Genomic DNA, 40,468 nt, shown 5'->3' on the forward strand with positions numbered 1-40,468 from the left:
CCCAAAGAAGTGTGTTTGGAAACAAGTCATTTGGTACCAGTAAATAAGTCATTTAGGACCAGTAAACAAGTCATTTAAGACCTGCAAACAAGTCATTTAGGACCAGTAAACAAGTCATTTGGCACCAGTAAACAAGTCATTTAGGACTCGTAAACAAGTCATTTCGCTCCTGCAAATAGGTTATTTCTGGAAAGCATAAAGTTTTACAAGATTTTCAAAAGGTGACGGTGACACCTATTTTTCATCTTTTTTTTTATGCATTGGAGACACTACCCTCCAATTTGGATGTCTCCCTCTGATTATCAATCTTTTATCTATTTTCGCGCGGTAAGTCATAAAAAAAAGAGTATATAAAAGTGTCACCTGTCACCGTTTTCTGCCGAGCCTTTTATTGGAGCCAGTTTGTTGGGTGACACCTGTGACACGAGTTTTTTGTTTTTTTGTGGAGGGGTCTGTCACCCCTGTCACCCATCGGTATTGCGAAAAAAATGGATATTTGTTTCTCCTTCCATCAACAATTTGCTTATTTTAGATAAAAAATCCAATCCGTTCCTCCCTGCTTTTCATTTTCTTTTTGTAATTTTGCACCCCGAAAAAATAAGATTGATTTGATATAAAAGGATAATACACAGAGAATAATGAAAAAAGGATTGTTTGCACTCGCCTTGGGTACTTTCACCCTCGGAATGGCGGAATTTATTATCGAGGGAATTCTCACAGATGTGGCACACAACATGAATGTGAGCATCCCGCAAGTGGGTCATCTCATCTCCATTTATGCCCTGGGCGTTTGTGCCGGAGCCTTCTCCCTGATACTGATGCACAAGTATCGCCCTAAGAATATCCTGCTTTTTCTTACGTCGTTGGTGGTGATAGGAGCCATTATTGCCACTGTTGCCCCTAACTACTGGCTGTTGCTCTGCGCCCGCTTTATCCAGGGTTTGCCACATGGTGCTTACTTCGGAACGGCAACGATCGTGGCTGTGAAAATGGCCAAGGAAGGCAAGGAAACCAAGGCGGTGGCAATGATGTGCGCCGGAATGCCTTTCGCCAACCTGATGGGTGTTCCGCTCGGTACATTTCTCAGTCATACGATGTCCTGGCGAGTTCCTTTCCTGATGTCTGTGATATTGGGACTGATCACTCTGTATATGATCTATCGCTGGGTACCTAATGTAGAGGCATTGCCCAATAAGGGAATGAAAGCACAGTTCAAGTTCATGCGCCATCTGGCTCCCTGGCTCATCATCGCAGCCACTTTCTTAGGCAATGGCGGCATACTCTGCTGGTTCAGTTACATCTCGCCTTTATTGCAGTGGAACGGCGGGTTCAGTGCTGCCAGCATTTCTGCACTGATGATTCTTGCAGGATTGGGTATGGTGGTAGGCAATCAGGTGAGTGCCTTGCTTGCCGATAGGTTTAAGCCAGGACGTTTTACCTGTTATCTCCAGTTCTTGGCAGCTGCAGCCCTGCTTGCCACTTTCTTCCTTTCCCACATAGGATGGGTTTCGGCTGCCATGATGTTCATCTGCTGTGCCTGTCTTTTCGGAATCGGTTCGCCAGAACAGTTCCTGATAGTCAAGCATAGCGAGGGTGGCGAGATGCTCGGAGGCTGCTGCATTCAGGCGGCATTCAATTTGGGAAATGCGCTTGGTGCTTTCTTCGGAGGAATACCTGTGGCAATGGGATTGGGTTATCATTTCCCTGCTCTTATCGGTGTACCTATGGCTTTGATGGGAGCCGTCTGCCTGCTGGTCTTCCACAAAAAGTATGAATAAACATAAAAAGAGGGTGTGTCATGGATTTGCGACACACCCTCTTTTTATGTTTGCTCTTGTGTAAAATTATTCCTTGTTTTTTGATTTCTTCTTCTTTCTTCGATGTAAAATAATATATCCGGATATTAGCACTAAGGAAATCAGCAGTCCGGAGATAAAGACGAAGAGGTCGGAAAGCGGACCTAAGAGGGGAGAATAGCATCTGCCCACATGCAGTTCGAGGGCTACATTCCAGAGAGAAAGGGGAGTGCGGGATAGTAATTCAGGCGTGGAAACAGGAATGTCTGCGCCCTTGCTGTAATCGAAAACTACCGCTCTGCCACCGAAGAAATCCTTGGAGAAACCGCTGGTCAGTGTACTGGAAATCGGAATCATCGAATTGTCATGATGAGGCTTTCCAGTGGAGTAGTCCAGGATAAGTTCCTGCTCCGGATACCAGCGGAACAAACCGCTGAATGATCCTATCAGCCAACCACCCTTGCCGTCGCTTTCAAATACGTTTACTCCCATCGGACTCACCTTTGGAGTCTGGTTTTTGTCGAGCAGTCGTGGCTTCTGACTGAAGGATTTATCTACATAGAGAAAACCCTCAGAGGTAGATACAAGCCAGTTGTTCTCAGCCGCATTCCATCGGATGGCACGGAGCTTGTCGTGCCATACATTGCCGTCTTTTATCTTCTGCTCAGTCTTGTTGAGAGCCAGTGGAATCATCAATGGTGGGCGCAGGCACATACCGGTAATCGCCAGCCAAAGGGTGAGGATGATGGTGGTATAACCTATCTTGTTGTGCCATTTCGCATTCCACACCATCCGCTTGCCGAGAACCTTCATCCTTTCCTTGATTTTTGTAGGATTCAGTTCGCTTTCCTTCAGTTTCTTATCCTGCAGTCCGTTTGTCAGCAAACGTTTTTGTCTGCGGATGCGATAGGGTAAAATAAAGAGGATGATACCCGTTAGCGATAGGATGATGAGTACGATGGCGATGGCATCTACCACCAGTCTGCCCGTAAGTCCGAAGAAGGCTCCGCTATGCAAAGCCCAGACAGTCTTGAATAATGATTCCGTTGGAATAAAACCATCTGGTTGGGCAATAATACTTCTTTTTGTGTAAAAACTATTTTCAGAATGTGCGGATTGTATTTTTGTGAAACTGTCCGATTTTTTATGGGTCGTAATTTCGTAAATGGCAGAACGGCTCAGGGCTATAACATTCATGCTATCTGGAGTAAGTGTGATGTCTGCCATCCTTTCATGATGATTAGGGAGAGGGAACTTGATCCATCTTCCTCCAAGGGCATTCTTTCCTTTCTCATTCTTCCCATGAACATCATTCCTCTTCGCCTTGTCAGCTTCGAAATAATAAACGTCCCGAAGGGCAGCGCACCAGATTCTTCCATCTTTGGTACAGACCAGATGGCGGATGTTTCGCTCATCTATCTGTTTTGGAAGTCCTCTGTTGAAATCCTCCCAGTTTTGCATTTTGCTGTCTGTAAGCCATACGCCTGCATAACCATACGCCAGGATGCCCAGAGGCGATGGGGTAGAGCCTTTGATGATACCATTGTTGAAGTTGCGGATATGATAGGCAGGAGGCAGTAAACTTCTGCTCACGGCACAGTCTGCAAATAGTTGGCGGTGGTTCAGGATAATGCCTGAAACGCAGAATACCAGCATGAATACGGACAGTACGAGTCCAAACCAGCGGTGGTATTTCTTCCATGTAAAGTGCTTGTTCATTCTATTGTTCATTATCTTTTGTATTTCGGGGTGCAAAGGTACTGATAACCCCCGATTCGTGCAATACCTAAAAATAATGATTTCAAGCCCTGCGCCGTATATTTATTCTGTGAGATGGATGGAAATCTTTTTCTGCCGTCATCGTAAGAAGCCAAAGATAACTTGGATGAATCCACCAATAAAGCAGATGTGGTTCCTCACTCGCCATTTCTATGATATGTCTAATATGATGTCAAGAAATGAAGGTGTATGATTGTCAAATGGTTGGGTAAAGTTGTAACTTTGGATATTTTGACCGTGTTTTCAGTATATGGTTATTTTTATTGTCTATTTTGTAGCATCATACATAGACAAATGAAAAGAGATAGCCACCAAGGCGTGGGCGTAAGGTAGAGTTTATGTTGAACCGTAAAGTACTTGCTCCATAATTTGTTGGTTATACTACAAAATTATGGGGCAAGTATGTGAGACGAGAAGACGCTTATTCTACTAATGTTTTTCTAATCATTCCGTTGGAAAATACAATAATATTGAAACCTTGTTGAAACTGTTCAATTTTTCGACCATTAATATCATAGATAGAGATTACTTTTACAGTATCATCAGTTTCTATGTCTGTTACACTAGTGACATTAGTTGGCGTGAACTCTATCCAGTCTCCATAAGACATTGATCCATTTACGTTTTTAAAGTATGCTCTAACTTTATAATGCGTATAATTATTAACATCAGAGGTTTCTGCATGGAATTTGTAGCCATCTTTTATAGCAATTAAAAATTTAGAAGGGATTATATTTGGGGATAGAACTTCTCTGTATTCAAAACCAACTTCTCCTAACTGAATTTTGCCATTAGATTCACCATTAAAAACAATCTTATCAGACAATAAAGGAGTTAAAGTGAAAATACCAACTTTGTCTAATTTTACAGTTAAAATTGATGAATACACGTATGAATTATTATATATTATATAGGCTCTAATCTCATATTCGGCATTGCTATCTAAGTCATTGAGTGTGATAGAGAAATCTCCATTCGTAAGTGATGTAGTATGTCTATTTATATATTGAGAAGTGCCTTTTTTACGGTATTCTATTTTTACATCAGCACTTATTGGGATATTAATATGCCCATCCAATTTTAAACTGTTAACCTTTGAATCGAAATTATCTAAAGAGATGATTAATGGTGGAGTTGTAAAACTCTGCTCTGGACCGTATATATTTTTACCAGATTTTGTTACGACAAATGCTTGATAAAAATATATTGTTGAAGGATTCAACCCCTCTAATTTAATTGAAAAATCAGAACCTTCAGTATAAATCACATTATAATTTTGGTCTTGACTTTCTTTCCATAAGAAACCTTGAGACAAAATGGGCGTGGATCCGATACTGATTTTCCCGTTAAGTTTTGCCGATAGAGGAGTAATGTCAGAGGGAAGAAGAGTTTCCACTGATAATGAGCTTGTCTGAATCAACTCATATTTTGAATATATTGTAGAATAACTTGTTTTTATATAGGCTCGTATTTTATATTCTGTTGACGAACTTAAACCTGTTATTTCAGAGGAGAATTCATTTGGAACTGTAATTCTATGTACTGTGGATTCGTTCGACATACTATACTCAAACCCCTTCTCTATGATTGCGCCAGATGTTAACCCATTAGGTGTTGCTTCAACAAATATAGAATTTTGAGATAATGGTTGTCCTACAATTCCTATATTAATGTTATTGAGCAAAAATGATTCATTATTCCTAAACCCTGCCGTATTGCCCCAACAAGAAACATATGGAGACTTAATATTGGAAGTGTTTGAATTTAATAGTCCAGTAAAATCAAATGTTTTATTAGATAACTGATCAGGCGAAAGTATCAATCCATTCTTTGAAATTGATGGTGCTGTAATGCTACTTGCAGAAGAATAATACGAGTTTATACATGCACCTTTGGGACATATACCATCGGCATGTGCATTAGAACCTGGCGTTGCTCCAAGTTTGTAGGAAGTTGAGGTGATATTGGCAAAATTAACGACGTTTTGTATTTCATTGGTATTAGAGCCACAAATACCTCCAGCCCAAGCAGATGGAAAACTTCCTCCACTATTCCAATGAGAAGAATCGTATGCAACTCGTGCATAAACAGAACCATAATTTATACAGTTTGCAACAACCCCCTCATTTGAACCAACTATACCTCCAGCATATGCTTTAGGGTATCTGCTATAATGAGAAGGTAAACTTTCCACAGCACCATTATGTAAACAATTTATGATTGTTCCATAGTTGCATGCAGCGATTCCTCCCGCAAAGTAATCATCAAAAGTCGCAGAAGTAGAACCGTTATAATTGGCTACAATGTTTCCTATAACCTCGCAATCATGAATAATTCCATAATTAAAGCAAGAGATTCCTCCTGCATAACCTTGTCCGTATTCATTAGTTACAGTTAATGAAATGTTATCAAACTTAACATTGTGAATAATGCCTGTTTCTCCAATAGTTCGAATAACAGCGGCATAGAATGTGCCAACATTAGTAGACGAATTTTTACAATGTATATTAGAGATACAATAACCATTCCCATTTAACTCACCTGCAAAATTATTACAATATACCCAATCATACTTACCCATATCTATATCTGATGTAAGATTGATTGTTTTCCCTTGAAATGATGTGTTATTATTGGATAGGTAAATGAATCCAGCAAACTGTTCTGGAGTATGTAGATTAAATGTAGTAGATAAATCATTATACCAAGAGGTATCAAATTTACCAGGGTCTGTCCAAGAATTTGCAAATAATAATTTGGCAAATAATGTGAAAATCAATAAAGCTAAAAACCTCATAATCATAAATTAAATAGTGAATCCCTCGTATGTTGCGGGGTGGAAAATCTTAGTCATATTTTTTGTATGCTCCTTTTTGTTAGAGATTGAAGCAATCTGTACTACTATAGCAATCATTAGAATAGCCTTTGAAATATACTGTTCCACAACCAGAACAACGTAAGTTATAGCTTGAGCTACATCCTATTTCTACTGCATTGTTTGCAGCATTAGCTAAACTATGGGCACAGGTAAACACTACAGCTTCTAAAATTGGTAAATCTCCCTTAGACACCTTCTTGAAAAGTTCTCTTTTAGACTGGAGTTCTTCATTCTTTCCATTCTTTTTCATAATAAATTAAATTAAATTAAACAATATGCCTTTCGGCGTTATTTGACAATCTCAATAAATTCTGTAGGTACATAAGCCGTTGCCACCAAACATAGACCTGATATTTCCACAACGACACGTTGTTGACCTGCAATGCGCGCAACTTTTCCTGTAACACCTTCAAATTCTCCGTCTATCACCTTAACAATATCACCACTTTTGTAATGACATTGCTCTGATGACACTATTCGTACATGTTCATTACTGGTACTTGTTGCTTTTATAAAGTTTGTCATTGCAGTAAATGGAATAGTTAGAGGAGGATGTTTACCATTTTCCTCCAATGGTTTTGTCTTATCAAGATAAAATTTTAATATAGATGTTTCATCTCCCTTTTTCTTGATAATGGAGTTTACTGCTTCCCTTGTAGTATATACAAAAATAAGATTGGGAAGAAGAGGCTGTAAAATTCGCTTCTTCTTCCCAATCTCTTTCTTTATAACATAATGCATAGGCATATATGACTGAACGTCAGAGGTTGATATGATGCCATATGCTTTCTGTGTTCTGTTGTATGTAACTCGCAACACGAACCATTCGTGATTTTCCTTTTGTGCATAGCCCGAGGACACCCCTGTATGTGAGCGTTGTGCTTCGGGGAGGACATTGGAGGTAAGTCCAACGTAAGGAGATCTGCTTCGACCTCGATGGGTATGCGCATTAATCAATGCGTTCATATCGTTTCTATGTCTTGCATTAAATTAGCAACTATTTGACACAAAAAAAGCGTGGAATCGTCCTGTTGTCTATTCCACGAGTCGAGGCTCTTGCATTGCCTATTGTTGTCGAACAGACAACGTTAGAGCCCACGCCGATATGAAAACCAGTACCGTTAAAGACCTTTATAACCATTTGATAGCATCCAAAAGGATACAATCTGTGCTTACAAGGTTTCCACGGGATGGATATAATCACACCCGGGACATCTACCGTTGACCATATTCGAGACAACAATTATGAATTTGCAAGATTCGACTCGTCTCAAACACAGCGTCAGATAAACGCCTTTTATATGTCTTGACTCTCTTCCCACCCATTGCCCGCTTATTACCGAGAAAGTTGTTTGGACTTCTCAGCTTTCAGCTCGGCGTTGGCTGTCTGCTTATCGACATTGAGTAAACTCAAATTGATGTACAGATTCGAGAATCACTGCAAAAATAACAAAATTTCTTCAAACGAGCAAGATTTACTTGTTTTTTCTATCAATACTGTTCGTTTTTAACATTTGAATGACAATTATAGCTATATATAAAAGTTGCAGTATTGTAAATAGAGATAGCTTTGAAACAATAGTTGCTATAGAAATGACAATAGGAGCAAGAACGTTTGTTGTCTTGCTCCTATAACTTTCTATCTAAAGATTTATTAATGTGTTCTATGTTATATCAATTAGTTCGCCAAGGCGAACCTATTTTAAACTACATATATAATAAGGTGCATTTACCCTCTATCGATTCGTTCCACTAATTCATCTGGTGTAAGTATCTCCATCTTAGAGAAACCAAACCACTTTTTACCCAAGTCTTTGATGGATGCTCCAATATGATATACATCATCGTCTATACAAAGGAAGCGGTCATGCGATAATCGGAATGTTTCAACATCAATCGGTGCATATTGAGCATTATGACGGTCTATGTCGAGTTGGAGCTGACGGCTTATCTGTTGTGTATAGATGACTGCAGACACTCCATTTTCTCTTTTGTCAAGTAATGTCAATACTGTATCATCCACATAGTTGTCGATAAGGATAATACGTTTCTTCGCACTTTTAATCAAGTCGGACACAAAAGTATAAGCATCATAAATTTGGCCATTGTAGAACACTCCCTGCTTCGGCTTGGCATTGCCCTCATCCAATCTGCGAAATACCTCGTCAATGCGTTTCTCGGATTCTTCTAAGTGTTTGTCTGTATCTTGTTGGTGCTGTAAAATTTCCAACTGGTGATATTCTATTGTTTCTAAGCGGCTGAACACAGAAGCATTATTCACCATAAAGTGGCGCATGGAAACAAAGGCTCGCATGATTTGTATGTTGACCTCAATGGCTGTTTTTGAACGGAGAACACTACTAAGCATAGCCACGCCTTGTTCTGTAAAAGCATAAGTTGAATAGCGGTTGCCGCCTCTGCCATTTGAGGTCACAAATTGTGACCTCAAACATTCTTCCCTACTCAATTCAAAACGAAAATCGTCGGGAAATCGCTCTATGTTACGCTTAACGGTTTGATTAAGGACTTTTGTCTCTATACCATATAAGGTGGCTAAATCTTTATCAAGCATAACTTGTTGTCCTCTAATTACTTTTATTAGAGGTTCGATATTACCTGCAAGTTCATGGTTATCGCATTTTGTGACATCCATTTTAGACTGGTCGCAAATTGCGACTGGTTTATTGTTATTTATGTTGTTCGCCATATTTCTATTTTTTTAAAGGTCACAAATTGTGACCTTAAATGTATTGTTTATTGTTGCATGCAAAGGTAGTGCCTTTAGCCTTTAAGCCACTATTGTACAAATCCTTTCTTTGAAAAGAACGTAAAATCGATAATTTTATTGCGGTGATTGTACTATTAGTAATCGCCTCACTCGTTGTACCGTACTCACACCATTACCACTCAGCTTCGCCACATCTCGAACGGAATACCCATTGTGGAGCAGACTTATTACTTCCCTGTATTCGGTTTTCATCTGTCCTGCCGTTTTTACAGAGCCTACCTTGCGTCCGAGTTTTTCTCCAGAATCTTATTTAGCAGGAAGGTGGCATTCTGGTTTCTTGCCACGCCTCGCTGTATTTTATAAGTATAGGTGACATCCGTGCCTAAGTCTATCTCAAAACAGAAGTTGTGGAACTTGCCCGACGGGTCATTCTCCATCTTGGATAATTCCAGGTCGTGGGTGGCGATGATGCCGCTAACAGGCAACTTGGAGATGGCTTCGAGGAATTTTCTGGAACCGTTCAACTTGTCCAGCGAATTGGTGCCCTTCAGGATTTCATCGAGAATAATGAGGGTTTTCAGTCTCTCGTTTCTCTCACCGCTTGCACTTCCCTTGCAGAATTTCAACAGTTCTTCCAGTCGGATCAGTTCAGCATTGAAGTAAGAGATGCCATGCGTCAGGTCGTCTGTGGTTCTCATGCTGGAGAACATTCTGAAGCGGGAAATCTTCAGATGGTCGGCAAAGACAGGCATTCCTGCCATCGCTAAGATATAATTCACACCCAATGAACGGAGGAAGGTACTCTTGCCCGCCATGTTGGCTCCCGTGATGATATAGTAGTTGCCGTCCTTGACCGTGAAATCGTTCTTCACCGCCTTGGCACCGAGGAAAGGATGATAAAGGTTCTTTCCCTCGAAGATGATTTCTGGCAATTCTTGCAGTTCCGGTTCGTTGGCTTCGGGATGATTGTATCGGAAGTCGGCCATTGAAACCATTGCATCCATCTCGCTGATCACGTTCATCCATTCCTCCATCTTCACCATATAGGTATTCTTCCATTTCAGAAAACTGCGCACCAGGAAGAAGTCGCTGAGCATGAAGGCATCGGTGAAGAACAGACCGAGGAAATTGCCCCGTCGGTCGTAACCCTTCAGTATCTTTTCCAGTTGGGCGAATGATGGCAATGCATCTGCGAGCGATTCCTGCATCTCCCTGCCCAACTGGCTCTGGAAATCGCGCTGGGCGATGAGACGGAGAATCTGTGAGTAGGCGATGAGCTGATGACGGAGCTTACCACCATTACTGTCTATCTTGTCGAGAGTCTGCTTGCAGATGAAGAATACCACCATGTACTGCAGCATGACCCACCACAGGGGGATGTTGATGGAGATGACGGAGCAGATAGAAAGGACGACAGAGCCGATGATGCCGATGATTGCCAGCCAACCGAGGACGAGTGAAATCGGAGAACCAAACCATCCCGGTACTTCCATCTGGGAAACTTTCTGCATCGCCTCAGCCACGGCTGCAGAATCTATCTTTTTGCAGTTTCTTTCGCCAAGTGCTAAAAAGTTGATGCGCCAGTCGGGGGCTGCGATTTCCTTCTGCAGTTCCGCTCTTTTACGAATTTCCTCTAGAGAGAGAGGGGTTTCACGGGTGAGGTTGGCAGCTAATCTGTCAGAACCGCCCGAAGTGATGGTACGGCAGATGCGGTTGAAGAGGGAATCCTTGCCGAAGACATCGAGGTCGAAGGCATAGGAATGCTGCGGGTTCAGATACTGTCCGCCTGTTTCAAAAGGAGAGAAGTCACCCTCCCAGGCCTTGATTTCATTCTGATAGACCTTGAGCAGGGCAGCCAGTTGTTCTATCTTCTCCTTGTGGCGGTCGTCGATGCGGCGGATGATGAAATAGACAGCCAGGCACAGAACGGCTCCCACCAGAAAATGACGGGTGTCGCCATCGCATGCAAAATAGCAGATCAGGAAACTTAGGATGCCTCCGAAAGCCAACAGCTCGCCTGTGATAAATCCCGTGTTCTTGCGCTTCAGGGCAGTCAACTCCGAAGCATATTGGTTTGCGTATTTCTGATAATTCTCTTTGATATTCATGATTGTCTGCTTGTTTTATTTGCCATGTATCAGCGATAGATGATGGCAAGATGATAAACTGTTTATGGGGTGCAAAAATAGGGATAAAAACAAAGCTGACCAAATAAAGTTACCCATTTTTAAGTCTTTTATGCGAATATTTGTGGAATTTTTCTTTGTGTTTCCATTTATTCCCCGTACCTTTGCACCCCAGAATTATAATCAGTCAATAAGAACGATAGAAAAAATATAAGTTTAGAAGATTATGGAATATATGTCTCAAGAAGGCTATGACGAACTCGTAGCCGAGCTTCAGCACATGGTGAACGTGGAGTTGCCAGCCGTGCGTGATGCTATCGCTGAGGCTCGTGACAAGGGTGACCTCAGTGAAAACTTTGAATATCATGCTGCCAAGCGTGAACAGGGTAAACTGTTGAGCCGGATCAGTTTCAAGCAGAAGGTCTTGGAGAATGCCCGTGTCATCGACAAGTCCCGTCTTAAGAGTGATACTGTAGGACTGTTGAGCAAGGTAAGGATTACCAATCTTTCCACCAATTGCAGTATGACCTATAGCATTGTCAATCCTCATGAGGCGGATCTTCATAATGGCAAAATCTCCATCAAGTCTCCTATCGGCAAGGCTCTCTTAGGTAAGAAGGCTGGCGAAGAAGTCGTAGTGAAGGTACCTGCAGGCTTGCTCAAATTCCGCGTAGAGAGCGTGGAATTATAATGTCTCAGATAGCGTGGCACTGTAATGAGGATTATTGAGGAATAATCAGAAAATATTGTGGAATTTTTGAATATCGGGAATGGCTGAATTTCGGTCATTCCCTTTTTTGTAAGTTTTTAATCTTGTGGATTTTCACTTGCGAAACTTTAGTTATTAATGGTAAGAAATATATTAAGTAAGAACGATTATAATCATGAATAAAAAAGTATATTTACAGCCACAGATAAAATGTGCCCCGTTACTGATGGAAAGTTTGTTGGCAAGTTTATCGGGTACTGAAGGTGGAAACAATCTTGGAGACTCGAAAACTGATATTCCAGAAATGGGAACTCCAGGAACAGATACTGCCAAGGAGCACTGGGGGAGTATTGACTCCTGGGACTCCTGGGACTCCCCCCTAATCCCTCTATAAATAATTAATCGCCCTGAAAAGGCTGAGCATTCATCGCTATTTAGAAATGAAATGCTTGAGCCTTTTCAGGGCGATTTCTTTTATTCTCCTTTGATTTCCCAATCCTCAATATTACCCTTCGAAGAATCTAAGTTGATACCTACTTTCACAATCGGCTTGTCACAAGGTTTTCTCATGATATATATGCAGATAAACACTTGATTTTGGAAAAAAATACTGTAATTTCAACTTTTTTATCAAACAAGCATTTTATTCAAAAAAAAATATGTAAGTTTGCACTTAGAAATAATGATGAGTAATTATGGTAGAGACAAACGATAGAAAATTGCCTGTAGGCATCCAGTCTTTTGAAGAAATTAGAAAAGGCGAATACCTTTATGTTGATAAGACTGATATCATCTGGCAACTTGCCAATAGAGGGAAAAAGTATAATTACCTGAGTCGCCCGCGCCGCTTTGGTAAGTCTGTGCTTGTCGATACACTTGAAGCCTATTTCATGGGAAAGAAGGAACTCTTTGGGGGCTTGAAAATCATGGAGTTGGAGACAGAATGGGTGAAGCGACCTGTTATCAGACTCGACATGAGTCAGGCTGGTGCAGAGCCAAAAAGTGTAAGAAGCTATTTGGATGATGCTTTCCATACTTTTGAAACGGAGTATGGAATAGTTGTACGTCCAGATAGTTCACTTGCTGTAAGATTTAAGAACATCATAGAAACTGCTTGTAATAAAACAGGCCAGCAAGTAGCAATTCTTATCGATGAATACGATTCTCCATTGCAGCATTCTTGGAAGACTCCAGAGCACGAGGCGTGCACAAGTGTCTATAGAGAAGTGTTTGCCGTCTTGAAAGCACAGGACAAATACGAGAAGTTTGTCTTCATTACGGGTGTCACTAAGTTTACACAGATTTCCCTTTTCTCTGTACTCAACAACTTGAGTAACATCAGCTTTAATCCTGAATATGCAGCTCTCTGCGGTATTACCAAAGAAGAAGCTCTCCGTGATTTTAAGCCTGAAATTAGTAAATTGGCAGCTAAAAAAGAATGGACTTTTGAAGAAACCGTAACACAGTTGACAACTTACTATGACGGTTATCATTTCAGTCATGAAAACATGGTAGATGTATTCAATCCATTCAGTCTCATTAATGCCCTCTCTGATTCTGATTTAAAGAACTATTGGGCTTCTTCCGGGGCGACCTCGCTGCTACCTAAGTTTGTGGACAATATAGAAATTAGAATGAAAGATTTTGAGAATTGTCCTATAGACAATGATACATTAGAGACTTCTGATGTGACAGGTGGTGGAGCAGAACTGTTCCTCTATCAGTCTGGTTATCTCACAATAAAAGGATATATGGAAGGGATTTATTTGTTAGGCATCCCAAACAATGAAGTTCGCAAGGCTCTCTTAATGCTATCGGATGCAGGGTGGAAGTAGAAAAAATGATTGCTACAGGCAGAATTGATATGGTGGTAGAAACTACTGGTTTTGTGTATGTTCTGGAACTGAAATTAAGCAATAATGGCGGTGTAGATGCTGCAACAGAACAGATAAAAGCCAAGCTATATACAGAACCTTTCAAGGCAGACAAGCGCAAAGTGATTGCACTTGCCATAGAACTGGATGATTTGGGAAAAGGATTGATTGATTGGAGAAGGGTGGCTGAGTGAAAATGTTTTCTGCTGAAAAATAAAAATAGATATTAAATAGACAGGCCAATGGGAACTTTCCGATCTATAGATGAACTGATCAGAACGCTTGAGCGAGAAAAGATCTTGCTGAAGGAAATGTTTGCGAAGCGACATTCCCTTCAGTTTCGCTATGACTATGCTCTGGAAATGACAGAATACAAGGAGGAACGAATCCGATTCCTGATAGAGAATGGGGTGATTCGTGATACGGGCGACTGTCTGGAGATGGAGGACGTGTATCAGAAATTCTTTGAGGATGTACTGGAAGTGAATGAGGAAATCAATGTTTCTTCGGTACGTGATTATATCTCTGTCTTGAAGGAGAATATCGACTATTATCTCAAGGAAAATAATGAAACTCGCAAATATAAGTATCTCAAGGAAGTGCGCCGATGTCTGAAGACGATAGCTTTGGCCACCGTTCGCAATGTCTTGGACCTGAAGCGTAATATGGATAATACTTATAAGAATGAGCCTAATTACGAAATCAAGAAATCGAAACTCCAGCGACTGGGCGAGAAAATGAAGAACATATCACAACTCATCACCGAGAGTGAACGGGTGATAGATACCGAACATGTCTTCTTCTCTATGGCGATGGATGTGCAGATGAAAAACGTAGTGAATGATGTGCGTTTGCAACTCAACGAGTCTTATCACAATCTCCTGGAGATAGAACGCCAAATCATCCAATACCTCAATATGATAGATTATCAGAATCGCATCTTCGAAAAGGTGAAGAAACTGAAATATCTGAAAGATCAGTTTAGGTGGGAGGAAGCCACGGATGTAAGACAGGTCGTTGCTGGTCGAAATGCTGTCTGGATGGAACCGCAACCTAAGTATTACATCAAGTTGTCGATAGATAATCTTCGTACATCAGATGAGGCTTTGCAATGTATCAATATTCTTTCTGAAAAGCTAAAAAAGAGAAAGGGACGACGGCTGGATCATCTTGCAGAACCTATCCCGGATGATTATCTTAAAGGTAACAAACAGAAGTTGGAGGCTGTGAATCTGCAGGAAATCTATAATGCCTTTTCGGCATCAAGTACCCATCTCTTTGCCTTCGTGATGAATTATCAATATGATAAAAAACAAAGCAGGGAGGATAAACTTGTATATTTCTGCCAGATAGCTTCGCAATATGTGGATAAGTTGAAATTTACAGGCAATTATGCAGAGGCTGACGGAGTGGAATATCCTGTGATACTTCCGAGATAAAAATACGATTCTTTCTACGATAAAAGAAGACAGAACAATGAATAAATTGAACTATACAGAAGAAATCTTTAATATTCTGAGCAGAGGCGGATTTATTTCCAACAATAGTGTTCAGACGAAAATTAAGCGATATTATGATGCCATAGAGGAGCAACAGACTGAATATGATGAATATTACAATGGTATCGGTTTTCATCTGGAAGCGGGTGATGGTTATTTCTTTTTCACTCGCAAGGAAACGAAGGTGGATTTGCAGCGCAAGTTGGAAGCGGTGAGCAAGTGGATAGATTATCTCACCTTTCTGAAGACTTATAATTCTGCCTTCGGATCAGGTTTGGTATTCTCTGCGGCAGATATCGTGGTGAGAATCAATTGCGATATGGAACTGAAGGAATTGGCAGGAAAACTCTTCAGCGAGAAAAAATCGTATGATGAGATAGTGGAGAAATTGATCAGTGAATTGGAACGAATGGGATTCATTGAGCAGCAGGATGAAGTGGAGAAAACCTGGAAGGTATTGGCTTCATTCCATTATATCGAGGAGTTGATAGATTGCATATCTATTACCGATGATACTGAAGAAAAAGAAGAGGAGGAACAGCCATGAGATATCTGAATAAAATCATATTTCTGAATAGTGCCCATATCCCATATGCTGAGGTGAAACTCGATGGAAATGTTCATTTCATCGGCACCCAGGGTGTGGGTAAGAGTACCTTGCTCCGTGCGCTGCTGTTCTTCTATAATGCAGATAAGTTGCGCTTGGGCATTCCGAAGGAGAAAAAATCGTTTGATGCCTTTTATTTTCCTTATCCCAATTCATACATCGTTTATGAGGTGATGCGTGAGAATGGGGCTTATTGTGTTCTTGCCTTGAAGAATCAGGGACGAGTGATGTTCCGTTTCATCGATGCCCCGTTTGATAGCAAATGGTTTATCGATGAGCATAAACAGGTGTATGGCGAGTGGAACCAGATACGTGAGCAGGTGGGTAAGAAACATGATATATCTTCGCTCGTAAGCAGTTATGAGATGTATCGTGACATCATCTTCGGCAACAATCGTCGCCTGGAACTTCAGCCTTTTCGCAAGTATGCCATTGTAGAGAGTGCCAAGTATCAGAATATCCCTCGCACTATCCAGAATGTCTTCCTCAATACCAAATTGGATGCCGATTTCATCAAGAATACCATTATCCGCTCGATGAGTGATGAGGATAACTGCATTGATCTCAACTTTTATCGTGAACAGATTAAGGAGTTTGAACAGGAATATAAGGATGTAAGTCTTTGGACAAAGAAGGAGAAGAATGGCGAGGTGCTGGTTCGCAGAATGGCTGATAAGGTGATAGATGCTTATCGCACCTTGCTGAACAATCGCCGACTGATTGGCGAGGGACGCCGGGAACTCAATTATGCAGAGCGTGTGGCACAGGAACTCCTGCCGCAGTATCGTCTTGATATCCAGGAAAGTGAGGCGGAATGCAACCGGGTAAATCGACTGATAGGTGAGGAACAGGAAAAATATGGAAAGGAGCGTGATAAACTCTCCCGTGAATTGGGTGTACTCGATGCGCAGTTGAAGAAAACTGCCGACAAGCGTAAACATTATGAGGAAATTCATATAGAAGATATCTTGCAGCGAGTAGAGCAGGAAACCATCATCGAAGAAGAGCGCAAGCGACAGGAAGCGATGAAGGCAGAACTGGAGAAATCCTATCAGAACGTGGTGGATAAGTATAAGGCTCTGCTCGAACAGCTGGATATGGATTTGCGTGCTTTCAGAAACAGCAAGACCACCTTGCTCAATGAACATCAGGCAGCCTTGATGACCCAGAAGGAAGTCCTGATGCAGGAATGGAGAAAGGCTGAAACGGAAACCCGAGAGGTGTTCTGGGAAAAAACTTCGTCTGTGGACGAGATGATTGCGCAACTGGTGCATGAGGAAACTGCCTTGAAGATTCAGAAGGCAAAGGTGGCTCACGAGAATCCTTTTGCCCGTGAGATGGAGACAAACGAAAAGGAGTTTGCTGAATTTACAGCCAGACAAATTCAGGTAGAAACCGAGAAAAGGGAAGTGGAACTGCGCATTGAAACCTTGCGTCAGGAAGCTCAGAATGAATTGGAAATAGCAGAACTGAAATATCAGGCATCGCTCGATGCTCCCCAAAAACAGAAAACTGATGTTGAGGCTGAAATCCGGAAAATTCAGAATCTTCTGGATAAGAGTAAAGGTTCGTTTTCTGAATGGCTCGATCAAAACAGGAAGGGATGGCAGGAGAATATTGGAAAAGTGGTGGATGAAGAAACGATACTATATAATGATGTATTGAATCCGCAATTGGTTGCTGATTCATCAGCATTGTCATCATCTTCATCAGCGGCTTCTCTCTATGGCGTAAATATCAATCTGACTGCCGTAGAGCGAAAATTCAGAACTCCCAAGGAATTGAAGGAGCAACTCGCTGAAAAGGAACAACTTCGTGCTGACATCATCAAGCAGCTGAATGATTTACTGAACCAGCATGAGGAGAATCATAAAACCTTGAAGGGAAAATATCTGCTTCAGATAAGAAAGCTGAATGAATCGCTTCATGCTAAAAAGGCTGAAATGCAACTGCTGCCTCAGACGGAAAAGAAGCTCAAAACGCAAGCGCTGGAGTTGGAAAAACGTTTGGAAAAATGGCGCAGCCAACAGCTGGCTGAATTGGAAGATAAGCAGAATGCGCTGGTTGCCGATAAGGTGAAGAAGGAAGAGAATAAACACCAACTGGAGATGGATTTGCAGCGCAAGCTAAAAGCTCTCCAAACGGAATACAACAGACAGGTTAAGCAGGAAACGCAGACTTTTGAAGTCTTTGCCAACGATATTCAGGCGCAGATAGAAGAGAAGCAGAACCAGGTGGATGCTCGCAAACAGGAACTCCTGAAAGCCCAGCGCGATGAACTGCATGGCAAGGGTATGGATACCCAGACTTTGGATGCTTACAACAAGCGCATAGCAGAACTGGATGCTGAGTTGGCGTTTATCAGGAAGAATCGTGATGTGGTGGCGGTTTACCGAAACGACAAGATAGAACTCTTTGACCAGGAAACTTCCGTAAGGCAGAAACGGAAAAACAAGGCTGAGGCTTTGATGGCGATTGAAGATAAATTCAGGCAGCGCAGTGAACGCCTTCAATTGCAATTGTCTGAGGCACAGAGTCAACTGACTAAGCAGCAGACTGCTTTGAAAAAGCTGGATGCAGGATTGAATGCAGTGAGGAGTTTTAGACGTGACGAAACCTTGTGCCCATTGGAAAGTAATGAAATAGAGGAGAAGATCACTACCAAGGATTGTCTGACTATCGTGGAAGAATTGAAGCGCCAAATCTATGAGGATGGTCGTTCGCTCGACAACTTCAAGAAGCAATCTCAGCAATTCTTAGGTATGTTCTCTGCTCACAACACCTTCCATTTCAATGTAAGTCCGGTAACGGAAGAGGAGTTCATCGCTTTCGCATCCAATCTCTGCGAGTTTGTGGAGAATGATAAAATCTCGGAATATCAGAAGCGCATCAGTGGAAGATATACCGATATCATCTTCCGAATCTCCAAGGAAGTGGGCGATCTGACCCGTCGGGAAGGCGATATCGGCAAGACCATCAACGATATCAACCACGATTTCGAGGAGCGGAATTTCGCAGGTGTTATTAGGGAAATCGCCTTGCGTCCGTTGAAGACCAACGACCAGTTGATGCTTCTCCTCTTGCGTATCAGAGACTTTGCAGAAGAAAATCAATTCAATATGGGAGAGATGGATCTCTTTGCCACTGAGTCACGACAGGATGTGAATGCCAAGGCGGTGAAATATCTGCTTGCCTTTATGAAGGGACTTCTGGATGAGCCTAACCGCAAGCAGTTGCAGGTGGCTGACACCTTCAAGTTGGAGTTCCGCATCAAAGAAAATGACAATGATACGGGATGGGTAGAGAAGATAGCGAATGTGGGTTCTGATGGCACCGACATTTTGGTGAAGGCGATGGTTAATATCATGCTCATCAATGTGTTTAAGGAGAAGGCATCGAAGAAATCGGGCGATTTCAAGATTCATTGCATGATGGACGAGATAGGCAAGTTGCATCCTAACAATGTGAAGGGAATCCTCGATTTTGCCAATCGCCGCAACATCCTGCTGGTGAACAGTTCGCCAACTACCTATAATGTGGAGGATTATAAATACACCTATCTGCTCAGCAAAGACAATAGGGCAAATACTAAGGTTACTCAATTGATTAAGAGATTATAAAACCTCTTGCGTGTAGAAATATCGGATGATATGAAACATTTGATGATATGAAATACTTGATAATATGGAAAAGTTAGGATTGGGTGATGCCCGACAGATATTAGCGATGTTGAAGGGTGAGGAGATTGCTTCGTCGAAGCTGTCTCTTCGCATGACGGCTTTGCTGAGGCAGGAAGGATTGTTGATGTTAAAGAGTAATGGGAGTAGATGCAAATATCGCATAGCCGAGGCCATGCGAGAGAGTTGCCGTACCCTGTTATCGCAGGAGTTTGGCTTGAAATGTTCTTTAGAAGAATGGATTTCTGCTTCTTCCTCTATGCAGACGAGGGCAGATATGGTTAGGATGGTAGGTGATTCAAAGGCTAAGAAGGTGAATACATTTCGTGGCTTTCTGATAGATTGCTATGTTCGGATAGATGCTATGCTGAATGGAAAGCCATTCAGACTTCAGCCGATGGAGGGCAGCTCTGTTTTCATCAATCAGCCGGATCTTTTCGAGATACAGGAAGATGTGATAGTTGTGGGTATGGAGAATGCTGAGAATTTCATGCAGATTCGGTCGCAGCGTTGGCTTTTCGATGCTCTGTTTCCTGGTAAGCAACTCTTGTTTGTCTGCCGTTATCCACAGGAAAATCTGGAGCATCTCAGGTCATGGCTTCTCCGCATCCCCAATCGTTACGTTCATTTTGGCGATTTCGATCTGGCAGGAGTTCATATCTATCTTTCAGAAATTTATGCCCATCTGGGTAATCGGTCTTCCTTCCTGTTGCCATCTGATATCGAGGAAAGATTGGCCGAAGGCAATGCTGCGCTTTACAATCAGCAATATGCTAAATTCAAGAATATGGCAGTAACGGATGTCCGCCTTCAGCCGTTGGTCAATATGATTCATCATTATCGCAGAGGATATGAGCAGGAGGGGTATATAAGATGATAGGGATATGATTCCTGATGGTGTTGAGTGTCATTCCATAAGCCAGTCGAGCACATATTCTTGCTTGATTCCATCATGAAACTGGACGGGGTCGTTGTCCAGTGTAAGCAGATATTTTGGAAAATTGTCGGAGATGGACTTCAGGGGGGCCAATTCTCTCTGCATCGTGGTCTCATCCCTTACGCTGAGCGATACCTGATAGTATGCCTTGTGTTCACCAATGATTACCACGAAGTCTATTTCTGCATCACCGGCTTTGCCTACATAGATTTCTCCGCCTCGTCGTGCTAGTTCCAGATACACGATGTTCTCCAGTACGTGCCCCAAGTCGCCACCTTTGGTGCCATTGATGACTTGGCGTAGCCCTACGTCGGCAAGATAAAGTTTCTGTCCAGTCTTCAATAGCTGCTTACCCTTGGCATCATATCTCTGCACAGGGTAGAAGATATAGCTGTCGGTGAGGGCAGAGACGTAGTTTTCTATCGTATGAGATGTAGTCTTTCTGCCCAGCGAGGTCATGGTGTCGCTGATGCGCTTGATTACGGATATGTTGCCTATATTGTCAGCAAGGAATCTTACCACACTTTGCAACATCATCACATCGGTTATCTTCTTGCGGCTCACCACATCTTTCAGTACGATGGTGTTGTAGAGACCTGACAGGTATTCACGCACCATCTCTCGGTCTTGGCTGATTTGGGGAATGTATGGGAAGGAACCCAGTTCGATGTATTGGCGATAGGCGAGCTCTCGGGAAGTATGGGCAGGCTGCGTCTGCATGAATTCTCGGAAGGAGAAAGGGAAGAGCTTGATTTCGATGTATCTTCCGGTGAGCAGGGTGGCTATTTCGCCGGAGAGCAGGTAGGCATTGCTGCCAGTAACGTAAATATCTACGTTGTCTAGCAGGAACAGGCTGTCTATCACTTTCTGGAAATTTTCCACCATCTGTATCTCGTCAAAGAAGAGATAGTTCATCTTGTCTGGGCACAGGTTCTGCTTTACGTGCGCGTACAAAATTTTATAATCGAGGAACGGTTCGTTGTCGAGATCCTCGAAGTTGAGGTTCTGTACTTGTTCTTCGGATACTCCGTCCGAGAGAAGTTTCTCCCTAAACATTCTCAGCAGCGATGACTTGCCACAGCGTCGTATGCCTGTTACTACCTTGATGGCCTTCTTATCTCTCCATTTCTCCAGGAGATTTATGTATTCTTTGCGCTCTATCATATTCTCTTTATGTTCTATTTATTCACTTTGCTATTCATTTTGCATTCTATCTTGATTGCTAAAAATGAAATGCGCTGCAAATATACGAAACTTTTTCGAGAAATTTGCAGTGTATTGCAAATTTCTTGTGCTTCTGAGTGAGATTTGCAGTGTATTGCAATTTTCTTTCTGTAGAACTGATAACACTTTCTGTAAAACTGATAACCTTTCTGTAATCTGTATATCCGAGAATTTGTATTTATTTAGTTTTATTGCCCGATACATCCTATAGTTTTTATTGCCCGAAACATCCTATAGTATGCGTATATATAAGCCGATGTTGTGGTTATCATACTGATGAGATTCATGCAGGTGAAGGCAGCCTGCTGGGTGTTACCTGCCAGATAAAACACTGCCGCAGGGAGTATATTTGAGCATATCAGCCATGCGATGAAAACCAGGACAAGGGCTATGCCCAGTTTGCGCATGTTGCCCCTGTGCTTGTTGCACAGATGACAGCCGGCTATCAGGGAGGCGATGACGGAAATCAGACCCATCGTGCTTTCTGTCCAGGTGAGTATGGAAGCCATTTGGGTAATCTGTCCGTTCTGCATCATCGTTACGAGATGAAGATTGAAGCATTGGCCCAGGATGAATGAGAGCACATAGTAAAGTACCATCAACTCGCTGCAGCGTCGTAGCAATTTTACGCCTGCCGGTAGCGTGTAGCGGAATATTCCCCATAAAGCTATAGGGGCGAGCTGCAAGACCAGTTGCTTGATAGTAACCAGGATGGGACTTATTGGAATCAGGATGGGACTTGTTCTGAAGGATAAGCCCGCTTGTCTGCAAACAGAAAATGCCAGCGAAAACAATGCGAAAATGCAATATGCATACATGGCATATTGTGCAATGCGATTTATATCTATAGAATAACTTTTTCTTTCCATAATTCTACGCTTGATGATTTTATAAACAGTTTATCTTGCATAAGGCCATTGCAAAGATACGAAGTTTTTGGAAAATTCTAGCAAAATAGGTGGAAAATGTTTGGCTATGATATATTCTTATTAAAAGAATGGCAGAATGAATAATAAAAACTCTAAAAAGTTATAACGTATCTTCTTGAATATCAGTATTTGTTGCTATCTTTGCACGGTATATACTAATTGAAATATAGGTTTAATCATACAATGAATCATATGAAGAAGATATTTTTAGGATTGGCAGCTGCACTGATGTTGACTGCCTGCAATGAGAGCAGACTTCCGGAGGCAACAGCCAACGTTGATTCAGCAAGTGTGGTAACCGACTTGATGATGAGTCGCAGAAGCATTCGTGCTTACAAGGATTCCGCTATCAGCCGTGATACCCTGAACGAGATTCTGAAATGCGGCATCCATGCGCCAAACGGACAGAATCTGCAGTCGTATGAAATCAGAGTGATAGATTCTCCTGCACTTATCGATTCGATAACCCAAGCCGTGGTAAAGGATAATCCTAAGATAGCAGAGCGCAAGGGCTTCAAGAACATCTTCGTGAATGCACCATGCGTGGTTTGCATCGCCTATGATACTACTTATGATATGGCGCAGATTGATTGCGGTTTGCTTGGCGAGAACATCATTCTTGCAGCATGGTCAAAGGGCATCGGTTCCTGTTGCCTGGGCAGTTCGCCCGTTGGATACAGGATTCTCCATCAGCCAAGCCTTACCTCGACCGCATGGCATTCTCCAAGGGTTACAAATTGCTCTGCTGCATCGCCCTGGGATACCCAGATGAATCGCCGGAGGCAAAGCCACGACGCCAGGATATGATAAAGTTCATGGATTAAGGCAAATGAAGGTTGACGTTCTAAAACAGGACGTCAACCTATTGGATAAGCAGTTTTATCTCATGCTCTTTCTATATGCCATTGGAGTAATGCCTGTTATTTTTTTTAATAGGCGTATAAAGTACGAATGATCATTGTAACCTAAATCATAGGCTATCTCCTTGATTGGCTGATTGTCTGTAATCAACAATAATTCTGCTATTTCCAGTTTACAATGCTGATTATGTGAAAAATCAATATTGTGCTATTATTGCATTATAAAATCCCATCAACTACGTACAAATCTATGTATCTTTCCTCTATAAAAAGATAATGATTTCCCTCGCATAGGGTAACTAAAACCAGTAAATTTGCATATAGCAGGAAAAATAGGCACGCAACATCACACACTTGCACATTCATGCAAATGTTACTATCAGTATACTTTCCTCTTCGAGTTATACTCATACTGACTTCCATAGCCCTCCATGACATGAGTTAATTTGCAGACGAGGTGTGACCATCACAAAGATAGTAGCCTTTTCATGGAAGGTATATTATGATCATCCGTTGTTTGCGGACTCTTCACAATCATGCTTGAAGTCGATATATTCGACATTGTCATGTAGGACATGCCAAACAGCAACGAGCATTTTTCTCGCCACAGCCACAATGACTTTCATCTTGTTTTTTCTTCTCACTACAGTCTGGTGATAGGAGAACCAACTAAAGAAACAGTCTTTCTGCCGACTGGCAGCCCATGCACATTGGATGATGGTTCTTCTGAGATAGCTGTTGCCGTGTGTCGTTTTGCGGGACTTTACTTTCTTGTTGGACTCATCATTTCTTGGGCGTAATCCACTCCAGGCAGCAAGGTGATTTGCCGTCTCGAACTTGCTCATGTCTGTACCGATCTCTGCGATCAATGATGTTGCGGCACGTTCCTTTATGCCTGGGATTGTTTGCAAGCGTCTGAGTTCCTCTGGGAAGTATTTCTGGCATATCTCCGACATTTTGTCTTGGCATTCTTTCTTGTGGCTCTCGGCAATGTCTATTTCCTCACGGAGTTGGCGAAGGACATCTATCTCGGCTTGGGAGACAACTCCCTCCATAGAGGCAAGTATAGTTTCTCTGCCATGTTTGTTGATGATGCGTCCATGAATCTCTTTGATCAATTCCTGTGGGTCGGTGACACCTTCCGAGAGCCTGCGCACGACGGTTCTGTAACTCTTGCACTCTATGTTGGAGACATAGTTGCTCAAGCGGATGTTGCACCGTTGGAGTACTGCATCCACTTTGGATTCCTTACGCACAATTTCCTCATTGAGGTCAAAGATTCTACGGTCATATTGGCGAAGTTGCTGAATAATCTCAGGAGGTACAAAACTACCATTTACCAGTTCCTTCATTGTACACTCTGCTATCCATTGAGCATCCTTCACGTCACTCTTATGACCGGGAAGTTGCTTGATAAAATACGGATTGACAAGGCGGAGTGTAAAATGAGGAGACAGCACACGCCAGGTTGGTATCCAGTAAATGCTGGTACTTTCCATTGAAACTTCTGAAACATGGTGTTTTTTTGAGCAATTTGCACATTTCATGCAGTTGAAATGTTAAAACTCCGAAAACTTGCTCAAATAATTCACCATCAGGGTGCAAAATACAAAGATAAATGCTATCTTTGTGCACGTCAAGACCACATACTGCTTTCATAAGCCTAATTTTTTGAAGTTAAAAACTTGGTTAATGAACACTGCTTCAAAGATAGTAAAAATTATTGTGACTTAGAGCACGTTGATGGCTGTTTTTGCAGTTGTGGTCTTGATTTTTTCAAAAAAAAGCTAATTTCGCACAATTCGAGGGAAATCATTGTGCTTTTTTATTCATACTGACTTATAATTCGGAAATATTATGTAAATTTGCAGCTGGTTTAGTAAACTGTTATTTTATAACAACAAAATAGAAACGGTATGAAAAAAATATTCTTTATAGTAGGTGCCATTTTTGCGATGGTACAGGTAACATTAGCACAAGCATATCAGGTGCCGGTATCTGAGGCAGACGAACCCATGATGAAAGGTACATTTACGCCTACCTGGGAATCTTTAGAGAGTAATTACAAAGTTCCAGATTGGTTTAAAAATGCGAAGTTTGGAATTTGGGCACATTGGGGACCTCAATGTGTGGAAGGAACTGGTGATTGGATGGCACGTTCTATGTATATTGAGGGTAGCCGAGAATATAGATATCATGTTGAGCATTATGGTCATCCGTCTGAATTTGGATTCAAAGACTTGCTGCCGCTGTTCAAGGCAGAAAAATGGAATCCAGATAAGTTGGTTGCCTTTTATAAGAAAATTGGTGCTCAATATTTCTTTGCTTTAGGCAATCATCACGACAACTTTGATCTTTGGGATAGTAAATATCAGCCATGGAACTCAATGAATATGGGACCTAAAAAAGACATTTCGGCAGGTTGGGCAGCGGCAGCTAAGAAATATAATCTTCCTTTTGGAATTAGCTTCCATGCAGATCATGCCTGGACCTGGTATGAACCATCACAACGTTATGATAGAAACGGTGACAAGATGGGGGTAAGCTATGATGGTACATTGACCAAAGCTGACGGTAAGGGAAAATGGTGGGAAGGATATGATCCTCAGGATTTATATGCACAGAATCACCCTATGAGTAAAGGTAGTTGGGCAGATGGTATGATCCATCGTCAATGGGCATGGGGGAATGGTGCCGCAATTCCTTCTCAGAAATTCTGTACCAATTTTTACAATAGAACTGTTGATGCTATCAACAGGTATAATCCTGATTTGATTTACTTTGATGTAACAGCGGTACCTTTTTATCCTGTTAGTGATGCTGGTCTGAAGATTGCTGCTCATTTCTATAATCACAATATGGCTACTCATAAAGGCAAGCTGGAAGCTGTGATGTTTGGTAAGATTTTGGATGAAAATCAACGCAAGGGACTGGTTTGGGATGTAGAACGAGGTGCTCCGAATAAGATTCAGGAAACTCCATGGCAATCATGTTCTTGCATTGGCGGATGGCATTACAATACATCAATCTATGAGAACAATGGCTATAAGTCGGCTGCTTCAGTAGTCAAGCTACTGGTAGATATTGTTAGCAAGAATGGAAATTTATTGCTCAGTGTTCCTCTTAAGGCAGATGGCAGCTTTGATGAGAAAGAAGAAAAGATCTTGAATGAGTTTGGTGCATGGATGGACATCAACAAAGAAGCTATCTATGAGACGCAACCTTGGAAGGTCTTTGGAGAAGGTCCTATCGCAGAGTCTGACATAAAAATTAATGCACAGGGTTTCAATGAAGGTTCTTATACCCATGCTACTTCAGAGGAAAAACGTTTCACGCAAACTTCCAAGGCTCTGTATGTAACTATGCTGGCATGGCCTTCAGAGCAAAAGGTTATCGTCAAGTCATTGGCTCTGAATAGTAATCTTTTTCCAAAAAAGATTAATAGGGTAGAGTTGTTGGGCTATGGCAAAATACCTTTTACCCGTACTGTAGAAGGACTTATCTTAACTCTTCCTTCCAAAAGGTTGAACGATATAGCTCCTGTCATCAGAATCAAGAAGTGATGATTCAAATCATATTATTGAGTTAATCTGTAATAGATATCTATGCCTGCTTTCTTCCGCATGGCATTCTCCAAGGGCTACAAACAGCTCTACTGCATCGCCTTGGGATACCCAGATGAATCGCCGGAGGCAAAGCCACGACGCCAGGACATGCTTAAGTTCATGGATTAAGATCATAAGATAAATGGAGGTTGACGTCCTAAAACAGGACGTCAACGTCTGAAGATAGATATGCATCTTTTTGAAACATATAGGCAAAATATGAAATATCTTCTTCAAGTTCTTTTTTATACAACTTTAAGTTAAAAAAAAGTTGCTTGTTTGAGAAACTTTGGCTATTTTTGCTCAAAAAAGGACAGATATGAAAAAGAAATTCGATAATACGGATAATATTCTGGGTGGCATAGTGAAAAAAGTTCGTCAGGAAAAAGGGCTATCGCAAGAGGCTCTTGGAAAATATGTGGGGTTGGGCAAAAGCAGCATCAGTAAGATTGAGAGTGGCAAGACCAATATTTCTATAGATGATGCTTCCGTCCTCCTGGAAGCTATGGGTGAGAAACTGAGTGTACATATAGACAGTCAGTATCCGTCAGCAGAGACTATGATGAAGACAACAATCTTTGTCACAGTTGCAGCTTGCTGGTTTGCAGAGGACAAGAAAATTACCAAACAGAAAGCTTTCAATTTCCTCCAAAAGAATCAAGGCATCAGATTTTTGGAGGAGAATTGGGAAATAGAGCAGACTCTGCCAAGGGAACAGATCATAGAGGATTTGACTCGTATTTGCAATAACCATATTGCAAAAGCTAAGAAAAAGGAAAGGAGGATAATGGCGTCATGAGATTGCTGCATGGAAATAATACAGAGATTCTTACTCCTGATCTCTCCAAATGCAAAGGGAAAAACGATTTTGGCAAAGGATTCTATCTCACTCCCAATTGGAAAAGAGCTTGGCAAATGGGCAAACGCAGCACTTTTCTTCATGGAGGAAAAATTACAGTCAATGCGTTCCTGTTTTATCCTAAAATAGGTGAGGAAAAAGGGCTTCAATTAAAATCTTTTAAGGATTCACAACTGAATGGGCAAAGTTCATTCTCCAGAACAGGGAAGAAAACGGATTCAAGCATGACTACGATATTGTTATTGGACCCGTAGCAGATGCTTTCATTGATCAGAAAATAAAAAACTATATACGCCTATGTGGGGAAGCTTATCTTGATGAAAGCAACTTGAGTATTCTGGTTTCCAGAATATCCCAATTTGGACTTAGCTATATACAATATTGCTTTTGTACACAAAAGGCTATTAATGAACTCATTAAAGATTGAGAATATGGGAAATAAGTATAATTATGAAAATGTATTAGGTGAAATTGCTTGTTATATAGCAAAAGAATGTAACCTTACTCCAAGCGAAGCTGTAGGTGTGGTAATGAATGATGATTGCACAGACGCTGTCATTGAAGAAATTCAAAAATCAGACAAGATAGACATAGAAGCTTTGGCCTCTCGTTATTTGACAGAGGAACTTTGTTAGCAGACTGCCTTTGTGCATTTTAGGTATGTTGAACCCTATTGAATGGGGTATACCGCATTCTCTTCCATAACCCAACAAAAAAGCATGGCGCAAATCACTGCGCTATGCCCCAATAAAAAAAAACCTTATAGTCAAAATAGAAATTAGCTATTCTTCTTTAGTACTTTGCAATCTGAGGATCAAAGTTGGTCCAACCGCTCATCCAGTTGGTGCTGCCATCGAAGCTAAGAACATAGGTTTTGGCACTATTCTTTCTCTGTTGAGAAGCATCGGATTCCTGCAGGAAGCAGAGAAACTCTTGCCGCCACTGCCAATGCTGCCTAGCCAAGTGAAGAAAATGAATGAAAAGAAGGAAAGGGTAAGACATGAAAGATAATGTTGTGCAGGTGAATCTCTGCCTGACCATTGGGGAAATGTGGTCTTCCAGAAATGGATGGAAGCCAATCATCTATTTTAAGGAAGAATAAGAAAGAATACGAAAAGATAATCCGAAACAGAAGCATTGACAGCTATCTGTTTCGGATTTTTTTTGCAATGATTAATTTCCAGCGCAGTTCTTCCTCAACCACATCCCGAAGAAGCGGTCGTAGATGATATAGCTGCCATTGTACTTGTAGATGAATTCTCTATTGATCAGCGTCTTGAGAGCAAGACTTATGCTGCTGGCAGCAGGCAAGTTGTGGCGGCTGATGAAATCCTGCGAAAGAATGGAGGTGACAGCCTTATCCTGAGCAATGGCAGATAGAAGGGCTGCCTGATTGTCAGTAAGGGAATCGTAGTAATTCACGAATGCCACTTCCTGCTCGTTCACCAATTCCAGGGTTACATCATCTATTTCCGCTGTCGTTATTTCCTTTCCGTTCTGATAGAGTCGGTTCAGAATATCCTGTATATACCAGGTTTGACCATCCACCTTATTATATAGATAGGCAAAGGTATCATGATTCATAGTCAGATTACGGGTTCCCATCCATCTGTTGGCAAAACGATGATACTCATCCAGGTTGATGAGGGGAAGATTGAGAATTTGCGAACTCTGATAGAATGGTCGCTTTGCCGACAGGAACATGTCGGTCATCATGTGCTGCTTACTGCCTGCAAAGATGAAATATACATTCGGCAAAAACTGGATGTAGGAGCGCAGCAGGGCCTCTGTGCCATCTTCAGGATATTCGGCTATCTGCTGAAACTCGTCTATGGCAATATAGATTCGTTTCTCCGATTGTTTCAGATACTCGAAGATATGTTTGAGAGAATCTTCGCTCTGGCTTGGTGAAACCGTAATCGAGAACGTAGGGATTCCCGTCATCTCATCAAACGACATCGTAGGCTTGTAGCCGGCAAAGAAAGTGGTAATCTTGCGCATGGCAGTTTGCGAGAAAGTATCAACCTTCCCGATAACCGTTTTTGCCAATAATTGGATGAATTGGCTCAGATTTCTCGTGGCATTGATGTCGAGATAGAAACAATGCGTCTCTGGCTCCTGCTTGCTGATGTTCTCAAAGACATGGTGTATGAGTCCCGTCTTTCCGATGCGTCGAGGAGAGATGAGGACGATGTTGCGCTCATTCTGCAAAGCCTTCATGATGAGATCCGTCTCTTTCTTGCGGTCGCAGAAGTATTCTGTTCCCTTATATCCGTAGATAACAAATGGGTTATTCAGCTGTTCCATAACGTTTTATATCTATTCCATGTTTTATGTTACATATTTTATGAAATGCAAAGATACGATTTTTTATGTAACTATCATCATTCTTTTCCTAATAATTTTTAAAACTTTCATTTTCCGTGTTTCAACTTTCTCATAGACAGCATCGTCGATGAGGTATCTACGACGGTCAGGCAAATGACTGTGTTTTTAGAAGAGATTTGTAAGCTCATTTTGTGATATTTCTAAACAGAATATTGCATTTGGGCGTTATTTTGTCGTGAAAAATATCTTTCTGATATGAAAAACCTCAAAAATAAGAAATATTGCTTGGCTTTTTGCTGGAATTGTTATACCTTTGCATCTAAATACATATTTTATGAAATCTTTTATAAAATAATGCAGCATGACATATAAACGTAGCATATTATAAAACAGGCTAAGTGAATATATAAGAAAGCTTATATAAATTTATATATATTATGGTATATATATTGATGTGTTTTAAGATTATGTGAGGATAATAAATATAAGAAGTGATAGATAATATGAGAATGAAGGTTTTATTTGCTTCCCTGTTGCTGGCTGCTTCGGGGCAAGTGCTGGCACAGTCTTCCGGACCAGTTGGAGGACAGGTCTTCGATGAGAATGGAGATCCCGTAGTGGGTGCCCAGATTTTGGTAAAAAGTTCTAAGACAGGAACTGTGACCGACATTGACGGTAAGTTCAGTCTGCCAAGTGTAAAACAGGGCGAGGCAATCGTGATCAGTTATCTCGGTATGGACTCCCAGACCGTGAAGGCTGCTCCGGGCATGAAGGTAAACATGCACTCGCAAGACCGCCAGCTCGATGAAGTCATTGTCGTGGCTTATGGTGAGCAGAAGAAATCCTCTTTCACGGGTTCAGCAGGTGTATTGGATGCAGACAAAATAGCCGTGCGTCCTGTAAATAATGTAGCTGATGCCTTGGAAGGTCAGGTTGCTGGTGTGCAGATGTACAAGTCTTCAGGTGATCCTTCTGCCACTCCTTCTTTCTTGATTCGTGGTATCAGTTCTATCAATGCCAACCAGGAACCATTGATTATCCTGGATGGTGCACCATTCTCTGGTTCATGGAATGATATCAACCCAAACGATGTGGCTTCCATGACCGTATTGAAGGATGCTGCATCCAATGCTCTTTATGGAGCCCGTGGTGCCAATGGCGTCATCATGATTACTACTAAGAATCCGCAGAAGGGCAAAACCGTGGTTACGCTGGATGCCAAGTGGGGCAGCACGAGCCGTGCCACCCAGGATTATGATATGATTTCCGATCCAGGACAATATTATGAGTTGCAGTATGGTGCTGTTTATCGCAATAATATCGCCAATGGCATGACTCCTTATGCAGCCCATGCCGCAGCCAACAAATCTATTATCAGCAGCGATACTTCCAATGGCGGTTTGGGTTATCTCTGTTATGCAGTGCCAGACGGTCAGTATCTCATCGGTGATAATGGCAAGCTGAATCCGAATGCTACTCTTGGCAATCGTGTATATTATAAGGGTAAGGTATATACTGTCACTCCAGACAACTGGTTGGACGAGTCTATGCGTCACACCTTGCGTCAGGAATACAATGTGAGCGTGAATGGTGGTAACGATGCGGCTCAGATGTATGCTTCCTTGGGTTATCTCAATGAACCTGGTATTGCCTATGGTTCTGGTATCAAGCGCTATACCGCCCATCTGAAGTCAACCTTGAAGGCTAACGAATGGTTGAAGGTGGGTGGCAATGTGAACTATGCACATACCAATACCGACCAGGCTGGTTCTAACTCTGGCTATAATGTCTTCTATGCAGCGAGCCGTATAGCTCCGATTTATCCTCTTTATATTCGTGATGGTGAGGGCAATATCATGACCGACCAGAATGGTAAGATGTGTGACTATGGTGATGGCGCAGTCAATGGACTTGTGCGTAGCGTAGTGGCAAAGCAGATTAACTCATTGAAGGATGACCAGTTGCAGACCAATAATTCAGTGGCTAATTCCTTCTCTTTGGCTGGTTTTGCCGACATCACTCCTACATTTGTCAAGGGATTGAAGTTGACTCTCAATGGCACGGTGAGTGATTATGAGTATCGCTATACCTCTACCTACCAGCCTTTCTATGGATGGGGCGCAATGTCTTATCCGGAGGGACAGGTGAGCAAGAGCCATAGTCGTACGTTTGCAACCAACTTCCAGCAACTCATCAATTATGCCCATAGCTTTGGCAATCACAATATGACTCTGCTCTTCGGTCATGAGAATTCTACTTCTACAGACGAGGGCGTAAGTGCTACGCGTTCTGGTATGTTCTCTTATTTCGACAACCAGGAATTGAGCGGTGCCATCAAGGTTCAGGACGGCAGTTCCAATCAGTCAAAATATAATACCGAGGGCTATTTCTTCCGTGGTATGTATGATTATGACGGCAAGTATTTTGCCCAGGCATCCTATCGCTGTGATGCATCTTCCAACTTTGCTCCAGGTCATCGCTGGGGTAGTTTCTATTCCTTCGGTGGTGCTTGGATTCTCACCAAGGAGAAATGGATGGAGAGCAGCAAGGGATGGCTCGATATGCTGAAAGTGAAGGCTTCCTTCGGTCAGCAGGGTAATGATGGTATCGGCAGCAACCTCTACCGCGACCTCTATGTGGTGCGCAATAATAATGGCGAGGTGGCTGTTACCGTCAGTTCCAAGGGTAATCCTAACATCACTTGGGAGACCAATACCAATGTCAATGCAGGTGTGGAGTTCGGTATGTTCAATAATCGCCTGACAGGTAGCTTGGAATATTTCTATCGCAAGACCACCGATATGCTCTGCTATGTCTATTATCCTAAGTCATACGGCTATGATGGTATCTATGACAATGTAGGCGATATGGTAAACAAGGGTGTGGAACTTTCCCTCTCTTATGATGCCATCCGTACCAAGGATCTGGTGTGGAACATCAATCTCAATGCCACCCATTATCGCAATAAAATCGTCTCTCTGAATCCAGACAATATCAACAGTACATTGGATGGTCATGGCGGATATGTAAGTGAATTCTACTTCTATGGTGAGGGACTTCCGATGTACACCTGGCGTATGCCAAAGTATGCAGGTGTGGCAGAGGATGGACAGTCTATGTGGTATGTGACCGATGAACAGGGTAATACTACGACCACCACCACTTATAATGATGCGACAGACTATAACTGTGGCAATCCAACTCCTGATATCTATGGTGGTTTTGGTACCAGTGTGAATTTCAAGGGATTCGACTTGGCGTTCAATTTCTCCTATTCCATCGGTGGCAAGGTGCTTGATGAGGGATACAGAAACCTGATGGGCAGCCCTACATCCACCAGTCTGGGTTACAATTTCCATAAGGATGTGCTCAAGGCATGGTCAGAGGAAAATACCTCTTCCAATATACCTCGTTTCCAGTTTGGTGATGACTATTCCAACTCTACTTCCGACCGATTCCTGACCAATGGTAGCTGGTTGAGCCTGAACAACATCAACCTGGGCTATACATTCCCTAAGGTATGGTCGAGCAAGTTGGGCTTCAGCAAGATGCGTGTCTATGCCTCTGCAGATAATGTCTGTCTCTGGACCAAGCGCAAGGGTCTTGATCCTCGAACCAGTTCTGCAGGTTCTCCTGGTACAGAAAACTATTCGTTCACACGTACCATTTCTGCTGGTGTAACACTCCAATTCTAACTCTCAAACAAAAGGACGATTATGATGATGAACAAGAAAATAAAGAAGATGGCTGTGATGCCATTCATGATATTGGCTGCTTCTTCCTTGATGCAGAGTTGTATAGAGGAAGAGTTTCCTACTGATTATGCGACAGGTGAGCAGATGCAAACTGCCAAGAACCCTGGCAAGATATTACTCAACGGCTTGAATGCCAAAATGGTGGAGCAGTTCTCTTATAACGGAGCACAGGTAGCATACGACTGGGGTTATCCAAGTCAGATGCTGATACGTGACATCCTGGGTGGCGATGAGCCTGTTAGCAATGTCACCAATGATTACTTGGCATGGATAGCCGACGGCACCTCGCTCAATATGTTCTCGCTCTATACCTATTCTTATTATTATGACCTGGTGAGCAATGCCAACAACATGGTGGAGAAGTTCGGTTCTGATGATTCTGACCAGAAGGCATACGCCGGTGCGGCTCGTGCCTACAGAGCATTGGCTTATCTCGACATGACCCGTATGTTTGAGTACAAGACCACGGGCTTCAGCAGTTTGGATGCTCAGGCAGAGAAAAGCAAGGTGGCTGGACTCACCGTGCCTATCGTGACAGAGAAGACAACCGCCAAGGAGTCTAAGAATAATCCTCGTGCTCCATTCTATACCATGTATCGTTTCATCCTGAACGACCTGAAGTTGGCGGAATCAGAGATGAAGGGTTTTGAACGTGCCAACAAGACACAGCCAGATGAGAGCGTGGTCTATGGACTGGAGGCTCGTCTGTGGCTGGAGATGGCTACCCGTTTTGAGAAGAATCCAGAAGACTTGGCTACCCAGCTCGCTCATGAGGAAGATGCTGATGGCTACGCTAAGTTGGGTGTGACCACCGCTGATGAGTGCTATGCCAAGGCTGCAGAATATGCACAGAAGGCGATGGCGCTCGATGGCTATGCTCCGCTGAGCAGCGACGAGTGGCACAATGAGAAGACGGGCTTCAATCTTGCTACAGGTGCCTGGATGTGGTCTGCTTCTATGCAGGACAAGGATATGTTGACCTACTATTGGTATTCATGGTTGTGCTGGATGGGTTCTGAGGCTCCTAATCTCACATGGGGTGGTATGGGCACATATCGCTGCATCGACAAGTCTCTCTATGAGAAGATGCCTGATGCCGACTGGCGCAAGACTACATGGGTGGATCCTTCTGATGTGAATGCCACAGCGGTTCCTTCTAAGTATAAATCCATCCTCAAGTCAGACCAGTGGCAGGATCTCCCAGCTTATGCCGGCATGAAGTTCCGCATGAGCTCTGGCAATCAGACCGATTACAATGTAGCGATGCTTTTCGATATACCTCTGATGCGTGTAGAGGAAATGTACTTTATCCTGGCTGAGGCTAAGGCACACACACAGAACGTGGAGGCAGGCAAGATGGTCTTGACTGATTTCATGAACACCTATCGTTATACCGATGGTTCATACCAGTGTGCTGCTACCGATATGGATGCTTTCATCCAGGAACTGATGGTGCAGAAACGCATCGAGTTCTGGGGTGAGGGACTTGTCTATTTCGACCGCAAGCGTCTCGGTATGCGCATCCAGCGTTATTATGATGGCAGCAATTATCCAGCCTCTGCCCAGCTCAATTCCAAGGAAGGCAAGGTGGCTCCATGGCTCAACTATTACATCTACGACTATGAGCGTGACCAGAATACAGCCGTGGTGCTCAATCCAGACCCAACGAATGCTGCGACCTCTCAGACGGATTATTGATTTCGGATTCATTTATAAAAGGATTTAGATTAGAAATTATGAAAAAGTTCATATATCAGATATTGATGGTGCTGGCTATAGGTGCAGGATTTACAGCCTGTGATAGCGATGATGACTACCAGCCTGGAGCGCCAACCCCTGCCAACAGTATGCAGGTGTATTTCGATGCCGACAATACTGCCGACTATGTTTGTGGTCCTGGCGAACAGCCAGAGATAGAATTGAAGGTGTCTCGTGTGAATGACAGTGAGGCTGCCGAGGTGCCTATCGTCTGCAAATCGGCAAGTGAGGGACTCACCATCCCGTCATCGGTGAAGTTTGAAGCTGGTCAGAAGACGGCATCTCTCACCATCGGGGTGGGAGAAATGGAGGAGGATAAGAAGTATTCCTTCGACCTTGCCATTGATGAGGCTTACGCTGATCACTATAGCAGTCAGTTCAAGGGTACTTCCCATTTTAGCGGTTATGCACTGCAGGCTTCCTGGAAAACATACGTCAAGGATGCGGATATGACCTGGACCATCAACGGAAACCAGCAGAAGTGGACTGTGGATATCGAGCGCCTGGGTAGCACCAACCGCTATCGCATCAAGGATTTCGTAGGTTCCGGTCTGGACATGGTGTTCCTGGTAGGTGGTGTGGCATCGGGAGCAACTTCCTACAACAAGATACTGCCATATACCAATTATTACAGTTATAATGACGGAACCGTAGATGGCTATTACCTCTATGATTCCAGCAAGGGTGAATGGCCTTCATGGACGGTGGGCGACAAGACCGTGTCTTCCCTCTGCATCATGAACTCTTATATCGGTTATGGTGATTATTCCTATGTCTCCTTCAAATTGGGTTATTGTGTATTCGCTACTTATTCCACAGATTATACCGATGGAACTTCTGAAGGCTACAACTATATCGAAGTGATGTGGAATCCATAGGAGTGAAATGGGAAATCATGAGCAATCTATAATTTCATGAACAAAATAGAATTTCATGAACAGAAGAAAATAAAATAACATTAAAATAGCAATAGAATGAAAAAGATATATAGCATATTATTCCTCCTCATTGCCGTTAGCCTGGGCTTCAGCTCATGTAGCGATGATGATGTCGTAAAGACACAGTTGGAGGCTCCCGCTATCTCATCGGATATCACGAAGGCCACCTCGCTGTCTTTCAACTGGCAGCCTGTGGCTGGTGCTACCCAGTATGCATACGAGTTGTATGATGCCAATGACAACCGGGTGCTGGGAGATATGACAAGTGGTACAACCCTGATAGCCACTGGGCTGGAGCCTACCACCACCTACACCCTGAAGGTATGGGCATACGCAGCATTGACTGGCGATAAGAGTACATCACCTATCGCCACCCTTACCGCTACTACCACAGCCCAAACTCCTTTGGCTAACCCTGTACCTTCGGCAAGTTCTGCCAACGGCGGTGTAACCATCACCTGGCCTAAGGTGGAGAATGCCACCGGTTATTCTTACCACTATCAAGATGCAGACGGCAAGAAGGTGAGTGGACTGACGGAGACCAACAGTGTGCTTCTTACCGGTCTGGCTATCGGTGAATACACCATCTATATCACGGCTACAAGTTCTGACCCGGAATATGCCGATTCAGAGCCTATCGCACTGAAATTTGAGCGCACCAAGGCTGAGGTATGGCGCCATACGGGAACTTACACATCTGCAGCCCTTGGCAAGTCGTTTACCGCTACCCTCGTTCATTATGATGATGGCAGTTATACTTTGGAGAATCCGTTGGGGGAGGAAGGTTATAGCATCAACTTCACCGTTTCTGAAGGTTCTACCGAGATAACTCCTTCCATTACAGCCGACGACTATGGTTATTATTCCATCTATCTGAGCAGCAAGTATTATGTGAGCATCTATCCGTCAGGAGGCTATTCCCAGTTTACAGGCGATGAGTATGCTGGCGAGGTTTGGTTCTGTTCATATCTTTATGATTATGATGGCAATCAGATAGGTGATACTTATGGCTATGACGACTTCACCTGGAGCGATGGGGATGAGATTCCAGAGGGCTGCAAGGCGGAAGTGCCAGCCATGCTTACTACCACTTGGGGACAGTATGCGCCATTTTGGAACGATACACCAACCAAGGACGGCAAGCAGTGCCTTACGGGTTGTGTGGCTACATCCCTGGCTCAGATCTTGAATTATTACAAGTATCCAGCTCAGCTCTCTGATGGTACGGTGATTGATTGGGACAATATGCTTCCTTCTTATGAGGAAGGCAAATATACCGATGCCCAGGCTGCTGCCGTAGCTCTCCTGATGGCTCGTTGCGGCGAGGTTGTCAATATGCAGTATGGCACGGATGTGAGCACCAGTCAGGTATCTGATATTGAGAACTACGGTTTTGCAAAGAAGTTCGGCTATATCGTGAAATATTACGGTTATCGCGACTATCCTAACCAGCAGGATGCTAAGCTCTGGAAGGAAGTTATCTTCAAGGAGTTGAGTGCCGGTCGCCCAGTGCTTTATGGCGGAACATCCTATAAGAATGGAGAAAATAACTATTTCTCTCATTCCTTCGTGATAGATGGTTACAACAGCAAAGGTCTCGTGCATGTGAACTATGGTTTCAATGGAGCCGGTGATGCCTGGGTGCCTATCGACAAGATGCCGCTGAAGACAGGTGGCTGGGATGAGACTTTCGATACCTATCAGACTCTGGTAGTCATCCATCGTCCTCAGGATGGTGAAATCAATTATGAGCTTCAGCCACAGTAACGTAGAATTCTTGTGGTTTGGGAAGAAATCCGTAATTAAGTAAACGATTTCATACAATTATAATAAGGAATTGCGTGGTTATTGCTTTTCTTTTTGTACCTTTGCATCCGTTTGGCAAAAATACTTACCAAATCATGAAGGAAAGAAAATTCATTTTGAATAACAGTTAATATCTAATAATAAATAAAAAGTAATGGCTACACTTACAATTTCTATTATTGTCGTTTTCGTGCTCGGCTATGCGCTCATAGCTACCGAAAGCTTGACAAAGGTAAACAAAGCAGCGATTGCCCTGTTGATGTTGGTAGGTTGTTGGACCCTCTACATGGTGGATCCGATGCAGTATCTCCAGTTGATGCACCCTGATTATACAGGTGGCGCTGCTGGAATGGTGGAGAAGGTGACCGGAATCATTCAGGAACATCTGGGCGATACCGCTACTACACTTTTCTTCCTGATGGGTGCGATGACCATCGTGGAAATCGTAGACCAGAATGGTGGTTTCAACTGGGTTCGCAAGGTGATGAAGACCAAGTCTAAGCGTGCGCTCCTCTGGCGTATTGCTATTCTCACTTTCTTCCTCTCTGCCATCCTCGACAACCTGACTACCAGTATCGTGATGATCATGATTCTCAGAAAGCTCGTCACCGATCACAAGGACCGCATGATTTATGCATCCCTTGTCATCATTGCGGCTAACTCGGGTGGTGCTTTCTCACCAATCGGCGATGTTACCACCATCATGCTCTGGAACAAGGGATTGATTACTGCAGCCGGTGTTATCGCAGAGATCTTCATCCCATCTGTGGTTTCTATGGTGATTCCTGCTCTCATCCTTCAGACTATGTTGAAGGGCGAACTCGTGATGCCTGAGGCTTCTGCCCAGCAGAATGCATCTGTGAGCGATTTCACTGAGGGTCAGCGCAAGGCTGTGTTCTGGCTCGGAGTAGGTGGCCTGATCTTCGTTCCTATCTTCAAGAGTATCACCCACCTGCCTCCATTCGTAGGAATCCTCCTGGTATTGGGCGTTCTCTGGACTGCTACCGAAATTTTCTATCGCGGTTTGCATCGCGGACAGGATGCAGAAGGAACTCAGAAGCGAGTAACCAAGTTGCTTTCTCGTGTTGATATGAGTACCATTCTCTTCTTCCTTGGTATTCTGATGGCGGTATCCTGCTTGGCTGAGATTGGCGTATTGACAGCTTTGGGTCAGGGCTTGAACATCGTATTTGATGGCAACCATTACCTCGTAACTGGTATCATCGGTGTGCTTTCAAGTATCGTGGACAATGTGCCTCTGGTGGCTGGTTGTATGGGAATGTATCCTGTGGCTGCTGCTGGTGATATGGCTGTGGATGGCGTCTTCTGGCAGTTGCTGGCCTACTGTGCTGGTGTAGGTGGTTCTATGCTGATTATCGGTAGTGCCGCAGGTGTGGTAGTAATGGGCTTGGAGAAGATTACTTTCGGCTGGTATATGAAGCACATCTCCTGGATTGCTTTCGTAGGTTACATCGCAGGTATCGTTTGCTACTGGTTCATCCGCACCTTCCTTTATGCTATCTAAGGGATAAGCATTTCCGTTGAAAGGGACAATAGTTTTCGCTTACGTGAAAAGTTTATGTAGAAAAGTCTCATAGTCTCTTTTTCTATTGAAAATATCGGCTTAAAGACTTGATAGATAATAAGATAAAAAGAATGAGACTTCTCGGTTCTGATGCTGGGAAGTCTCATTTATTTATGATGGAATATCTGGTTAAAGGTTATTCTTGTTGATGATTGATTTTGGCAATCATTATGACTTATACTGATATAGATAGACACATTTATGGTTAATT

At 42.8% G+C, this 40,468-nt stretch carries 30 protein-coding genes and 4 pseudogenes; 21 read left to right on the forward strand and 13 right to left on the reverse strand.

Annotation, left to right across the window (positions count from 1 at the left end; all coding sequences use genetic code 11):
* The first annotated feature begins 638 nt into the window (after positions 1-638).
* Entirely contained in the window at positions 639-1,778 is a 1,140-nt protein-coding gene (locus tag DW917_RS06480) for an MFS transporter (protein WP_118117210.1), read from the forward strand.
* Between the two features lie 66 nt (positions 1,779-1,844).
* Here the strand turns inward: DW917_RS06480 and DW917_RS06485 are convergent, their stop codons facing one another.
* The gene (locus DW917_RS06485) at positions 1,845-3,527 is read right to left on the reverse strand and encodes a PepSY domain-containing protein (RefSeq protein WP_233524652.1); all 1,683 of its coding nucleotides are present in this window, start codon (positions 3,525-3,527) and stop codon (positions 1,845-1,847) included.
* Between the two features lie 106 nt (positions 3,528-3,633).
* Between DW917_RS06485 and DW917_RS18065 the strand changes: the two genes are divergently transcribed.
* Complete coding sequence (locus tag DW917_RS18065; protein WP_255415317.1) at positions 3,634-3,768, forward strand: hypothetical protein; 135 nt, start codon at positions 3,634-3,636, stop codon at positions 3,766-3,768.
* Positions 3,769-3,996: 228 nt separating this feature from the next.
* On the opposite strand, the gene DW917_RS06490 is transcribed toward DW917_RS18065, so the two are convergent.
* The 6 genes and pseudogenes from DW917_RS06490 to DW917_RS06515 form a co-directional block, all read right to left on the reverse strand.
* Positions 3,997-6,372, reverse strand: coding sequence for a hypothetical protein (locus DW917_RS06490; RefSeq protein ID WP_147344128.1), 2,376 nt, complete (start codon positions 6,370-6,372; stop codon positions 3,997-3,999).
* Positions 6,373-6,451: 79 nt separating this feature from the next.
* Positions 6,452-6,703 (reverse strand): hypothetical protein, encoded by a 252-nt coding sequence (locus tag DW917_RS06495; protein ID WP_118117212.1) that lies wholly within the window; start codon positions 6,701-6,703, stop codon positions 6,452-6,454.
* Positions 6,704-6,741: 38 nt separating this feature from the next.
* Entirely contained in the window at positions 6,742-7,419 is a 678-nt protein-coding gene (locus DW917_RS06500; RefSeq protein ID WP_118117213.1) for a UpxY family transcription antiterminator, read from the reverse strand.
* A 763-nt stretch (positions 7,420-8,182) separates the two neighbouring features.
* Positions 8,183-9,160, reverse strand: coding sequence for an ORF6N domain-containing protein (locus DW917_RS06505; protein ID WP_118117214.1), 978 nt, complete (start codon positions 9,158-9,160; stop codon positions 8,183-8,185).
* Between the two features lie 135 nt (positions 9,161-9,295).
* Positions 9,296-9,481 (reverse strand): annotated as a pseudogene (locus tag DW917_RS17710) (helix-turn-helix domain-containing protein); the annotation flags it as partial.
* A complete protein-coding gene (locus tag DW917_RS06515; protein ID WP_118117215.1) occupies positions 9,457-11,289 on the reverse strand; it encodes a DNA mismatch repair protein MutS in 1,833 nt (610 codons plus the stop codon). The gene DW917_RS06515 and the pseudogene DW917_RS17710, both read right to left, overlap by 25 nt.
* A 244-nt stretch (positions 11,290-11,533) precedes the next feature.
* Between DW917_RS06515 and greA the strand changes: the two genes are divergently transcribed.
* From greA to DW917_RS06550, 8 genes are all read left to right on the forward strand, one after another.
* A complete protein-coding gene (greA, locus tag DW917_RS06520; RefSeq protein WP_118117216.1) occupies positions 11,534-11,998 on the forward strand; it encodes a transcription elongation factor GreA in 465 nt (154 codons plus the stop codon).
* 193 nt (positions 11,999-12,191) lie between these two features.
* Positions 12,192-12,410 (forward strand): hypothetical protein, encoded by a 219-nt coding sequence (locus tag DW917_RS06525; protein ID WP_118117217.1) that lies wholly within the window; start codon positions 12,192-12,194, stop codon positions 12,408-12,410.
* A 301-nt stretch (positions 12,411-12,711) separates the two neighbouring features.
* Positions 12,712-13,851: an AAA family ATPase gene (locus DW917_RS06530; protein ID WP_233524653.1), complete on the forward strand. Its 1,140-nt coding sequence runs from the start codon at positions 12,712-12,714 to the stop codon at positions 13,849-13,851.
* A gap of 5 nt (positions 13,852-13,856) precedes the next feature.
* Positions 13,857-14,084, forward strand: coding sequence for a PD-(D/E)XK nuclease domain-containing protein (locus DW917_RS17715; RefSeq protein WP_233524654.1), 228 nt, complete (start codon positions 13,857-13,859; stop codon positions 14,082-14,084).
* A 48-nt stretch (positions 14,085-14,132) separates the two neighbouring features.
* Positions 14,133-15,329 carry a hypothetical protein gene (locus DW917_RS06535; RefSeq protein ID WP_118117218.1) on the forward strand — a complete coding sequence of 399 codons (1,197 nt, stop codon included), beginning with the start codon at positions 14,133-14,135 and terminating at the stop codon, positions 15,327-15,329.
* A 46-nt stretch (positions 15,330-15,375) separates the two neighbouring features.
* Positions 15,376-15,936 (forward strand): hypothetical protein, encoded by a 561-nt coding sequence (locus tag DW917_RS06540; protein ID WP_118117239.1) that lies wholly within the window; start codon positions 15,376-15,378, stop codon positions 15,934-15,936.
* Entirely contained in the window at positions 15,933-19,616 is a 3,684-nt protein-coding gene (locus DW917_RS06545; RefSeq protein ID WP_118117219.1) for an ATP-binding protein, read from the forward strand. Before DW917_RS06540 ends, DW917_RS06545 begins: the two co-directional genes overlap by 4 nt.
* A gap of 64 nt (positions 19,617-19,680) precedes the next feature.
* The gene (locus DW917_RS06550) at positions 19,681-20,550 is read left to right on the forward strand and encodes a hypothetical protein (protein ID WP_118117220.1); all 870 of its coding nucleotides are present in this window, start codon (positions 19,681-19,683) and stop codon (positions 20,548-20,550) included.
* A gap of 30 nt (positions 20,551-20,580) precedes the next feature.
* Here DW917_RS06550 and DW917_RS06555 read toward each other — a convergent pair whose 3' ends face one another.
* Together DW917_RS06555 and DW917_RS17065 are read right to left on the reverse strand one after the other, a co-directional pair.
* Entirely contained in the window at positions 20,581-21,774 is a 1,194-nt protein-coding gene (locus tag DW917_RS06555; RefSeq protein WP_118117221.1) for an ATP-binding protein, read from the reverse strand.
* A gap of 248 nt (positions 21,775-22,022) precedes the next feature.
* Positions 22,023-22,703 carry a hypothetical protein gene (locus DW917_RS17065; protein WP_147344129.1) on the reverse strand — a complete coding sequence of 227 codons (681 nt, stop codon included), beginning with the start codon at positions 22,701-22,703 and terminating at the stop codon, positions 22,023-22,025.
* A 252-nt stretch (positions 22,704-22,955) separates the two neighbouring features.
* Between DW917_RS17065 and DW917_RS06560 the strand changes: the two are divergent.
* Positions 22,956-23,587, forward strand: a pseudogene (locus DW917_RS06560) (nitroreductase family protein).
* Between the two features lie 55 nt (positions 23,588-23,642).
* On the opposite strand, the gene DW917_RS06565 reads toward DW917_RS06560, so the two are convergent.
* The gene (locus DW917_RS06565; protein ID WP_118117222.1) at positions 23,643-23,825 is read right to left on the reverse strand and encodes a helix-turn-helix transcriptional regulator; all 183 of its coding nucleotides are present in this window, start codon (positions 23,823-23,825) and stop codon (positions 23,643-23,645) included.
* Positions 23,826-24,129: 304 nt separating this feature from the next.
* A pseudogene (locus DW917_RS06570) lies at positions 24,130-25,282 on the reverse strand (IS110 family transposase).
* Positions 25,283-25,539: 257 nt separating this feature from the next.
* Between DW917_RS06570 and DW917_RS06575 the strand changes: the two are divergent.
* From DW917_RS06575 to DW917_RS06595, 5 genes and pseudogenes are all read left to right on the forward strand, one after another.
* On the forward strand, positions 25,540-27,186 hold the full coding sequence (locus DW917_RS06575; protein ID WP_118117223.1) for an alpha-L-fucosidase: 1,647 nt from the start codon (positions 25,540-25,542) through the stop codon (positions 27,184-27,186).
* 42 nt (positions 27,187-27,228) lie between these two features.
* A complete protein-coding gene (locus DW917_RS18070) occupies positions 27,229-27,357 on the forward strand; it encodes a hypothetical protein (RefSeq protein WP_255415320.1) in 129 nt (42 codons plus the stop codon).
* Between the two features lie 190 nt (positions 27,358-27,547).
* Positions 27,548-28,027, forward strand: coding sequence for a helix-turn-helix domain-containing protein (locus tag DW917_RS06580; protein WP_118117224.1), 480 nt, complete (start codon positions 27,548-27,550; stop codon positions 28,025-28,027).
* Positions 28,024-28,514: pseudogene (locus DW917_RS18135) on the forward strand (DUF3990 domain-containing protein). The gene DW917_RS06580 and the pseudogene DW917_RS18135 overlap by 4 nt, the downstream one beginning before the upstream one ends.
* A 4-nt stretch (positions 28,515-28,518) precedes the next feature.
* Positions 28,519-28,722 (forward strand): hypothetical protein, encoded by a 204-nt coding sequence (locus DW917_RS06595; RefSeq protein WP_118117227.1) that lies wholly within the window; start codon positions 28,519-28,521, stop codon positions 28,720-28,722.
* 157 nt (positions 28,723-28,879) lie between these two features.
* On the opposite strand, the gene DW917_RS06600 is transcribed toward DW917_RS06595, so the two are convergent.
* Positions 28,880-29,050 (reverse strand): hypothetical protein, encoded by a 171-nt coding sequence (locus tag DW917_RS06600; RefSeq protein WP_158570074.1) that lies wholly within the window; start codon positions 29,048-29,050, stop codon positions 28,880-28,882.
* A gap of 210 nt (positions 29,051-29,260) precedes the next feature.
* Complete coding sequence (locus DW917_RS06605; protein ID WP_118117229.1) at positions 29,261-30,394, reverse strand: ATP-binding protein; 1,134 nt, start codon at positions 30,392-30,394, stop codon at positions 29,261-29,263.
* Positions 30,395-30,918: 524 nt separating this feature from the next.
* Between DW917_RS06605 and DW917_RS06610 the strand changes: the two genes are divergently transcribed.
* From DW917_RS06610 to nhaD, 5 genes are all read left to right on the forward strand, one after another.
* Positions 30,919-34,110 carry a TonB-dependent receptor gene (locus DW917_RS06610; protein WP_118117230.1) on the forward strand — a complete coding sequence of 1,064 codons (3,192 nt, stop codon included), beginning with the start codon at positions 30,919-30,921 and terminating at the stop codon, positions 34,108-34,110.
* A gap of 21 nt (positions 34,111-34,131) precedes the next feature.
* Positions 34,132-35,868 carry a RagB/SusD family nutrient uptake outer membrane protein gene (locus tag DW917_RS06615; RefSeq protein WP_118117231.1) on the forward strand — a complete coding sequence of 579 codons (1,737 nt, stop codon included), beginning with the start codon at positions 34,132-34,134 and terminating at the stop codon, positions 35,866-35,868.
* A 38-nt stretch (positions 35,869-35,906) separates the two neighbouring features.
* A complete protein-coding gene (locus tag DW917_RS06620) occupies positions 35,907-36,806 on the forward strand; it encodes a hypothetical protein (RefSeq protein ID WP_118117232.1) in 900 nt (299 codons plus the stop codon).
* 96 nt (positions 36,807-36,902) lie between these two features.
* The gene (locus tag DW917_RS06625) at positions 36,903-38,633 is read left to right on the forward strand and encodes a C10 family peptidase (protein WP_118117233.1); all 1,731 of its coding nucleotides are present in this window, start codon (positions 36,903-36,905) and stop codon (positions 38,631-38,633) included.
* A gap of 193 nt (positions 38,634-38,826) precedes the next feature.
* Positions 38,827-40,197 carry a sodium:proton antiporter NhaD gene (nhaD, locus tag DW917_RS06630; protein WP_118117234.1) on the forward strand — a complete coding sequence of 457 codons (1,371 nt, stop codon included), beginning with the start codon at positions 38,827-38,829 and terminating at the stop codon, positions 40,195-40,197.
* The last annotated feature ends 271 nt before the right edge of the window (positions 40,198-40,468 follow it).

The organism is Prevotella sp. AM42-24, assembly GCF_003461825.1.
GTDB classification, from domain to species: domain Bacteria; phylum Bacteroidota; class Bacteroidia; order Bacteroidales; family Bacteroidaceae; genus Prevotella; species Prevotella hominis.

Excerpts from the sequence above, each read along its gene's own strand:
- greA (WP_118117216.1), top strand. The coding sequence starts at position 11,534 with ATGGAATATATGTCTCAAGAAGGCTATGACGAACTCGTAGCCGAGCTT.
- DW917_RS06530 (WP_233524653.1), top strand. The coding sequence starts at position 12,712 with ATGGTAGAGACAAACGATAGAAAATTGCCTGTAGGCATCCAGTCTTTT.
- DW917_RS06605 (WP_118117229.1), bottom strand. The coding sequence starts at position 30,394 with ATGGAACAGCTGAATAACCCATTTGTTATCTACGGATATAAGGGAACA.
- DW917_RS06575 (WP_118117223.1), top strand. The coding sequence starts at position 25,540 with ATGAAAAAAATATTCTTTATAGTAGGTGCCATTTTTGCGATGGTACAG.
- DW917_RS06555 (WP_118117221.1), bottom strand. The coding sequence starts at position 21,774 with ATGATAGAGCGCAAAGAATACATAAATCTCCTGGAGAAATGGAGAGAT.
- DW917_RS17065 (WP_147344129.1), bottom strand. The coding sequence starts at position 22,703 with ATGGAAAGAAAAAGTTATTCTATAGATATAAATCGCATTGCACAATAT.
- DW917_RS06595 (WP_118117227.1), top strand. The coding sequence starts at position 28,519 with ATGGGAAATAAGTATAATTATGAAAATGTATTAGGTGAAATTGCTTGT.
- DW917_RS06490 (WP_147344128.1), bottom strand. The coding sequence starts at position 6,372 with ATGAGGTTTTTAGCTTTATTGATTTTCACATTATTTGCCAAATTATTA.
- nhaD (WP_118117234.1), top strand. The coding sequence starts at position 38,827 with ATGGCTACACTTACAATTTCTATTATTGTCGTTTTCGTGCTCGGCTAT.
- DW917_RS06525 (WP_118117217.1), top strand. The coding sequence starts at position 12,192 with ATGAATAAAAAAGTATATTTACAGCCACAGATAAAATGTGCCCCGTTA.
- DW917_RS06550 (WP_118117220.1), top strand. The coding sequence starts at position 19,681 with ATGGAAAAGTTAGGATTGGGTGATGCCCGACAGATATTAGCGATGTTG.
- DW917_RS06610 (WP_118117230.1), top strand. The coding sequence starts at position 30,919 with ATGAGAATGAAGGTTTTATTTGCTTCCCTGTTGCTGGCTGCTTCGGGG.
- DW917_RS06615 (WP_118117231.1), top strand. The coding sequence starts at position 34,132 with ATGATGATGAACAAGAAAATAAAGAAGATGGCTGTGATGCCATTCATG.
- DW917_RS06535 (WP_118117218.1), top strand. The coding sequence starts at position 14,133 with ATGGGAACTTTCCGATCTATAGATGAACTGATCAGAACGCTTGAGCGA.
- DW917_RS06485 (WP_233524652.1), bottom strand. The coding sequence starts at position 3,527 with ATGAACAATAGAATGAACAAGCACTTTACATGGAAGAAATACCACCGC.
- DW917_RS06625 (WP_118117233.1), top strand. The coding sequence starts at position 36,903 with ATGAAAAAGATATATAGCATATTATTCCTCCTCATTGCCGTTAGCCTG.
- DW917_RS06580 (WP_118117224.1), top strand. The coding sequence starts at position 27,548 with ATGAAAAAGAAATTCGATAATACGGATAATATTCTGGGTGGCATAGTG.
- DW917_RS06505 (WP_118117214.1), bottom strand. The coding sequence starts at position 9,160 with ATGGCGAACAACATAAATAACAATAAACCAGTCGCAATTTGCGACCAG.
- DW917_RS18065 (WP_255415317.1), top strand. The coding sequence starts at position 3,634 with ATGGAAATCTTTTTCTGCCGTCATCGTAAGAAGCCAAAGATAACTTGG.
- DW917_RS06620 (WP_118117232.1), top strand. The coding sequence starts at position 35,907 with ATGAAAAAGTTCATATATCAGATATTGATGGTGCTGGCTATAGGTGCA.
- DW917_RS18070 (WP_255415320.1), top strand. The coding sequence starts at position 27,229 with ATGCCTGCTTTCTTCCGCATGGCATTCTCCAAGGGCTACAAACAGCTC.
- DW917_RS06480 (WP_118117210.1), top strand. The coding sequence starts at position 639 with ATGAAAAAAGGATTGTTTGCACTCGCCTTGGGTACTTTCACCCTCGGA.
- DW917_RS06545 (WP_118117219.1), top strand. The coding sequence starts at position 15,933 with ATGAGATATCTGAATAAAATCATATTTCTGAATAGTGCCCATATCCCA.
- DW917_RS06495 (WP_118117212.1), bottom strand. The coding sequence starts at position 6,703 with ATGAAAAAGAATGGAAAGAATGAAGAACTCCAGTCTAAAAGAGAACTT.
- DW917_RS06500 (WP_118117213.1), bottom strand. The coding sequence starts at position 7,419 with ATGAACGCATTGATTAATGCGCATACCCATCGAGGTCGAAGCAGATCT.
- DW917_RS06515 (WP_118117215.1), bottom strand. The coding sequence starts at position 11,289 with ATGAATATCAAAGAGAATTATCAGAAATACGCAAACCAATATGCTTCG.
- DW917_RS17715 (WP_233524654.1), top strand. The coding sequence starts at position 13,857 with ATGATTGCTACAGGCAGAATTGATATGGTGGTAGAAACTACTGGTTTT.